Raw genomic sequence first — 57,671 nt, forward strand, 5'->3', positions numbered from 1 at the left:
GTGCAGGCGATGGGCATGCTGAAGCCCCTGCTGGAAAGCTGGAAGGAACAGCAGGACGAGGCGAACAAAGGACAGGTTCTTGCCGCCAACCGCGGCGGCGTCATCTCGGCCATCGCGCGTTGTCACCGGCTTGCCCTGCAAATGGCGATACTCGGCCTTGGCGCCTATCTGGTGGTTCGCAACGAGGCCTCGCCCGGCATCATGATCGCCGCCTCGATCCTGATGGGCCGCGCTTTGTCCCCGGTCGAGCAGGCGATCGGCACATGGAAGGCCACAGTCGGAGCGCGTGCCGCCTACCGGCGCCTCACCGCGGTCGCCGGACAGCATCCGGAGGCCACGCCGGCCCTGCCGCTGCCGCGGCCGAAAGGCAGGTTCGAGGCCGACAATCTCGTGCTTACCCGCCAGGGTGGCGAGCCCATCCTGAAAGGCATCAGCTTCCGGCTGAATGCGGGAGAGACCATGGCGCTGATCGGCCCGAGCGCGGCCGGCAAGACCAGCCTGGCGCGAATCCTGGGCGGGGCCTGGCGTCCGTCCGGAGGGCGTGCGCTGCTCGACGGCATGGACGTTGCCCAATGGGCTGCGGAAGACCGCGGCCATTATGTCGGTTACCTGCCGCAGGACATCGAGCTCTTCGCCGGCACCATCTCCGAAAACATCTGCCGCTTCGCCACCCTCAACCCGGCTGTCTTCAACAACGTGGTCAAGGCCGCGCAGCTGGCGGGCGTCCACGAACTGATCAAAGGGCTGCCGAAGGGCTACGCCACCGAGATCGGCGAGTCCGGCGCGGTGCTGTCGGGCGGGCAGCGCCAACGCATCGGGCTGGCGCGGGCACTCTACGGCGACCCGGCACTGCTGATCCTGGACGAGCCCAATTCCAATCTCGACCGCGAGGGTGAGGATGCGCTGATCGCCGCCCTCGGCGCGGTCAAGGCGGCGGGCACGACCGTTATCGTGATCGCGCACCGGTCGAACATCATTGAGAAGGTTGACAAGATATTGGTCCTCAACCGGGGCCAGCAGGACCTCTACGGTCCACGCGACTATGTCTTCGGCGAACTCGCCGCGCGCGTTCGCCAGGTGAGTCAGTTGCCAGCCATTGCGGCGAACCAACCTATAGCCGCCAACCAAACCATAACCGCGAACCAAGCCACAGCGGCGAACCAAACCGTAGCGGCGAACCAGGACAGCGCCCCTGCGCGGGCACGCCGGTACGCAGAACGAAAATTGCGGCCGAGCCTCAACCTTGTTCCGGCCCGACCGGATCCACCGCCAAAGCAAGGAAGTGGTCGAGGCGGTGAGGCAGGCGCGGCGCAACCCAGAATTAGAGAACAGATATGAACGTCGTGCCGTTACCCGTGCCGCCCCCCTCCCGGCTGGAACCGGTGCCACTGCGTCTCGCGGGCGTGACGTTCAGCGGGTTCGCGATCATGTTCCTGTTCTTCGGCGTGGCCGGGGGCTGGGCGGCGCTGGCGCCTCTGGACAGCGCCGCGGTGGCACCGGGTGTTATCAAGGTCGCCGGCGACCGCAAGCTCATCCAGCACCTCGAGGGTGGCATCATCGCGGAGCTGGACGCCGCCAACGGCGATATCGTCAAGGCGGGCAAGATCCTGATCCGGCTCGACGACACGCAGCCAAAGGCGCAGCTCGACCTGATCCAGAACCGGATAGCAACGCGTGAGGCGCTCGCCGCGCGTCTCAGGGCCGAGCGCGACGGCAAGGCCGAGATCGAGTTCGATCCGGCGCTGCTCGCAAACCCCGCCAGCGCAGCAAAGGACGCAGTGGCTGCACAGCGTGACGTGTTCGCGGCGAAGCACCACAACTTGATGGACGAGAGGGAGATCCTTAGCCAGCGCCGTCACCAAAGCGAGGACGAGATAGCGGGACTGCAGCAGCTTATCGTCACCGAGGACAAGCAGATCGAGGCGATCGAGGGTGAAACCAAGGACCTGGAGAGCCTGTTGGCGAAGGGGCTGACCACCCGCGAGCGAAACCTGTTGCTCAGGCGACAACAGCGGGAAATCGAGGGGGAGCGCGCCACCAACGTAGCGGCAATCGCCCGTGCCAGAAGCGCAATGGCCGAGATCGACATGCAAATCCTGAACCTCAACACAGTGCGGCTGAACGAGGCCGTCGAGGATTTGAGCAAGGTCGAGGCGGAGTTGTTCGACCTAAGACAGCAGGAGCGTTCCGCCAAGGACGTGCTTGCCCGTACCAATGTCGTTGCCCCGGTTGACGGCATCGTCATGGACCTGAAGGTCCATACGGCGGGCGGCGTCGTGAAACCGGGCGAGACCTTGATGACGGTCGTGCCGCTCGGACAACAACTCGTGGTCGAGGCCATGGTCAAGCCGGAGGACGTCGAGACCATCGCCCCTGGACAGCCTGCGCGCGTCAGCTTCCCCGCCTTCGCCCGCTACAACCTGCCGCCGCTCGACGGCGTCGTGGAAATCGTGTCGGCCGACCGCATGACGGAGGAGCGCAGCGGGGCGCCGTATTTCGCCGCGACAGTGCTGATCGACAAGAGCGAGCTCACCAAGCTGGAAGGCCGCAAGCTGCTGCCCGGCATGTCGAGCGAGACGATGATCCGCACAGGCGCACGCACGGTGCTTTCGTACTTGGCCGAGCCGATCACGCAGAACTTCCGCCGGGCAATGCGGGAAAAATAGCCGCAGAGCGTTTCATCGTTTCATAGACACGCTGACGCAACTCCGGGCGGAAAACCGGGCTACGCGACGCTCAGAAGCGCGCCGCAAGGGCAAGCACCCTGTGATCGGCTGCGGCCGGATCACCTGATGGCTTCGAGCTTGTCGATCGCGGCGGTGAAGCCGGCCAACGAGACCGGAATGGTCACCGGCTTGCGCGTCACCGATTCCATGCCGATGTTGAGATTGGTGCCCGCCTTCATCGCGGCGTCCATCGGGCGCGCGCCAACACATTGCGCCCTGGCCTGCACTGGCAAGAGCGGTTCATCGTCGCGGAAGCGGCGAACCGCCCTATCTTTTGCCCTGACGCAATCCCGGACGGAAAACCGTTTCGCACTTTTCCTGGAATTGCTCTAAACCGAGTTGGCGCGAGAGGCCCGGAGGATACCGACAATGACTGACGCGGACACGCAAGCGGCGCCGGCAATGGCCGACAATTCACTGCCGTTGTTCTATTCAAAGCCCGAGGCGCTCAACCCGATACGGCACGGCTCGCTTGGCCTGGCGGCGCGCGCCGACTTCTCCTTCGCCCGTTCCGCCCATGCGATTCCCGTGATGGCGTCGGAAATGCCGGCGGCGATGCGCTCCTATCCGATCGTCTTCATCGGCACGGCCAAGGCGCCGGTGATCATCACCGGTGTGAGGCAGGACGAGAACCTGTTCGTCGATGCCGACGGCCGCTGGAGCGAGCCGCACTACATTCCGGCCTATGTGCGGCGCTATCCCTTCATCCTCGCCGACGAGAGCAAGACGGCCGGCCGGCTGACACTTTGCATCGACCGCGCCAGCGAGCGCGTCGTCGACGAGTTGCTGGCGCCGTTTCGCGAGGATGGCGGCAAGATGGCGCGCTTCTTCAACGGCACCGAGCCGACCGAGGCGACCAGGCAGGCATTGGCCTTCTGCAACCAGTTCCAGACCGATTTCAACGCGACCCGGGCGATGATCGAAAAGATCGACGCGCACGGCCTGTTAGCGCCGCGCCAGAGCAAGGTGACGCTGGAGGGCGGCGAGGTGCTCAACCTCACCGATTTCCAGGTGGTCGACGAAGTCGTGTTCAACAAACTGAGCGACGAAGCCTTCCTCGACCTCAGGAAATCGGGCGCGCTGGGCATGCTCTATTGCCACCTCGCCTCGAGCAACAGCTGGGCCTCGCTGGTCTATCAGGCGTCGATACGCAAAGGCGCGCGCAAGTGAAATTTGGTCGCGCCTGGGCCAACAGTCCGCGACGGGGCGCGAAGGACACCAAATCACTCTGCTCCGGAGCGCCATTCCTCCTGGCGATGGCAAGCGTTGCCCGGCTCGTCGACGTTCTGTTACAAGGCAGGACAGTGTCGATGGAGCGGCAGTTTGGGCCGGCAAAGGAGTGGTCTTGCCCGGTGAGCCGGAAGTCCTGGACGACCGTTCGCCAGTCCGCCTGGTGGCAGCCATTCGCCAGTCGGTCGCCGATGGCATCGTCGTCGAGGGCGGCGATCTCGAACCAGCCGATCGAGACCTGCTGCTCAAGGAAGAACTCTCCCTGGGCAATGTCGTACCGGCGCGCCGCCGTGAGTTTCGCGCCGGGCGCATCTATGCCCGGCAGGCTCTGCAGAGCCTTGGCGCATCCAATAGCGTCATCGCGGTCGGGCACAATCGTGCGCCAGTCTGGCCGACAGGTATTGTCGGTTCCATCTCCCATACCCGAAGCCTGTGCGCTGTCGCCCTCGGATGGTCGGCCGACTTCCTGGGCATCGGCATCGACATCGAGGAGGATTCTCCGCTTCCATGCGACCTGGCAGAAATGGTGTCGCACGCCTCCGAACTGGAGCACCGGGAAGTGATCGAAAGCCGGCTGGGCTACGACCTGCCAAAGCTTCTGTTCGTGATCAAGGAAGCCTTTTACAAAATGTATTTCCCGTTCAACGGTCGCTTTCTGACGTTTCACGACGTTCGCGTCGAACTGGATGTGGAGAAACGCGCCGCCAAGGTGACGATCGCTCCATCGAGCCGCCTGGCGGCGGCCGACAATGGCTGTTTTGAAGGCCGCTTCGGCAACAGCGATGGTATCTTATTCTCAGTTTTCGACATCTCTGCGCATTGACAGCCCCGCTGCCCGCAAGCATTCAGTGAAGTCGGCATGGGCTTTATCACTGATCAGCGTCGATCCCGGGCGGGGATTTGATGGACACTATACGTGGCCAAGTGGATCGGCATGCCGGAGACAATTCGCACGCGGTGGCCGTTGAGGCCGCGGGGCGCCCGCCCCTCACCTATGAGGGGTTGGCGCGCCAGATCCGCCATGTCGGCGAAACGCTGGCGCTGGCGGGCGTCGGACCAAGCGATCGCGTCGCGCTTGTATTGCCGCAGGGAGCGGAGGCCGCGGTTGCGATCGTGGCGGTCGCAGCCAATGCGGCGTGCGCCCCCCTGAACCCGGCATTGCCTCTATATGAACTCGAACAACAGCTGACCGCACTGCGGGCCCAGATCCTGATCGTGCCGCATGGATGGGGTTCCCCGCTGCTCGCCTTGGCGACGTCGCTGAACATGCGCACGCTGCAACTGCTTCCGGAGCCCGGCTCGGCTGCGGGGTCCTTCTCGCTGACCGGTGCCGGGGGGCCGCGTCGCGATGACCGGCCTGTGGCAGCGGCGGACGACGTCGCGCTGCTGCTGTTCACGTCGGGCACGTCGGCACGGCCGAAGCTGGTGCCGCTGACGCAGCGAAACCTATGCGTTTCGGCGCGCAACATTTGCGCGGCGGTGGATCTTCGGCATACCGACCGATGCCTGGGCGTGATGCCCCTGTTCCATATCCATGGCGTCAGCTGCCTTTTGGCATCGCTGTCTTCCGGAGGCTCTTACATAGACATGGACGGCTTTTCCGCCGACCGCTTCTTCAACTGCCTGCGCGAGCTCAGGCCAAGCTGGTATTCGGCTTCGCCAGCCATCCATCGTACGGTCCTCGATCAAATCCATCTCTATCGCGAAGACCCGCGCCAGAGCGGGTTGCGGTTCATCCGTTCGGCTTCGGCGTCAATGCCGCCGCAGCTGATCACGGATACCGAAAACGCATTCGGCGCGCCGTTTGTCGAGGCCTACGGAATGACCGAGGCAGCGCCGCAAATCGCGAGCAATGGCCTTCCACCGTTCCAACGCAAGCCTGGCTCGGTGGGCAAGGCCGCGGGTCCCGAAATCGCCATCATGGATGAAACCGGGCGTCTACTGCCCGCCGGCGAAAATGGCGAGGTGGCCATTCGCGGCGCCAACATCATGCACGGCTATGACGACGATCCCGTCGCCAACCAGGCTGCCTTCATCGATGGCTGGCTGCGGACGGGCGATATGGGCCATCTCGACGCCGACGGCTATCTGTTCGTCACCGGCCGCCTCAAGGACATGATCAATCGCGGCGGCGAAAAGATCTCGCCGCGCCTGGTGGAGCAGGTTCTGCTCGACCATCCGGCAATTGAGCAGGCGGTTGTTTTCGGCGTTCCCCATCGGGTGCTCGGCGAAACTGTCGCCGCGGCGGTCGTGCTCAAGCCGGGGCACGAGCAACCGACTCAGCAGATGCGCAGCTTCGTGGCCGACCGGTTGGCGGGCTCGAAGGTGCCGCAGCGGATCGTTGTGGTGGATGAGCTCCCCGTCGATCCCAGCGGAAAGCTCAATCGAAAGCATCTGGCCCAGGCACTGAATCTGGATCTAAGGGAGACTCAACCCGATGCGTCGCGGACGGGCAGGGCGACCGTCCGGACCGCCAGCGAGCGCCGTGTCGCGGCGATCTTCGCCGAGGTGTTGGGGATCGAACCATCCGGCATCCACGACGACTTCTTCGACATGGGCGGTCATTCGCTGACCGCTATGCAGGTTCTCGCTCGATTGCGGGAGATATTCCGCGTCCAATTGCCGATCGATTGCATGTTCGAGCGCCCGACCATTGCGCGACTTGCGGAGCGCATCGGCGAGCAGATGGCCAACCTCGTCGCGGATGGCAGCGCACGGCTGGAGCTGGGATCGGGACCGGCCTCCGAACCGCCCGCGACGCGCATCCCCCGGCGCCAGGAAGGCACGGCGGCACCACTCTCATCGGTCCAGCAGCGCATTTATTTTCTCGACCGGATGGGCGCCGGCGGTGCCTACAACATGTCGGCCTCGCTGTGGCTGAAAGGCACAATCGACGAGCGCGCATTGGCGTTGGCCCTCGACGAGATTCGCAGGCGTCACGACATCTTGCGCACGACGTTTCACATGCGCGACGGCGGGCCTGTCCAGGAGGTCTCCGAATTTCAGGAAACCGGGCTCACAGCCATCGATCTCGCCGCGCATCCCGCAACCGCGCGCACCGCCGAGGCAATGCGCCTCGCCACCGAGGACGCAGCCGAACCGTTCGACCTGGCGCATGGCCCACTGTTTCGTGTCAGGCTGATCCGGCTGACATCCGACGAGCACATCCTGCTCCTGACAATGCACCATATCGTTTCCGACGGCTGGTCGATCGGCGTCCTCCATGCCGAGCTGAAGCAACTGTACGAAGCGTTCCATGCCAACAGGGCGTCGCCTCTCGCGGACCTGCCGCTTCAATACGGCGATTTCGCAGCCTGGCAGCAGCGCGGTATCGAGGTCGGGGAGCTCGAGCGCCAGACCGGCTACTGGATCCGCCGGCTCGAGGGGCTTCCAGCGGCCTTCACGCTTCCGGCGAACCGCCGCCGCCCGGCCATCCAATCCTATCGCGGCGGCACTGTTGAGGTTCTGATCGACCCTCAGACGACGGATCGATTGAAAGCGCTCAGTCGAAGCCGGGACATCACTTTGTTCATGACGCTTCTGGCAGCCTTCAAGACATTGCTCTTCCGCTACAACGGGCAAGAGGATTGCGTCGTCGGCGCGCCGATCGCAAACCGCCCGAGGAAGGAGCTGGAGCCGCTGATCGGGTTCTTCGCCAACACGCTGGTTCTGCGGACGCAGCTTGCTGGCGACCCGTCATTTCTGGACTTGCTCGGCCGCATCCGGTCGACGGCGCTGGACGCCTACGCGCACCAGGATGTTGCGCTCGAACGCATCGTGGAGCGGCTGAAGATCCAGCGCGATCCCGGCCGCACGCCACTGTTCCAGGTCATGTTCGCGTTTCAGAACGTTCCGGAGTTGCCCGGCACGGTCTCGCCCGCGTGGCCGGCAACCGACCACGTCGCGGGACCTTCCTTCGATCTCGCGCAGGGTCTCTCCGCCCGGCCGCTTCGCATCGACAACGCGGTAGCGAAGTTCGATCTCACTTTGTACCTGTCCGAAATCCCGGAAGGGATGCGCTCGACCTGGCAATTCAATGCCGATTTGTACGAGCCGGCCGCCATCGAACGGCTGGCACGGCACTTCCAGACTTTGCTCGAAGGTGTATCGAGCAATCCCGGGCAGAAGTTGTCGGAATTGCCACTGTTGTCCGAGGCCGAGCGTCGCCAGATCGAAATCGACTGGAACCGTACCGAAGCCGCAGACCTGCTGGGGCAAGACTACGTCCGGCTGTTCGAAGCGCAGGCCGAGCGGACCGCCGATGCCGCTGCCGTGCTTGGCCAGGACCGGCAGTTCACCTACCGCGAACTCAATGAGCGGGCCAACCGGTTCGCGCGATATTTCCGCAGGCGCGGCGTTGCCCGCGAGACATTGACAGCGATCTGTTTGCCGAGGTCGGCCGAGATGCTGGCGGTGCTGCTGGGCGTGTGGAAGGCCGGCGGTGCGTTTCTGCCTCTCGACCCCGAACATCCGTCCGAGCGCATTGCCTTCATGCTGCGTGATGCCGGTGCGAGCCTGCTCGTCACAGAGACATCGCTGCTGCCGAAATTCCCTTCCGCGCTCTGGTCGGCGGCGATCGACCGCGGCGGCCGCGACCGGACCATCTGCATCGACGCCAGTGAGGCCTCGATAGCGCAGGAGGACACTCGCAACATTGGCATCATCCGCGCGCCCGACGCGCTTGCCTACGTGATCTACACGTCGGGCTCCACGGGCACGCCCAAGGGGGCGATGATCACGCAGGCGAATGTCGGCCACTATGCGCAAGCGATGGCCCGCGCGCTCGATATCCGTGCGAGCGACATCTATCTGCACACCGCCTCGTTCGCTTTCTCCTCGTCGATACGGCAGTTCGTCGTTCCGCTTTCTTGCGGCGCAGCCGTGGCGGTTGCGTCAGCCGATGAACTCCGCGACCCACGCCTGCTGTTCGAGACGGTAAGTCGTCGGCGCGTATCGGTGCTGGACCTTGTTCCGTCCTTCTCGGCCGGCTGCCTGCACGCCCTTATGTCGCTCGATCAATCCGAGCGGGCAAGGCTGCTCGACAATCAGCTGCGGCTCATGCTGTCTGCCAGCGAGCCCTTGCCCGGCGTCTTGATCGAAAAATGGCGGCGCCTCTGCAAGCCCGCGACAAAATTCATCAACATGTTCGGCCAGACCGAGACGACAGGGATCGTGACGATCCATCCCGTTCCGGCCGAGGGCGACGCAGCGGCAGTCGTCGCGATCGGCCGGCCGATCGCCAATACGCAGGCCTATGTGCTGGACGCATCCCGCCGCCTGGTTCCGGTCGGCACTCGCGGCGAGTTGCACGTCGGCGGCGCCGGCATAGGAGCCGGCTACATCAATCATCCGGAGGAAACCGCGAAGGGCTTCGTCCCCAATCCGTTCAGCCCGAATGACGGCGGGCGGCTGCATCGAACCGGCGATCTGGCGCGATACCGACCTGACGGGACGATCGAAATTCTCGGCCGCGCCGACGAACAGGTCAAGATTCGCGGCTTCCGCATTGAGCCGGGTGAGATCGAGGCTGCGATCCACACCTACCACGAAGTGCGCGAGTGCGTCGTCGGCGTGGTGGAGGACGCTGGCGAAGACGATGATATCGGCGATCGCAAACGACTGGTGGCCTTCGTCGCTGTCGACGAAGCGCATGATGATGAAGCGCCCGCCCTTGCCAGGCGCCTGCGCGAATATCTGAAACAGCGGCTCCCGGAATACATGCTGCCGCAACGCATCGTCACGCTGCCGTACCTGCCCCGCTCGCCAAACGGCAAGATCGACCGGCTAGCGCTGCTCGCCAAGGAGCCGCGGACGCCGGCTCGGTCAAATGTCGTGACGCACCCATCGAGCCGGGTCGATCCGCGCGCGGCTGCGCCAACCGACGCCGAGACGATCCTGAGCGAGGTCTGGAAAAAGGTGTTGCGGCTCGATGAGGTTGGGCTCCACGACAACTTCTTCGACCTGGGCGGCAATTCCATCCTGAGCATCAGTGTTGTTGCCGAAGCCAGCAAGGCCGGTCTGCATGTCGATCTGCGTCAGCTCTATCAGCATCAGACGATCACCGATCTGGCTCGCGCGGTCGCACAGGCGCGGCATGATACCGGGCTCACCGTCGCGGCCGCACCGGCATCGAGCGGAAACGGCTCGAAAATCCTGGTGACGATCGAAAGCCTTCGCGCGTATGGCCGCCAAGCGCTGACACAGGCTGGACTGGGCTCCGAGGGCGCGGAAATCGTCACCGAAGTGCAGCTCGAGGCAAGCATGCGCGGCCAGCCGACGCACGACATGGTCAGCATTCCGCGCTATGCCGTGCGCATCGCAACGGGCAAGATTAACGCCCGTCCGCACATCCGGATCGAGCGCGAAACCGACACCTTCGCGCGGATCGATGGCGACAACGGTCCGGGCCAATGGGTCAGCTCGGTGGCAATGGACCTTGCCATACAAAAGGCAAGCAGTCACGGCGTCGGAATTGTCGGCGTGCGCCGCTCCAACCATTTTGGCGCCGCCGGTCACTATGTCTGGCAGGCTGCGAAGAATGGTCTCATCGGGCTCTGCACCACCAACGGACCGCTGATCCTGGCGCCGACGGGCGGCGTCACGCCGACATTCGGCAACAATCCGCTCGGCGTCGGCATTCCGGCAGGGCGGCATTTCCCTATCCTTCTCGATGTGGCCATGAGCGTTGCGCCTCGCGGCAAGATCGGCCTGTCGGTAGCGGAAGGCAGCCCGTTGCCGCCGGGCTGGATTCTTGACCGGTCGGGGCGTCCTTCGACCGACCTCGGCGATCTTGCCGCAGGGCTCGGCGTGCCGATCGGCGGACACAAGGGCTACGGCCTGGCCCTGGTGATGGAGGTGCTTGCCGGCGTGCTCAGCGGCGCGGGCTTTGGCAACGACCACCATCAGGACAGATTGCGCAACAGCGGCCAGGCGCCCGACTACGGCCATTTCTTCATGGCGCTCGATCCGCAGCAATTCACGCCGGCGACAGACTTCACCCAGCGCGTCGATCGCCTGATCGAGCAGACCAGGAACGGGGAACGCGCCGAAGGCGCCAGCGAGATCCTGATCCCCGGCGAAATGGAATTGCGCGCCCGCGAGGAGAGCCTGAGGGAAGGTGTGCGGTTGCGCTCCTCGACCTACAGGGCACTCCTCGACTATGGCCGCAAGGCAAAGCTCGAGGCCGAGTTGGACGTCGTAGTGGAAAACCAGCTTGCAGAGGGCCATGGCTGAGCACTCGCACGATCCCGCGCCTGATCTGAATGGTCGCCTGATGGCGTTCGATCGGGCCGAGCTGGAGCAGACCATCCCGGCGCGTTTCGACAGAGTGTGCCGCAGATATGCCACACAGGTGGCGATTGGCGGCGACCGGCAACAATGGACATACGCCGAGGTTGAACGGCGCACCAATCAGCTGGCCCGGGCAATCCTCGAGCGCACGCAGCCCGGACGCGGATGCGTCGCCTATCTTGTCGACCATTCGCCGGACATGGTGATCTGTGCGCTGGCCGTGCTCAAGGCGGCAAAGGCTTTTCTTTGTATCCATCCTGGAATGCCGCTTGCAGCCCAGCGCGATATCCTCAGCGATGCGGCGCCGGACCTGCTGCTCGCCGATGCGTCCCATGCGATAGCGGCGCGTGACCTCGTCGATGACCACAGGCGGGTTCTCCTGCTCGAGGACATCGACGCGCGCTACTCCGCGGATGCGCTGCATGTTCCGTTGGGCCCGGACGACCCGGCCGCAATCTTCTACACCTCGGGAAGCACCGGGCGGCCGAAGGGGGTCGTGAAAAGCCATCGTGCCGTGCTGCATCGGGCCTGGCTTTGTGCCGGATATGACGGGGTGACGTCGACAGACCGGCAGTCGCTTCTGACATATTGCAGTTTCGCCTCATCGGAGGCGGACGTCTTCGGCGCGCTTCTGAACGGGGCCACGCTGGAACTCTACGATACCGCTTCGCGTGGTCTCGGTGATCTCAAGGCGTGGATTGACGAGCGTCGCATCAGCCTGCTGCACCCGCCCGTCATGCTGTTTCGCAAGTATCTGTCGATGCTCGAGGGCTCGGGCCTGCATCCGTCGGTACGGCTTGTGGCGCTTGCGGGTCAAACGGTCATTGCCTCGGACGTCGAGCAATGGCGCCGTCACTTCGCGACGTCCTGCGCCTTGCGCCATCGCTTCTCATCCACCGAAGCTGGCCACATCGCCGTGGCATCGGTGGCTCCGGGCGAATTGCTTGCGCCAGGCACGGTACCCGCGCCGCGCCCTGTCGCCGACAAGTTCCTTCTGGTCGTCGATGAAAGTGGCCAGCCGGTCGAACAGGGAGGCGTGGGCGAGCTCGTCGTGCGCAGCGCTTACCTAGCAGACGGCTATTGGCGGCAGGCGTCGGAAACGGCGAAGCATTTCGGCACCGACCCCGATTTTCCCGACCAGCGTGTGTTTCACACCGGCGACATCGGGCGCCTGTCGAGCGACGACAGCCTTGAATTCCTCGGGCGGCGCGACGACCAGGTCAAGATCCGCGGGTATCGCGTCGAAACGCGAGAGATCGAGCAGGCTTTCACGACGCTTCCAACGGTGCATGAGGCCGCGGTCATCACCGAGCTTCGCCAGGATGCGCACGCCCTTGCTGCCTTCGTCGTGATGAAGCAGGGGGCACTGTTTCAGACCGACGCATTGAGGGCCGGCCTGGGGTCGATCCTGCCACCGTGGAAAATTCCAGGCCGAATCCGCGCGATCGAGTCGTTGCCTCTGACGCCGACCGGCAAGATAGACAAGCCGCTTCTCCAACAATATTTGCAGGCACGCGGTGGCCCCATCGAAACCAGTCAGGCCGCGCAACCGTCCGACGAGAAACTGGGCGGGCCAGCTGCTAAAATGATCAGGACATGGAAACGGCTTTTTGACCGGGGTCGTGTCCGTTGACATGGCGCGCGACGATCCAGGATCGGCTCGGAATCAAAGCTGAGCTTAGTGGCGTGATGAGCCCTTGTTGGCCGCACAGGCCGTGCGTTAAAAGCACGCAAGCATTCGATGTAACGCCACGCTTCAGAGATGGCGGAAAATCCATCGGTCCAGGGGTTTGCCGATGAACGCACCGAAAACCATCCGGCCTGGCTATTCCATGTCGAGCGACGGGCTCGCGCATGTGATTGCAGGCATCTTTGCTTCGGAACTGCAGATCCCGACTGCGGACATCGACGACAATTTCTTCGATCTCGGCGGCGATTCCCTGACCGCCGAAACACTCGTCCTTGCCGTGCAGAGCCGGTTCGGCATCAAGATCCAGACCTCGGTCCTGCTTGCGGCGCCGACGCCGCGTGAATTTGGCAGGCTGGTCGCGTCCATGATGCCAAACCACAGCGCACGGCAGCTCCTGGTGCCGGTATCCGGCAGTTCCGGCCATGAGCCGATCGCGATGATCCACGGCATTTCGGGATCGGCGCTGTTCGCCAACCGTTTCGGAAAGCGGCTCAAGGAGAAATACGCGGTAACAGCCGTGCGCGGCATGGGACTTGAGCCCGGCGAACAGCCGTATTCCAGCCTGGACGAGATAAGCGCCAGCTATTTTGAAGGCCTGACCTCGGTGGCGGGCCGACCCCCACACATCATCGGCGGTATCTGCCTTGGCGGCCTGCTGGCGATCGAGGTCGGGCGCCTCACCTATGAAGCGACCGGCGAGCGGCCGGCGCTGCTGCTCATCGATCCACCGCCGCTCGGCTCGGCCTGGCTGAAGCCGATAGAGGACGACCGCATGACCGCCGGCAGGCGACGCCAGATCACGCGCAAGGTCGTCTACTGGCGCCTGCTTCGCGACGGCCTGAATGCCGCCGGGCTGGGCCAAACGCGCATCGGACGACACACCCGGCGCAAAGCATTCAAGAGCGCCCTCATCCGCGCCGCTGCCGGATTCTCGCCCTCGTCTTACCCTTGCGATATTCTGGTTCTCGCCAGTTCGGAGTGGAGCTCCGCGACGGTGGAGCAATACAAGGGCTGGGCGTCTGAAAAGACCAGGATAAAGACCGTCGTGGTGCCGGGTACGCACGACAAGTTTCGCGAAGCCAACGTGGAAGCGATCGACGACGAGATCATCGCGTTCCTCGCTGCCAGAGATGTTTCGGTGGCGTGCGAACCCGCGTCGCCATAGCATCGCAATTCCGGACGGAGGCTACGGCGAAGTCGCCGAGCCTAACCGTTTCACGCTTTTTCGTGTTTGCCTCGTTCGCAAGTCTATTGGGCGACTTGGGACACGGCCGACATCAGCTCCTGCGGGCTTGGCGCTCCAAACATATATCGCCCGCCCTCAGGAACCTCCGTGAAGCTCCAGCGGACGATGCCCTGCCGGTCCAGGAGGAACTGACCGACCAGTTGTCCGTGCCCCGTCGCCATCATCTGCTCGTCGGCTTCGGTCAGTTCGTAAGGGTCCCTCTTTTCGAGGAATTCGCCGGCCGCAAAGGGGTCCATCGGACCGGGCAACTCGCCTGGTATGTCGACCCGCAAATCCTTTGCCGCTGCCATCGAGACCTTGTACGGCCAGTTCGTCTCATTCTGGGTGAATTCGAGATTGGGCAGCCCAAAAGCACGATGTGAAGCGCGTTCAGGGTCGGAGGCAGCAACTAGGTTCGGCATCGGGTGGTAGCGGAAATAGAGACGCGCCCGCTCGATCGGCGTGTTGACCACCGTCAGGCTCCCCACGCCCTTTTCGCGCAGCTCCGGATCAAGCCGCGCCTGGGCGGCGATATGGCGCCGGCAAAACGCGCAGTGCAGACCTCGAAACAGGCCGACCAGCACCGGTCTTTGTCCGCGAAAGTCGTCAAGCGCGATCTTGCCTTCCTGGGTGATGGCGTCGAGCACCACGTTCGGCGCACGGTCGCCCGGTTGAAGCGGTACCAAGTCACTGCGCGCGGACATTTCCAACCTCCCACCCCGGCTAGTCGAGAAAAGGCAGCACCACAAGCCCTTCCGGGTCGAGCCCGTGCTGGGCGCATATACCCTGCGCCAGGGAAAAGTAGCGTTCAGCCTCGGCCAGATTGTCGAGGTCGAGATTAAGCGTTGCGAGACCATCATAGCACGGAAACAGCAGTTGCGGTTCGCCCGTTTCGCGGGCAACGTCCAGTGCGTCGTGGAACAAGCCTACCGCCAATTCCGGACGGCCGTTGCACTGGTGGATCTGCCCAAGCACGATCAGCGGCACCGGCAGGTGCTCGCGCTGGTCGAGCGCCCGGTCGATCTCGATGGCCTTCTCGGCAGCAGGCACACCCTCCGTCGGACAGCGATCCGTGAAAGTACAGCAAGCGACCGCCAGATTGGCGAGGAGGCGCGCCTGGAAACCCAAATCACCAATATGGCGCGCCACTTCAAGACCGCGCCGACAGACCTCCATCGCCTTTGCCGGATCGATGGTCGTGTAAAGCACGCCGAGATTGGTGTAGCCGCGGCAAGCCGTGCCCAGGAGACCGGCGGCTTCGGCCAATTCAATGCTACGCTCAACCTGGCTAACGGCTTCGCGGTCTCGCCCGAGGCGAGCCAACGCGACAGCCTTGGTATTAAGTGCCTCGGCGGTCACAAGGGTGGCATCACGCCCCACCTCGGAGACGTGCTCCGTTGTCAGAGTGCCAACGCAATCCAGCGCCGCGTCTGCCCATTTTGCCGCCAGAGCGTGATCTCCGCTACGGAACGCCTGTCGGCCACGTTCTTGCCAGAGATGCGCCTGCTCGACCGGGGCATCCGCTCCATCGAGGAGCGCGGCCGCTTCAGCATAGTGGGATTCTGCGTTGTCCCGCTTGCCGACGTCCCAGAGCAGCCGACCGATCTTGCGCAAAACGCGCGCCGAAGCGACACAATCAGCCGACGCGCGATATGCCTGCAGCACCGTCTCGTAGTGCTGGTGCGCGATGTCGCGGCGGCCCAACGGGGCGCTCAAATCGGCGATGCGCTCTGCAATTGCCAGTTTGAGCGGTGTTTGCCCGTTCTCGCCCAACGCAGACAGTGCTCGCTCGTAGAAACGAAGGGCGTCGTCGTTGGCGTATATCATGCGAGCGCGATCGCCCGCCGCCTGCAGGTAAAGCGCGCCCCTCTCCCGCTCGGCGCTCAGTGCGAAATGATGACCAAGCATGGTCAAATCCTCGAGCCGTTCCGGCTTGTCGCCGCACAGTTGCTCCAAGGCAGCACCGACCCGCCCGTGGATGTCGGTCCGGCGTTGCAGGAGCAGGTTCTGGTAGATCACGTCCTGCAGTAATTTTTGCGTAAAGCGGTAGCTCTGCGACGAAACCGAGCCTGATCCGGCTACCTCCTCGATGATTTCCGCATCGCAAAGCAGCTCGCAGCCGGCCTCCAGGCGGCCGGGGTCGGCGGCCACGGCTTTCAGAAGTGTGGCATCGAAGCGCGGGCCGATCACCGCGGCTTCCTGGGCCAACCGGCGCACCTCCTGGGGCAGCCGATCGACGCGGGCAAGCAACATTGCCTGGATAGTAGCGGGAATGCCGGTTGCGACTTCGCCTGCCACAGTCCGCCATCGCTGGCCCTCGCGCACCAGTACACCGCGATCGATAAGGCCGCGAACGATCTCCTCCACAAAAAGCGGGTTGCCGCCCGCACGCTCGAGGATCTGGTCGAGAAGCCCTCCTGCCGAGCTTACCCAGCTCTCGCCGAAAAGCGCCACCAGCAATCTGCGTCCGTCATCACTGTTGAGCGGAGAAAGCCTGAGCGCTGTGTGACTGACCCGACTTGAGTCGAGCTGGTCGTTGTCCGGCGCCGGACGATGCGTGACCAGCAACATCAACCGCGTGCGCTCCAACCTGTCGATCACGAAACGCAGTGCCTCGAGCGACGCGGCATCAGCCCAGTGCAGGTCTTCGACGACAATCAACAGCGGCGACAACGCAAGCCGCCGTTCGATGATTGTGCGGACTGCGTAGAGAATTTGCCGGCGCAACTGCTCGGGCTCGACATGCTGCAGGGTGGCATCCGGGTCGCCGAGGCCAAGCACATGGTAGAGCAAAGGCATCAGCCGCTTAGCCTCCTCGCCCTGCAGGCCGAGATCGGCAAGCAAGCCTGCGAGCTTGCCCCGCATTTCGTCCCCATTGTCGTTTTGCATCATCCCGGCAGCGCTGCGCACCACTGCGCCCAGGGCGCCAAATGATTGCTCGCCCAGCGGTGAGCACGTGGCTTGCCGCACGGCGACGTTGCGAAAACGATCCTCGTCGCCAACGCGGGCGACGAACTCCTTCACCAGCCGCGATTTCCCGATACCGGCTTCTCCGACGAGGCGGACAAGTTGGGCCGAGCCGCCGCACGCCTGGTCAAGACTCGCCAGCATTCTATTGAGCTCGGCACCCCGACCTATGATCGGCGCGCTGAGGCCGAGCGCCTCGAGCCCACGCGCCGCACGCGGCGCCGCAAGCGGTGCATCCAGTCGATGGACGAGCACACTGCCAGCCTTGCCGCGAAGCACGACGTCTCCCAGCGACTCGTAAGAAAAGGCATGCCGGGTCAGCCTGTGAGTGAGCTCGCCGACCAGCACCTCACCCGGTGCGGCCAGCGATTGCAGCCGTTGCGCCGTATTCACTGTGTCGCCGGTCACCGAATAGGATTTGGCGGCGCCGATGCCCAATCCTCCAGTAACGACCGGACCCGTGTTTATGCCGATGTGGAGCAACAGAGGCGAGCCGGAGTGGGAGGTGCGTTCGCCAAGCCGCGCCGTCCGGGCGATCATGTCGAGAGCGGCGCGAAGCGCACGTTCCGGATCGTCCTCGTGCGCGACTGGCGCACCGAACAAGGCGAGCAGCGCATCGCCGATGAATTTGTCGACGAAACCACCAAAGTTTCGCACGGCCGCCGTCAATTCCTTGAACAGCTCGTTCTGCAGCGTCTGCATGACCTCGGGGTCGAGCTGCTCGCTGAGTGTCGTGAAGCCGCAAAGGTCGGCGAACAGGACCGTTACCGTCCGGCGATCGGCGTCAGAGACGGGATGCAGCCGTTCTTCGCTCTCGATGTTCGCAAGCGGCGACGGAGGTCGAGAAGGCGGCACAATGGTCCGGCTTGGTGTCGGAGCAGGCCGTTCGACGGCTTTTGCGGGCGCACCGACGCTTGCCCCACATTTCGGACAGAATTCGAAATCAGGTGCGCAGAGATAGCCGCAACTGGCGCATGGCACGGGCTGGCGCCTGCCACATTTCGGACAGAAAGCGAAACCGCCCTCAACCTCGAAACCGCAGCCTGAGCAGTCCATGGAGCAAGACCTCACTTGCGGCCGCGACGGCGCGATCTCGCAAAGCGCTTCACGGCCACGGTATTCACAAGCATGAACCGATAGCCGTCGACCAGCAAGCGGCAGCGCAAATGGGCATCGAGCGATCCGTGTGGGCGCGGTGGCGGAGTGCTGCGGATTCGGGGGGCTGCGTCGCCGTCGTTGCGAAAGTTGCCTCTTACTCTCCGTCTTTCCTGCTATCCTGGGGATGAGGAGACGGACCCATGAGCGAGAATCGTAAGCTAGCGGCAATCCTAGCTGCAGATGTGGTCGGATACAGCCGGCTCGCGAGCGCGGACGAAGATCTTACTTTGGCGAGATTGCGAACACTGCGCAGCGACCTGATCGATCCCACCATCGCAGTGCACAACGGGCGGGTGATCAAGCGCACCGGGGATGGGGCGCTGGTTGAGTTCCGCAGTGTGGTGGATGCCGTGCGCTGCGCCGTTGAGGTTCAAAACGGCATGGTTGAGCGTAATGCCGGCGTGCCGCAGGACCGCCGCATCGAGTTCAGAATCGGCATCCATCTGGGGGATGTGGTGGAAGAAAGTGACGGCGACCTGATGGGCGACGGCGTCAACATCGCCTCGCGTCTGGAGGGCGTCGCGTCGCCCGGCGCCATCTGCCTGTCCGAGGATGCCTATCGCCAGGTCAAGGCGAGGCTCGACCTCTCGGTCAGCGATCTCGGGAGCACGCAGCTCAAGAACATCGCCGAGCCAATCCGGGTCTATTCGCTGCAAGTCGGCAGCTCCGGGACCAAGGCGGCCGCGGCCTCGGAAACCGCGGCGAGCCGGCCGGCGACGGCAGCGCCGCCGAAGCTGTCGATCGCCGTCCTGCCGTTCGCCAACATGAGCGGTGACACCGAACAGGACTACTTCGCCGACGGCATATCTGAAGACATCATCACGGCGCTGTCCAAACTGTCGCAGCTCTTCGTCATCGCACGCAATTCCTCGTTCACCTTCAAGGGCCAGAACGTCCATGTGCAGGAGGTGGGCGCGAAGCTCGGTGTTCGGCATGTACTTGAGGGCAGCGTACGCAAGTCGGGGAACAGGGTGCGCATCACCGCGCAGCTCATCGATGCAACCACGGGCGGCCATCTTTGGGCGGAGCGGTTCGATCGCGACCTCACCGACATATTCGCCGTGCAGGACGACGTGACGCAGCAGATCGTCGGTGCGCTGGCGCTCAATCTGACTGAGGGTGACCGTCAGCGGCTGGCGCCCGAGCACTCGCGTAACACGGAGGCGTATGACTATTTACTGCGGGGCCGGGAGCTGTGGCACCGGCTGACGAAGGAGACGAACGTCGCGGCCCGCGACCTCTTGCAACGTGCCATCGAACTGGACCCGAAGTTTGCCTCTGCCCACGCTTTCCTCGCCCTCACGCACGGCGTCGATTACCTGAATAGGTGGAGTGCATCGCCGCCGGAATCGATGGCGCAAGCGGAAGAGGCCGCAACGCGAGCGGTAACGCTGGATGGCAGCGATCCCTGGGCGCACTGGGCGCTGGCTATAACCAAGCTATATACACGACGGCACGATGACGCCATCGACGAGGCCGAGCGCGCGATAGTCCTCAATCCGAACTTCGCCGAGGGGCACGTCATCCTCGGCGAGGCGCTGTACTATTCGGGCAGATCCGAGGAGGCCCTCGAGAGTTACGCCCGGGGAAAGATCTTGAATCCATACTTTCCGGATGTGCTTCTGCACTTCCAGGCTTTGGCCCAGTTTCAGCTAGGAAGGTACGAAGCGGCCGTTGACCTCTTGCTGCAACGGCTGGCTCGCAACACCGTCACCGACGTCTCGCGCGCGCTTCTAGCCGCCAGCTATGGCCATTTGGGCCGCTTCGCCGAGGCCCGCGCGGCATGGCAGGAGGTGCTTCGCGTCAACCCCGATTATTCGCTGGAATACCGTCGCAAAGTCATGCCCTACAAGAACCCTGCCGATTTCGAACTCATGGTCGAAGGGCTCCGCAAGGCTGGTGTCGTGCAATGACAGGTGAGTCAGGTCAGGCTTGTTTATGAGCGCAATGGCGAGGACCAGATGATCCTCACCAGAGCGGTGAAGAAATGCGCGAGCAGCCCCGGCGCATCGACCTCAGCTCTAAGCCGTCGGGCATGACCGCTTGCCATTCAAGCCTGTCATCAAGTCCTTTTTGCCTACCTCTAATTCGCTCCGATCTTGACAGAGCAAGTGCTGCCATCCGATGCCGTCATCCGTTTTGACATTCGCCGACCCCTGCCGAAGAAGACGAAAGCTCGATGATCCAGGACAATGCTACCGTAGGCGGTGTGGTACCGATGTTCGATGCCGAGCAAGCCAGGCGCGGGTAAGACGGCGTGGCACATAATCCCCTGGTTTCAATCGTAGTGCCTGCGCACAACGCGGAGGCGACGCTGGCGCGCGCGCTCGATTGCCTTCTCGATCAGGAAATAGCGGATTGGGAGGCGATCATCGTCGATGACGCTTCCACCGACAGCACCCCCGCGATCATCGCCGGTTATGAGCACGACGCCCGATTTCGCACGTTGAGGTCTTGCGCGCATAGCGCCGCGGCCGCGCGCAATAGCGGGATTGCGACAGCGCGCGGCCACTGGCTGATGTTTCTGGATGCGGACGATTGGGTGGATGCCAGCTTCCTTGCGAAAATGCTGGCCGCGCTGAAAACCGCTCCCGATGCAGTGGCCGCCTATTGCGGTTCCCGGCGTGTGATGCCCGATGGCGAACTCACCCCATCGAGCCTCTTGACTGAGGTTGCGATCCAGCCCTTCGAAACATTCGCCCGCCGGTGTGCCATCTGTACTCACGCGCTGCTGGTCGATCGGGAGACGATTGTCGAGTTGGGCGGTTTCGATGTGTCGCTGCGCACCTGCGAGGGCTGGGATCTGTGGCAATGCATCGCACGTCTGGGCAAAAATTGGGTGATGGTCGACGAGCCGCTCGCCTTCTATCGGACCAGCCCCAATGCACTCTCCCGCAATTCGACGCAGATGCTGGCAGATGCGGAAATCGTGATCGCCCGCGGCTTTTCTGCTGATCCCAGGGTCAAACACCCGGCATCGGCTCACGCCAACGGCGCGATCGAGGCGAACGGCGGCTCCGCTTCCGAAGCCCTTGCGTGGTTCGCCTTGTGGAACGCCGCGTCGGAATGCGGCAGCGGTGCGCGATCGATCGACCCGCAGTCGCTGCGCGCGCTCCCGGTAGCACGCAAGTGGGCGCGTGAGATCGCCAGGGTGGTCTTCGATGGCCTTATGGCAGGGAGCCTGTCGGTGCCAGCGCAATTGGCTGCCAGGTGGGACAGGTTCGGCGGCGCCATCACCGAGTTGATCATCGGACTCGGCAAAGTCTGGGACAGTTCCGTCGCGGCTCGCCGCGTCCAGTATCACCTTGAGCAGATGCTTCTCGAGGCAGACGATCTTGCCGCGCCGCGCAGTCTGGCGCGAACACTTGGACTTCGCGTCGACGCCCGAAATCCGACCTCGACCAAACTGCCAGAAGGAACCGATCAAATCTATGCCCATCTGATCATGGATGGCCAGATCGAGGCTGTCGTGCAGTTCGGCGCACTCGGGACAGTAACAACGGATCATTGGATCGAATTGATCCTGGATGTCGTGCCCCCTGAGCGGCTTTCAGACAGTGCCGAGGCATTGTTGTCCACAGCGGAACGCCGGTCCGATCCAGACAGCCACTTCGGCAAACTCGCGCGATTGGCCGCAGAGGCGCAGGAACTGGTACGGTCGAGCGCCGAGCCTGCGGAGCGTCTTGCAGCGCCACGCCGTAAACCGGCCGCGGACGGGCACGCCAATGATCGCACGTCGTTCTGGAATCGCCATTTCGCGACCGAGAACCACTGGAACTACGCCTCGCCCTATGAGCAGGAAAAATATCAGCGGCAGCTCGAAATTCTGCCTGCCGGTCCCATCGGACGGGCGCTCGAGCTGGCCTGCGCGGAGGGCCATTTCACGCGGCAGCTGGCGCCACGAGTGGGCCATCTGACCGCAACCGACATATCCGCCGTGGCCATCGGGCGGGCGGGCGCGCGATGCAGCGATCAGCCGAATGTTGAGTTCGGCGTACTGGATTTCGCTGCGGACACGCTGCCGGGTGGGATGGACCTGATCGTCTGTTCGGAAGTGCTCTACTACCTGGATGATCTCGCCGAGTTGCGGCGCGTCGCCAAGAAACTTGTTGAGGCGCTGGCGCCTGGAGGCAGTTTCATCAGCGCACACGCATTCGTGCTGCGTGACAATCTTGAAAGGACGGGTTTCGACTGGAACACGTTCGGTGCGCAAGCGATCTCTGAGACGCTGGCAGCGACCGAAGGCCTCGTCCTCGAGCAATCGATCCAGACCGAGCTCTATCGCATAGACCGCTTCCGCCGCCTGTCGCCAAGCGACGTGGCGACGGAACCGGTGATCGATCATGTTCCAATCCACGCGCCTATCGAAATCGGGGTCGCGCGAAAGATCGTCTGGGGCGGGGCGCGGGCCTTGCGCCGCGACGTCGCACGTAGCGAGCGGCGGCAGCGTATCCCTGTCCTCATGTATCACAGCGTCTCCGATGATGGTCCGGCCGCGCTCGCCCGCTTTCGGCTCACGCCCGCCGCATTCGCCAGCCAGATGACATGGCTGCGCGCCAATGGCTTTCACGCGATTAATTCAGAGCAGCTGGAAGGGTGCATCGCCAACCGTCAACCTTTCGTTGGCCGCCCGGTGCTCATCACCTTCGATGACGGCTTCCAGAACTTTGACGACCATGCCTGGCCGATCTTGCGCAAAAACGACCTGACCGCGGAAGTGTTCCTGGTGACGGACCTGATGGGTGAAAGTGCATGGTGGGACGCCGAAATCGGCCCGCCGACGCCGCTTATGGGCGCCGGGACGGTGCGACGCCTCGCCGGCGAAGGTGCGTTCTTCGGAAGCCATATGGCGACGCATCGCGCTATCGACGGCCTGTCGAGCTCTGACCTGGCTGCCGAGCTCCTGCGCTCTCGGATGTTCATCGAACGGTGGACCGGTCGGCCAACCACGGCATTCGCGGCACCCTTCTCCGTCACCGACCGGCGGCTTGGCCGGCTGGCCAAAGAGTGCGGCTATCGGATCGGCTTCGGCGGCAGACACGGGCCGGCGGGCCTCGATTGCGATCTCATCGACCTTCCGCGCATCGAGATTCGTGGGGATCGCTCGCTCGATGACTTTGTTGCCATTGTCGAGGCCGTGCTCAAATGAACGGTGAACTTCTCAGTGTCATTGTTCGCGGTCACAGCCGTCGCTTGCGGTTGCGCTCTAGAAGATCACCCCTGGATCAGCCCTGAAGCGATGCCCAGGTCGCCTTGATCTCTGCCCGGCCGATCTTGCGCCATCGGGCGTTTTCGCGAACCAGTTTCAGGTCTTCGGTCGTCTCCGCAAATGTCCGCAATCGGTATTGCCGGAGCAGGTCCGGGAAGAGCGCCCCTTCCGGCAGTCCGGCTAGCTGCTCGCGGACCGAGGTCTTTTCATCAATGACCCGCGCGCCCCAGGCATTTTCCCGTACCCGCAGTTCCGCAGCCAGATCGCGCTCTTCCGGCGCGTTTTCGTCTAGCGCAGCCAGCAGGACCGAATGGAAAAGCGCCACATAGCCGATCTGCCTCAGGCCACCCACGACCCGCACCCGCGGCAATATTGCAAGGACGAGGAACATCAGGAACAGGTTCGGCAGCAGCACGCCATCCAGCAGCGCCTGCTTGAGCTGCGGCCGCTCGAACGGGATGGAAAGACCATGCGGCCTGTCAGGCTCGATCAGGCGTCCGTTCTCGAGGACGAGCTTGCGCACGCGCTGCTCGCGGATGCCCCAGAAATAGTCCGTGGCATTGGGCAGGAACCTGCCGAATGGTCCCGATGCGGCCTCTTGCATGGCATGTTCGAGACGCTGGCGTCTTGCGGGCTCGATGAGCAGCCTGGAAAGAAGGCTGCCGTCATGTGCCAGATGCCGCGCCATGGCAGAAGCGGCGAGCCGATCATCGATGAAAACCGGCAGGGCCATGCCGAAACGATCCCAATCGGCGACCAGATCCTCGTTGAGGGCTGTCAGCGCATCGGCGGCGGTTCCAAACACTTTGTCCTGGCTGGCAAGTAGCGTACCCAGCCAGCGGCTGGCATCGGTTTCATCGCCCACCGCTTCGAGCGCGCGCTTGTTGATGGAAACAGGGCCCGCCGCGCAGACGCTTTTGCGGCACAGTTTGTGGCGCCCCATGCCAAACAGGTTGATCTTGTCGTCGCCGAGATCGAGCCATCCCGGCCCCTCCCGGCCAATTGTCTCCATGGTCATCGTCGATCCCATGAAGCCGAAGAAGGCCGACAGCCCGTTTTCGACCGCGCCGAGCCAGGCAAGCAGGAGGGCATCGAAGGTGATCCGATCCATCAGAAGCAGGCAGTGCAGGCCGGACTGGATCACCGGCCTGTGCTCGAACTCTTCGAGGGCCCTGCCGATCTCCTCGGGCTGCATGATCACACTGAGGCGCTGCTGCAGGACTTCGCGCAGGATCGAGCGGGCATCGATTGCCGGGCCCGATGCAGGCCTTGCCACCGGCCGCCACAGATGGCGGGCGTACTCGGAAACCGGTGCATTCCAGTTCTGCTCGATGTCACGCACGACTTCCGGGCAGAGCAGCGACAGCACAGCCAGAATTTCCGCCGGAGGCGCAGGGGTTGGGTCGAGGACGGTGGTCATTGGTCCCGTCTAGCCGCTTGCAGTGCAAACGCCAAGGGAGACAGCCAAGACCATACAGCGGATCTCAGAACCGCAGCCGGGCCATGCTCAGCAGGTCGTGGTACTGCCCGTCGGTAAAGCCGGCCTTCACATGCCGACCTTCGACCTCGAAGCCGTGGCTGGTGTAGAGACGGATGGCCGGTTCGTTGTCGGCATAGACCGTCAATTCGACCCGTTTCAGGGCCCGCCAGTTGTCGGCCACGTCAAGCAGCGCGCCAAGTATGGCAGAGCCGACGCCCTTGCCGACAAAGGCATCGTCGACGCCGATGTTGATCTCGCCGATGTGCGAACGGCGCGGCGAACCCTGCACCACCAAGCTGCCATGGCCGACGACCTTGTCGTCCAACTCCGCAACGATCCAGGTGGTTTCCTGAGCGGCCTTGGCGATGCGCCGCTCCACCTGCTCCACCCTCTCGAAGGGCATCCTGAACGTGCCCCAGCGGAAGCCAGGCATGTTGAAGATCGCGCAAAGCGCCTCGGCATCGCTTGGCCGGACGGGTCGGAGCCGCGGCTGGATTTTCTCGGAGGATGGCGAAGTCGTGCTGCTCATGGCGTTCCCGGCTAGAGCAATTCCAAGAAAAGTGTCAGCGGTTTTCCGCCCCGGAATTGCGTCAGAACAAAGAGATAGAGCAGTTCGCCGTTTTTTTGAAACGGTGAAATGCTCCAAGGCAATCGGCCCGGCACGATGCACCGGACATCATCTGAAAATCCAGCCGTCTGCGTAACCTATGATGCCGATTTCGAGCCAAAATACCGCGAGGCGGCGTAGAGTTTGAAGACGCCACTGATGCCGATCCAGCCGAAAAGGGCGAGCCAGCACAATGTCCCGGTCGCCGTCCAGTCGATCCGGTGCACCGCAACGTCGGTGATGGCGAGGCCAAGGATGGAAAGCAGGCCAACGAGAAACTGCGCCAAGCCGAGCACCAGCAGTTCCTCGCGCGGCGCGTTTCTGCAGACGAGATATGTGCCGCCCGCGCCGGCGAGGAAGATGGCGCTGTAGACCTGAGCATGGAAGGCATCGACCGGCCATGGCCAGATGCCGCTGAATGTCAGGGGAAACAGCAACAGGCCGAGGCCATAGAGCCCAAGGATCGCCGATTCCACCGGCATGTAGCCGCGCCATGCGGGGTTCAAGGTCACGCCTTTTGCAGCAGGACGGGCCCTGGCTCGCCACAGGAACAGCCCTGATACCGCGACCGAGGCAAGATAGACCAGAAACCAGAGCCAGGGCGCTTTGCGCTCGAAGTTGAAATAGCCGAGATTGATGAACGAAGCCGCCGACACGATGACGGTGAAGATGAAGGCCATGACGAGGACGAGCCTGCCGGGCGACCAGCGATTCCAGAAGAGCAGCGCCGCCATCACGACCATTTCGGCGGTGTAGAAGCCGCCGAGGAAGCGGGCATTGAACGGCGTGACGGCCCAGGGCCAGCGCGGCTTGACCAGCGCAGGCGCGAAAAACAGGCAGGCGCCGACGATGAGGACGATGATGACCGCCACGGAGAAAAGGCGCAGGGCCGCGGGAAATGGCGGGTTGTTGGATGTCGGCATGGGAGAGCCCCGAAGATGAATGCCCATGGACCATCATAGTGCGGCATGCGGCCGGTGAAAATCTGCCGAATGGAATTGGACAGTCGCCAGGCTTGTCTATTCGAATGGCCGTACGGTACGTTTCGACGTAAAATGGAGCACTCGGACCAAAGAGCGGTCCGGTCAACACGCCTCGGGGCGCATTTTCCGGAGCCTGCACGATGAACGAAGCTCAGGACCTGTTCTCGCTTCTGCGGCAATCGACCGATATCGATCCACTGGCAATCGACGCGATCAAGCGAAACATCGCGGAGGGCGAGGACCGCGACCTTTGCCGCATCAATGCGCCAGCCTTCGCCAGCAAGCATGGCCTCGACGAGGAGCGAGCCATCAGCGCCTTTCTCCATGCGGCGCGGGTGGGCATCTTCGATATTTCCTGGAATGTTCTGTGCCCCGGCTGCGGCGGCGTGCTCGACACCAACGCCACGCTGAAAACCCTGCAGAAGGACGAATACACCTGCGCACTGTGCTCGCAGGGCTATTCGCCGACCCTCGACGAGATGGTCGAGGTGACATTCACCGTCAGTCCCCGCATACGCAGGATTGCCGCCCACAATCCACACGACCTGCCGATGGTGGAATATTTCCGCCAAATCTACTGGGCGTCCGGCGTCGATGTACCGGATGAGGATTTCGCGAAAAAGCTGGAAGCGTTCTCGCTGGAGGATATTGAGCTTGCGCCCGGTGAAAAGGCGGTTCTGCCCATACAGCTTCCGTCCGAATTCATCATCGTCTTCGAGCCGGTCACCCATTCAGCGCAGTTCATCGACGTGAAGGGCGAACCAACAAAGGAGCGCCGAAGCCTCTCTTTGGTCTTCGACCGCGACCATGTCCAGAACCAGACGCTGCAGATGCAGCCCGGCCCGTTGCGCATTTCGCTGGAAAACAGGACCGACACCCGTGTGCTGCCAACGGTCTTCATCGCCGGCGAGGCATTGCATGATTTCCTGGGCAAACGCCGGCCGTTCCTTACCGCCAAGCGCCTGCTCACCAACCAGACGTTCCGCGATCTCTATCGCACCGATACACTGGACATCGACCAGCGCCTGAAGATCACCAGCCTGACCTTCCTGTTCACCGACCTGCGCGGATCGACCGCGCTTTACGAGCGGGTGGGCGACCTTGCGGCCTTCGATCTCGTGCGCGCACACTTCCAGGTTCTGCACGAGATCGTCGCGGCCGAAGCCGGCGCGGTGGTGAAGACGATCGGTGACGCGGTGATGGCGACCTTCGCGACGCCTGATCGTGCGATTGCCGCGGCCCTCAGGATGCGCGATGCCATGCGTGCGCTCAACGACGCGAGCGGGCGCGAGGATCTGCTGCTCAAGATCGGCGTGCATGCCGGCCCCTGCATCGCCGTGACTTTGAACGAGCGACAGGACTATTTCGGCCAGACGGTCAACATCGCTTCGCGGGTCCAGAACCTTGCCAACGCACAGGCGATCTTCGCCACTCGCGCGGTGGTCGACGACAATCTCACCGCCGATCTGTTGCACAGGAACGCACTGACGCCCGTGCCACACGAGGTCTCGCTGCGCGGCATTGAGCGAGAGATAGCAGTCTATACGATCCCCTGAAGACTTTGGTCGTCCCGGCCCTCACACGCGCCTGCAGATAAAATAACGATCGGCGGGCACCGAAGGCGGCGGCGCGAGGCGCTGCAACTGCGGGTGGTCGAGCGGCGTGCCGCTGACCGCGATGCCGCCGACGCGAAGCAGGCGCGCGATCAGATCGGGAAGCCAGGTGGCGGTCACTGCATCGCGATCTTCATAGCCGGTGCCGATGTCGGCATGAACAAGAGCGGCGTCGATGCCGATGAACCTGCTCGCCGTCTCGCGTATTTCGCCGAGCACGAGGTTTTCAGCTTCGGGAATTGAGCTGGCGTGCGCTGCCAGTGCGCGGTCGAACGCCACGATCCGGCGTCCGGGCAGGCGCTCGCGCAGATGGTGGAACGTCCGACCATTGCCGAGGCCGAGCTCGATCACAGGGCCCTCGATGTTCGCCACCTCCGCGCAGACCTGGTCGAGAATGTCGCGCTGCGCGGTCAGCCTGCGGATGAAACTCTCGAGGCGACTCATATGCGTCTTTGTGTCCTGAACCAGCTCAAGAGATCGGCAATTGCCCGCGACCAGCACGGTTCGCGGGTGAAACCCGAGGGCGACGTGCTAAGCCCCGATCGAGCCTCGCCGCATATAGAGGCGAACGATGAACACCGCAATAACCGAACAGGCAGCCAACAAGGATCCTACCGGGTGGAGCCGGCGGCCCGGCGCGGTGGAATAGCGATGTCACTTGTAGGGGTCTGCAGCGTCCCGCAAACCGTCTCCAAGGAAGTTGAACGCCAGGATGACGAGAATGACGGGGAGCATCGGCAAAAGCAGCCATGGATAGAACGCGATCACGCTGACGCTGCGCGCCTCGGTTAGCAGGATGCCCCAGCTGGTTATCGGCGCCCTCAGGCCGAGCCCGAGAAAGCTCAGCGCCGTCTCGCCCAGGATCATACCGGGTATGGAGATCGTCGCCGTCGCGATCAGATGCGACATGAAGCCGGGAATGAGGTGCCGCCGGATAATGCGGCTGCTTGAGGCGCCCATCAATTGCGCGGCCAGAACATAGTCCTCCTCGCGCAAGGCCAGAAGCTTTGAGCGCACGGCCCGCGCCAGTCCGGTCCAGTCGAGCAGCCCGAGGATGACTGTGATGCCGAAATAGATCAGGATCGGACTCCAGGTTATCGGCATGATCGCCGCCAGAGCCAGCCATAGCGGAATGCTGGGGATCGATTGCAGAACTTCGATTATCCGTTGAACGATGAGGTCGAAGATGCCGCCGTGATAGCCGGCCAGTCCTCCGATGACGATGCCGAGCAGGAAGCTGAAACTGATGCCGACGAGGCCAATCGTCATTGAAATGCGTGCGCCATAGATGATGCGCGAGAACACATCGCGCCCCAGCCTGTCAGTGCCGGCCAGAAAGAGCTGGCCGTTTTCGGCAGGGCAGACAAAATGCCTGTCACCTTCGATCAGGCCCCAGAACCGGTAACTGTCACCCTTGCAGAAGAAGCGGATCCGCTGAACATCATCGTGGTTCTCGACGTAGTTGCGCTTGAGCGTGTCCATATCCAGCTTCATCTGGCGGCCATAGACGAACGGCCCGACGAACTGGCCGTTGTGGAACAGGTGCACCCGCTGCGGCGGCGAATAGATGTAGTCCATGTTGCGCGTGTGCAGATTGTATGGCGCCAGGAACTCGCAGATCAGGATCCCGAAATAGAGCACCGCCAGGAATATGCCGGATACAAGGGCAAGCCGGTGCCGTCGGAATTTCCACCACATCAGCCGCAACTGCGACGCCTGAAAGACCTTCGACTGCTCCGGCGTCATCGCCTCGACCGACTGCAGGTCAAAGGGCGCGATGGAAACGTAGTGTTGCAGTGGGGCGCCCGGAGCGGGCAGCGGCGTTTGCGTGTTCATTTGGTGCTGCCGCCCTGCAAACGAATTCGTGGATCAAGCAGCGCCAGCGCCAAGTCGGAAATCAGGACGCCGATGACCGTGAGGAAGGCGAGGAACATCAGGAACGACCCTGCCAGATACATGTCCTGGCTTTGCAGCGCCTTGATCAGCATCGGCCCGGTCGTTTCCAAAGACAGCACGATCGCAGTGATTTCGGCGCCGGAGATGATGGCCGGCAGGATAGAGCCGATGTCTGAAATGAAGAAATTGAGCGCCATGCGCAGCGGATATTTGACCAGCGCCTTGAAGGGATGAAGGCCTTTGGCGCGCGCGGTCACGACATATTGCTTGTGAAGCTCATCGAGCAGGTTGGCGCGCAGCCGCCGGATCATGCTTGCCGTGCCCCCGGTGCCGATGATCAAGACCGGGATCCAGAGATGGGCGAGGATCGACTTCGCCTTGGCCCAACTCATCGGCTCGCTGAGATATTGCTGGTCCATGAGATGGCCGATGGACGTGCCGAACCAGATGTTGGCGAAATACATCAGGATCAGCGCCAGCATGAAATTAGGAATGGCAAGGCCGAGAAGGCCGAAGAAAGTCAGGCCGTAGTCGCCCCAGCTGTATTGATGCGTGGCGGAGTACATGCCGATCGGAAAGGCGATGAGCCAGGTGAAGATGATCGTGACGAAGGAAACCAGCACGGTCAGCCACATTCGGTCCCCGACGACGTCGCGAACCGGCAGCTCATATTCGAAGGAATAGCCGAAATCGCCGTGCAGCATCCCGCCGACCCAGTAGAAGTAGCGAATGACCGGCGGCTTGTCGAAACCATAGTCCTTCCGCATCATCTGGATGCGATCGGAATCCACCGCTTCGCCCTGAGCCCGAAGCTCGGCGACATAGCTGTCGAAATAGTCGCCGGGGGGAAGTTCGATGATCGTGAACACCAGCGCCGATATGATCAGCAGCGTTGGAACCATCACGGCGATGCGCCAGACAATATATCGAAGCACGCTCAGGACTCTCCAAGCCAGAATGTATCCGGCATGTAGACACCGAAGTAGGAGGTCGGGTCGTAGCCGTAGAGTGCCTTGTCAGGCAGATTGCGCAGCCGCGAGGACGCCAGAATTGGCTGATGCGTTCCGTTCACCGTGCCGATCGAAAACACCTGATCGGTGTAGATCGACAGCATTGAATTCCAGATTTCGGCGCGCTCCGAGGCTTCGGTCGATGCGTTCCAGCGCTTGAGCAAAGCCATCAACTCGACCACAGGCGGAAGATCGGGCGCCTCACCGAGCGTGCCATGAGACAAGTAGTGAGCACCCCAGAGCGGCCATTGCAGCTGGTCGTCGATGGTGGGGGCCAGCTGGTACGGGTTCATGTCGGGGGTCGGCACGCCATTGTCGATGCCCGACCATATCGACATCATGATCTGGCCGCCAAGCGCGCGGCTGCGGAAGATGTCGCGCTGCGAAGTCCGGATGAACAAGGCGATGCCGATCTGGCGCCAGTGATCGGTAATGAGTTCGAGCGCGTCGGTTTCCAGCGTGCTTTCGCCGGCCGTTTCCACCAGGATCTGCGCCGGGCGTCCATCGGGAAGTATGCGCAGGCCGTCATCGTCACGCGCCTGGAGCCCGGCCTCGTCGAGCAGGGCATTGGCCTGGTCGGGATCATGGGCGACCCAGGCTTTCGCGAATTCCGGACGGTAGAGCGGGCTCTCCGGAAGGACCGTATCGGCACTTTCCTGCGCCAATCCGTAGAACACGGCCATATTGATCTCGCGCCTGTCGACCGCGAGCGAAAGCGCGCGGCGCACGCGCACGTCACGAAGAAGGCCACGCCACACCTGGTCGGCACAATTCAGGTTGGGCAGCAGCGCCAGCCGCGAACCCTGTGTGCGTTTCCAGAGATGCATCTTCACCGGGTAACGCTTCTCCGCGTCCTTCAGGAACGCGTAATCGCCGAAGTCAATTCCCATGCATTGCAGGTCGCTCTCGCCCGCACCGGTCTTGGCGGAAATGATCGCCGACGAGCTGACATTCATGACAATCCGGTCAATATAGGGCAGCTGCCGGCCATTCTCGTCTATTCGATGAAAGAACGGGTTCCGCTCGAAGACGAACTGCTCAGCCGGCGGCTTGGTCCGGTTCCGCCAGGGATCGAGCGTCGGCAATTCCGGGTTCTCCGGGCGATACTGCCGCGACATGCGTATGTGCAGGAGCGTCCATTTCTGGGCCCGATTCTCCTTCATTAGGCCGGCGAGCCGGAATGGATCCTGGTATTTCTTGTGGAACTGCTTGAGATAGGTGGCCGGCAGAACGAGCGAAAGCGGTGAAGCAGCGGCGAGCTTGGGCAGGAAGTCGGGATTGGGGGCATCCCAACTATAGCGGACCGTCAACGGATCGACGATCTCGAAGCGTGGCGGCTTGCCGTCTGCCAGCAGGGCCGGCGCGAGCCCGCCTTGCGAAAGCTCATCGTTCAGCCAGACATCTTCCCAGCAATAACGAAAATCCTCCGGCGTCAGCAGGCTACCGTCAGACCATTTATGTCCTTCCCGTATCTTGAAAGTGAAGACGCGATCATCCGCTACATCAAAACTTTCGAGAATATCGGCTTGCAGGTTAAGCCGTTCGTCATAGCCGACCAGACGCGCGTACCCGTAGATCGTCATCATCCGGATATCTTTCTGGCTGCCGATGATCGTGCGCAGCGTGCCGCCATACTGGCCGGGCTGCCGGCCCATCGCCGCGAGATTCAACGCGCGCGGGCGCTTGGGCAGGCGTTCGGCGAGTGCCGGCAGCGCCCTGGCCTTCAGCTGCGGCTCAAGAAATTCCGGCTCCAGATCGCCGGCGCGCAATGTGCCCGGCAGAAATGCCGAAGCCATGAGTCCAAGGACGGTGCGCCGGCGGATCAATGGCGTAGCTCGCTGACATCGGCCGAACGTCGGGCCAGCACGAGGTGGCCGCCGCCAAGATCAAGCGGCGACAGCATATCCTCGTCGCCCTCGTCGCGGAATTGCGGTCCCCATGCGCTGGTGTCGGAAGCGCCGCTGAGCTTCAGCGTGTTGAAATCCATCGGCCTGTCGAGATCGGGAAAAGGTACTGCGGCGACCAGTGAGCGCGTGTAGGGGTGGATCGGTTTTCGAAGCAGAATTTCGCGCGGCGCAAGCTCGACAATACGCCCGCCGCACATCACCGCGATGCGGTCCGCCATGTAGTCCACCACCGCCAGGTTGTGGGAAATGAACAGGTAGGTGAGGCCCAGTTCCTTCTGCAGGTCCTTCAGAAGGTTCAGGATCTGCGCCTGGACAGAGACATCGAGCGCCGAAACCGGCTCGTCGCAGATCAGGAGTTCAGGCCCCAGCGCCAACGCGCGCGCGATGCCGATACGCTGACGCTGCCCGCCGGAGAAACTGTGCGGATAACGCTTGATGAAGCGCGGATCGAGCCCGATTGCCTGCATCAGGCTCTTGACCGTGGCGAGCCGGGACGCGGCATTGCCACGTTGATGGATTTCCAGCGGCTCGCTCAAGATGTTCTCCACCGTCATGCGAGGTGAAAGCGACGAAACCGGATCCTGGAAGACCATCTGGATTTTGGCGCGCAGCAGGCGCAGGGCGTCTCCCTCGCCTTGCAAGACGTCGATCGGTCCCTCGCGGCCATTGAAGATCACAGAGCCGCCGCTAGGGGTGACGGCCCGCATCAGGATCTTGCTGACAGTGGTTTTGCCGGAGCCGCTTTCGCCGACCAGACCCAGGCACTCACCCCGCCTGATATCGAAGCTCACGCCGTCCACGGCGCGAATAGAGGCTTGATGCCCCCCGCCGAACCATCCGGATTTGCGGATGGTGAAGGTCTTTGTCAGATCCCTGACCGACAGCAGGATGTCGTCCGGCCCCTTCGATGCCGGCGCCGTCTGCTTGCCGAGCAGGTTCCCGACATTCACCGGCACGTCGCGGAGAGCCTTTAGCCTTTCGCCCGGCTTCAGGTCGAAATGCGGAACGGCTGCCATCAGGCCCTTCAGGTAAGGGTGACCTGGTCGGCGGAATATCGCCTCGACAGGTCCCGCTTCCATGATCTCGCCATGGTACATGACCACCACCTCGTCGGCGACATTGGCGACCACGCCGAGGTCGTGCGTGATCAGCAGCATCGCCATGTTCAGCTTGGTCTGAAGCTCGCGCAGCAATTGCAGGATTTGCGCCTGGATGGTGACGTCCAACGCCGTCGTCGGCTCGTCGGCGATCAGCAGGGCGGGCCGGCAGACAAGCGCCATGGCGATCATGGCGCGCTGACGCAATCCTCCCGAAAGTTCAAACGGATACATGTCGTAGGCGCGCTTGGGATTGGGAAAGCCGACAAGGCTGAGCATTTCCTCGGTCCGCGCCTTGCGCTCCGCCCGAGCCATGGGCGTATGAATCTGCAGGGATTCGCTAACCTGGTTGCCGATCGTGTGCAGCGGCGACAGCGATGTCATCGGCTCCTGAAAGATCTTGCCGATGCGGCTGCCTCTCACCGCCCGAATTTCAGGTCCATCGCGCGACATCTGCAGGATATCCTGCGTCGTGCCGGGCTTTTCAGGATCGGAAAACAGGATACGGCCGCGAACATGGGCTGTGTTCGGCAAAATGCCCATTACTGCCTGGCTGAGAACCGATTTTCCGGACCCCGACTCGCCCACAAGCGCGGTGACCTTGCCGGGCAGGACGCGAAGATTTGCGCGCCTGACGGCATGCAACGGCCCCCCGATAATGGCAAAAGAGATGCCAACATCCTCGATCCGCAGCAGATCAACGTCCGAATTCATTCTCAAACCAGCCCCACTCTGGCAACTCCCAGAAAGCGAGACTAGCGCATTGCCAGCCTAGAGCAACTTGGATTCGAAGCGGTCGCCAGGAACCGGCGACCGGACTGCTAAAGGCGTTCGGATCAGACCGTGGCGCTTACTGGAGCTTCCTCGGGTCGCCCGCCTGCAGCCGGGCGGCATCGCGGTGCAGCAGCATGACCTGCTCGGCCTCCGACTTTCGATCGTGAATCGTCTCCATCGCACCGTCTTCATCGAGTGCGAGCGCACCCGACAGATCGGGTGAAAGCACCGTCAGCTTCTGCTTGATGCCTGTCAGCTCCTCATGGCCCAGCGTCAGCCAGCTGTTTGCGCCGCAATAGCCGGCGAAGTCTTTGCTGGCGAGAACGCTGTGCGGATATTTTTTGGTCAGGGTCTGGAGGCGGGAGACTTCGTTTACAGCCGAGCCGAAGACCGAGAATGTGAGCCGGTCGGTAAGCCCGACATTGCCGAACATCACATTGCCGACGTGCAGGCCGATGCCAAATTTAATGTCGGACAAGCCCTGCTGCTTTCTGCGCAGATTGAGATCCTCGACGCGCGCGGTAGCCTGGTGCGCTGCCGCAAGAGCAGCCTGGCAGGCGATCTCGGACTGCGAGCGGTGCCTTTCGCAAGGGTAGACAGCAATGAAGCCGTCCCCAATAAAACTCATGATCTGCCCGCCTTTGCGATTGAAAGGTGCGGCAACCGCGTCGAAAAACTGGTTCAGCGTATCGATATAGATTTCGCGGCCCGAGCTTGCGGCAAGCCTTGTCGACCCGCGCATATCGCCCATGACCAATGCGGCCCGGATTGTGTCGCCCTCGCCACGCCTGATCTGACCGTCAAGCACGCGCCTGCCGGCGTCGCCACCGAGATAAGTGGTCATCATGTTGTCAGCGAGCTTGGTAAGCACCGCCATCTTGGTCGCGATCGCGAGATGGCTCTGGATGCGAAGCAGCGCTGAAATCATGCTGTCGCTGAAGCCTGCAGCGCTGTCGGTGGACCACGACCCGATCATGCCCTGACTTGTGTCGTCGCTGAAAGGATGGACGAAAGCCATGTAATCGGTGACGCCCATAGGCACGAGTTCACCAAAAATCGGAAACTCTGGCGGCAATGACGGGTCGATCCGGCGTCGCAGATGGTCGAGCTTGTTGCTGAGCAGATGGTAGTACGGGCTGGTCAGGAATCTGTCGGACGGCTCGCCGGGCTCAACGCGGAAGCCTTCCACCTCCATGCCCTGGCCGCGAATCCAGGTGAAGCCAAGCGCATCATAAAGCGGATGCAGCATCGAAAAGCTCAAATGCACCCGCTTCAGCGGCACGCCGGCAGCTGCCAGCCGTTCGCAAAAGCCTTTTACCAATGTTTCCAGGTCGCTGCCCGCCAGCGCCGATTGGTTCAGCCAATCGGCAACCTTATCCATGAGAATGGTGGAAATTTCTGCCTGCGCTGTGCTCATGCTATCTCGCAACCCGTCGAAGACGGAGCCCTTGTCGTTTGATCCGCCATAACACAGTCCGCCAACGACCCAAAGATAAGCCCCCGAAGTCAACGAGACCGGCTTCGGCGGCAAAGCGGCGAAGAATTTCCCTGATGACTGTCCTTGCGGCAAAGGAGCAGGCGTAACTGCATCTATGTTCCGAGGCGTTATGTGGCGAGGCTTCCTGCGGAGTGCAACCACGATCCTGACATCGGGTAGAAAATTCGCTGGCTCGGACGCCGTCAGGCCTTCAACCATAGCCGAGGCATGTTGCGCAGGATCGATTTCCGCAACCCCGTCATCAAATCGGCGCCTTCGCCTTCAGGGTTGCGGCAGCCATCGCATAGCCGCCGGCCGCGCCATCGATGAAATGAACGTGATCGCGCTGCAGCGGTGAGGCGACGAGGCATGTCATCAAGGCCGATTTCTGGCGGTGCAGGCCATAGTTGCAGATGCCCGCCGCTTCCGCCTGCTTCAGCCGGTTCTCGATCCGTTGCAACACATCCGCGTCAACGTCGATGGTCATCTTCAAGCCGTCGTCGAACTTGCGGAAATCCGAATTGCTGGCCACGTCGCGTTTGTAGATCTTCGGATCGAAACTGCCGATCGTCCAGCCAAATCGATCGGTGACAGCCGTGAGCGTCATCAGGAATATTACCCACAGCTTCACCTGCCACCGCCGTCCTGGCGGCGCCGTGGCTCGCGCCTCGACATCGAGGCCGGCTGGCAGCAAACTGTAGTCCGGCCCGTTCACCGGCACCGGGTGGCCATCGCGTTCCTGCCTGCCGGCAAGGGCGATGATGTCGGACGCCAGGAACTGAAAACCGCGCAAATCGCGCGACGCCCCTGGTATGGCTATGATCGAGACGATTTCGCCATGCCGGGCTTCGATCGGGTTCCAGCGGCAGGAGAGGCCGGTCAGATCCGGCCGCGCGCCGGCCGGCGCAGGATCGATACGGTAGCGCCCCGCTTTCATCTCGGCTTCCGCCCAACTGCCGCCACCGCCGGCGAACATGGCATAGAAGACCGCTTCGGAGGCCTGGAACCTCGCCACGCGAACGTCGAGGCCTTGCGCTCTTATATCCTTTATCGGCACGATTGCGGCACGCAAGGTCAGGTCCAGCTCGTCCGCCACCCATCTCTGGACAGCCGCCAGCGCGTTTCGGGTAATCTCCAGCGCCGAGCCGGGAAACGCCACGAGCGCGCCGTCGCCGCCGAAGACAAAGGGAAGATCTTGCCGACCCAGCGCGTTGAGCAGCGCCGAAATGACGCTGGCGCCGGCCATATTGACGGTTTTATAGCGCCCAGCCTCGATCGCTTTGGTCGAGCCGACGATGTCGGCCGTGGCCAGCGCCCAGCCATCGGGGAGAGGCCGATAGTTGTCGATATCGGCAACGCTTTCGAACTTTGCGAATACCGGCAAAGAAGCGACAAACGGGTCGGACGCGGCGGCTGTTTCCATGAGCATGAGATAGCACATTCCACTGCTTGAAGGTGAAGTCGATCGTGCTTCGAAATTGACTTGCGCTGGCTTTGCGATGATAGGCTCCGAAAATGCGAATTGCCTTCTACGCGCCGCTGAAGTCACCCAATCATCCCGTTGCCTCCGGCGACCGCCAGATGGCACGGGCGCTGGTCAAGGCGCTGGAGCGTGCAGGGCATAGCGTCGAACTTGCATCCGAATTGCGCTTCTATCTACGCGAACCGGAGTCGAAAAGTTTCGATGCGCTCAAGATCGAGGCCCGAGAGGAAGCGGCCCGTCTGACAAGGCTTTGGGATCGTGACGGCAAGCCCGATCTCTGGTTCTCCTATCATCCCTATTACAAAGCGCCCGACCTGATCGGGCCAGAGCTGGCGTCGGCCTTTGCTGTCCCCTATGTGACGGCGGAAGCCTCCTATTCGGGGCGGCGCAACGCCGGTTTGTGGGCCGATGCGCAGATGTTGGTGGTGCGAGCCGTCGAACAGGCGGCGCTGAACATCTGCTTCACGCAAAGGGATCGTCAGGGACTGGCAGATGCGATACCCGACGCCGCTCTCGGCATGCTCTCGCCCTTCATCGACACATCGGCATTCCAGGAAACGCCGGCACGGGGCTGTCCGACGCGCCTCGTTACCGTCGCGATGATGCGCCCGGGCGACAAAGTCGAAAGCTATCGCATGCTGGCGCAAGCGCTCTGTTCGATCGGCCACCTGCCCTGGACCATGTCGGTCGTCGGGGACGGACCTGCCCGTGAAGAGGTCAAAGCGCTATTCGCCGGCTTGCCCGCCGACCGTATCGAATGGCTTGGCGCGATTGAGCCAGCCGCCGTGCCGGATGTCCTCAACGGTGGAGGAATCTACGTCTGGCCGGGTTTCGGCGAGGCCTATGGCATTGCCTATCTTGAAGCACAGGCCGCCGGCCTTCCGGTGGTGGCCCAGGACATCGCCGGCGTGCCGGAGGTCGTGCGGGATGGCCAGACGGGGTTTCTCACCCCGCCTGGCGATGTGGCGGCATTCGCTTCTGCCATTGAAAGGCTTCTGGCCCGTAACGGCGAAAGAACCATCATGGCCGCGGAAGCCAGGCGTTTCATCCTCGAAGAACGTTCCCTCGGTGCCGCGGCGGCGCGTCTGGCCGAACTTCTAGCGAAGATCCCGGTCTCATGACATCCGATCGAACCTGGCAACCCTTGGTGGAAGAATTGGCGTGCCGGCAGCGGGCGGGCCGTAAGGCAGAGTTCTGGCTGCGCGACGATGACGCCGTGGATCCGACGCCTGCGCTTGATCGACTACTCCACCTTGCCGGTGAATTCGCGGTTCCGGTCACTCTGGCCGTGATTCCGGCCCTGACTGACGAGAAGCTTGTCGCCCGGCTTGACGAGGCGCCGCATGCCACGGTCGCCATCCATGGCTGGGCGCACCGAAATCATGCGCCCGAGGGCCAGAAAAAGCAGGAGCTCGGCCCGCATCGGCCACGCGAGGCGGTGCTCGATGATCTGGCTCGCGGGCTGTCGCACATAACCGGCCTGCACGGCGCACGTGCCGTTCCGATGCTGGTGCCACCCTGGAACAGGATCGACGCCGGCTTGGTATCCGACCTTGGATCGATAGGATTTGCGGCATTGTCGGTTTATGGGCCGCCGAAGCCGGCTTCGCTGGCGGTCATCAACAGCAATGTCGACATCATGGATTGGCATGGCACGCGCGGCTGCCGCGATCATGGCCTGTTGGTTCAGGCTATCATCGCGCAATTGCAGCATGCATTCGACGACGGCCAACCGGTCGGCCTGCTCACCCACCATCTCGTCCATGATGAATCGGCCTGGCTTTTCCTCGAACGGCTGTTCACAGTCACCGCACAGTCTGAAGCCTGCGTATGGCTTCCGATCAGGACATTGATCGGGCGCAGCGCCGCTGGAGCAATACCAAGAAGCACGTAGCGCTTCGCTAGGGAATTGCAGAAGATAGCTCAGCGCTTTTTGTGCGATTTGACCGGGAATTTGAGCGTCTGGCCGTCCCGCGCGGCAAAAGCGCCGGCGAACCTGTCTTTGGCCAGTTTCTCCATCTCGTCCAGTTGCTCGTCGGTGCGCGACGGATCGTGGTGAAACAGGGCAAGCCCCCGCGCGCCGGCGGCCTCACAGAGCTTGACGCCCTGTTGCCATGTAGAGTGCCCGTTGCCGCGGTAACGCTCCATTTCCTCCTCAGTGTAGGTGCAATCGTAAATGACGAGGTCGGCATCTTCGATCAGGCCAAGCACCGCCGGATCGAGTTTGCCCGGCTCGTGCTCGGTGTCGGTGATCACCGCCACGACGCGGCCGCCCCATTCGACCCGGTAGCCTACGCAGCCGCCCGGATGGGTGAGACTGCCGGTTCGGACCACCACCCCTTCGCGCGGTCGAAGCACGTCTCCGGATACGAAATCGCGGTAGTCGAGGCCTGCCTTGCAGACATCCAGTCTCACCGGAAACCAAGGCGGCCGCATGAACTCATCGACCATCTGCCGGGTCGTCATGCGTCCAGCAAGATGCCCGGACCAAAGCCTAACTTTGACGCTCCGGTCAAAGATCGGCTTAAAAGCCGGCAGCCCGATGATGTGATCGTAATGGCAATGGGTGAAAAACAGGTCGAAATCGGTCACGCCCGACGCCCGAAGCGCCCAGCCGGCAGGCCTCAGACCAGAGCCCGCGTCGAACAGAAGCGTATCCTTACCGCATCGCATCTCAATGCAGTTTGTGTTGCCGCCATAGCGAGAGAATTCTGGCCCCGATACCGAAATGCTGCCGCGCACGCCCCAAAACCTGACCAGGAAACCGTCGTCGTCCATGCAAGCCCTTCGTACTCCCCCTCGCCTATCGTAGCCAAACAACTGCTGCTAGGCGAGACAGGTTTTCCTCCTGGTGACCCTGTCCGTGAGAGGCCAGTGCCATCACGACGGCAAGGATCGAGCACGTCATTCGTTATTTGGCGCTTCGTGCGTCGATCAGATCCGCGGTCGTATGGCTCAGGCGATCGGCAAGAACCCGCACCATCTCGATGGTCATTTCCGGGAACTCCTTCATAAGCCTCAGGAAATGATCCTTGCGAATTCTCAAGGCTTCCACCGGACTTGCGGCTCTGACGGTGGCCGTGCGGGAGCTGTTGCACAATATGGCGATCTCGCCAACAATCGAATTTGGCACCAGTTCGGCAACCTTTATCGGTCCGCTGTCGGAATCGACCAGGATATCCGCCCTGCCTGAAAGGATGACATAGGCGGCGTCTCCCTCGTCGCCCTGCCGGAAAAGGATCTGGCCGGCGCTGTAGCTCACGCGATCGGATGTGAAAGCAAGCAGCTTGAGCTTTGTCGGCTCTATGCCAGAGAATAAGGGAACGCGTTGCAGCATTCCAACCTCATCCTTGAGCAGCATTGTCGCGAACCTTCCCAAAAATTCACGTCTGCGAGATTAGACCAACCGACACCCGGATGGAATCAATCCTTTTCCGGATGGCGAGACGAACCACGCCAAGGTGGCGAGCCCGATCAGCTGGAAACCTGAACCCCTTGACCTTGCCACAAGTTCCCACCGGCAAAATGATCCCATCTGATAGTCCGTTGCTCTATGACAGCAGTTCCTTAAAGATACCGTTCCCTGCCAAAAGTGTCTCGTGTGTTCCGTCTTCCACCAATTGGCCAGAGTCGAAGACGACAACGCGATCGAACATCGTCGCCATTGCCGGATTCGTCACGACCCACACAATTGCCGGCGAATGGCCGTCGCGCCTGGCTTCCTCGAGCACGTTTTGCATCACCTTATCCTGCATGCGCTGGTCGAGCGCCGAAAGCGGCCGGTTGAGAATGAGAAAATCGGGACGCTTGAGCAAGGCCCGGGCAACATCGAGCCTCTGTCGCTGTCCACCGGTCAGCCGCCTGCCGCCGGAGCCGACGTTGAAGTCCAGGCCGACATCCAGGACTTCGGTATAAAGCCCCAGTTCGTCAAGAATGTCATAGACGATGGAGCGTATGCGGTCTGGCGCGTCGGGATGGTTGTTGCCCACGCGCCCGAACAGGACATTGTCCATCACGGTAGCCGCGGCAATGTATTTGGCAGGATCATACCGCTCGACCGCATTTTGCAGCTCGGGCGGCAGGTTTTCATAGAACCCGTTGCGAGCAGCGACGATCTTGCTCATCAACTCGTCGCTCAGCAGGCCGAAGCGGTGCCGGGGCTCGATATAGGCAAAGCTCAAGGTGACGATCATGGCGCGGTCGTTCTCTGAAACCGCCTCGTAGGGACGGTTCTTGAGCCGTTGCAGCAAGGTTTCGTAGGCGGGTATCTCCTCGGCGCTCATGAAGGCGAGCTGCTGGAAGAACTGATGATCGGGCGGCAGGTCGGCAAACAGCTCGATCGCCTGGTCGGCGATCTCCATGCCCATTTCGTAGAGCGTGCGGTCGAGGCCGGCTTGCCTCAGCACAGAAGCAAAATAGGGATTGGCGGCCAGAGCCCTGTCGGCCAGTTCGGGGCCGGCGGCAGCGCCGAAGAGCAGGTTTTGGCCGATCGTTGCTTCCTTGTTGTAGGCACCCGGTTCGAAAGGAACCACCAGTCCGCTCAGCCCTTCGTGTTCCAGTCGCGCTTGCAGAGCCGCACGCAGTTCGACGATCCGCCTGGCAAGCTCCGTGTGACGCGTCAGGTCGGCCGAAGAGCGCAAGCCAAGATCCAGAATGTCGCGCGACAGAACAACCGCGTCGAGTACCCGGCGCACGGCTTCGAAGAGGTCGTGCGGGCCGGTAGCGCCGGCGGAAGCATAGTCGATCCAGTCGCTGTGGATATCAAGATCCGGATTGCCCGACCGGCGCGCCTCGTGGACGTTCCAGCGACGCTGGTCTGCCGCGGCACCGTCATAAGTTACCGATGTCAGCGGCGCATGCTTCAACCCGTAGAGCAGGTTATCGCGGAGGCTTGCCTGGAACAGGAAAACATCCGACGAGGCATAGGACATGCGCCGGCCGGTCACCGCTTCGGGGAGTTCAAGCAGGTCGTGGGCGCCCGAAGCGACCCTTCCGCCTTTCGGCCGGTTCAGGCGCGCGAAGGCTTCTGCAAGCGCCTCCGCTCCACCTGTTGCGGTACTGACCAGCGCCACCGCCTCACCCGGCTTGACCTGGAGGGAGATTCGGTCGAGCAGCAATGCACCGCCATCGTCTGCTACGGACAGACCGATCGCCGACAGCGGGGCGGTCATCGGACCGGGATCGTCGATCGTCAATGCCCCGATACTCGGCGCAATGACACCGTCGACGGTGAACTGTTCAACGACCTGCTGATATTTGACCTGGACATCCTGCCGCGCCTGATCCCAGTCGATCAGCTCCTTCATCGGTCCGGGCAGGTCCTTGTAGGCGCCGATCACGGCCACGAGCTGGCCGACGTCCAGCCGTCCCTCGATGACCAGATACCCGCCGATCATGTAGAACAGGAAGGGTGTCAGCTGCGCGAGAAAATTGTTGAGGAACTTTACCATGAATTTCCATTGGTAAAGGTCGAAGCGGATCTTGAAGATGAGCCCGAGCCGGGCAGCTATGTCGGCGCGCTCGTAGTTTGACGTATCGTGGACGTGAACCGCGCCGATGCCGTCGACGATTTCGCCAACCCGGCCCGAAAGCGCACGCGCCGTCAGCTGCCGTTCGCGACCGAGCACGATCAGCCGCCGCCGCATTCGCGGGATGAGCACGATCTGGATCACCACGATCACGACCGCTATCATTCCGAGCCAGAAATTCTGGACCATGATGAACAGCATGGCCGTCAGCGCCTGGCCGCCGAGCAGCACCGGCTGCAGGAAGGCATCGCCGATGAAGCCGCCCAGCGGCTCCACCTCGTCCTTCACCATGGTCGCCACTTCAGCGGATTTCACCCGCTTGAAGTAAAACGGCGGAAACCGCAGCACTCGATCGACCAGATCGAAGCGGATACGCCGCAGCATGCGTTCACCGAGGCGGCCCTTGTAGGTGTTGATGTAGAGTTTGAACAAGCCGTTGACGACGACCAGCAACAGGAACACGATGCTGAGGGCAAGCAGCGTTGCCGTGCGGTCGAGCTGAAAACCGGAGAAGAACTGGACCTCGCCAATGAATGGCAGATCATAGTGCAGTCTCAAGAAGGGCTGGGTGGCGCCCGGTTGCTCGAAGCCTTTGCCTTGGATCGGGCCGTTGACGATCAGCTTCGGCAGGTCGAAGGACATGAAATACGGGATCATCGAAAGCAAGACGATCGCCAATATCCAGATCTGCTGCTTCCTGGTGTGCTTCCAGATATAGCGGGCTAGGCTGGGTTCCATATGCGACTGTGGGTCCTTCAGCTGGAAGGATGCAGGATACAAAAGCACCTGCCGGCGAAGGGCGTATCGGCAAGGTCATCGTCGCCATCGACAAGCTCGAAGCCGCAGCGCACGCAGGACGTCTTCGGTCCGGACAGACGCAACCGGCTCTCTCCGGGCAATGGCGAAGCAGCTAACAGCATAATCACGTCCGCGGATCAAACAGCCTTGCAGGGGGCAAGATTGCGTTGTGTCGCCCGAAATCCCACCATACAAGACGACTATGATGGATGTTACGCAACCACGCAATGCCGGCTTGGCCGGGCACGAGCAGGCCCTGGACCTCACGCGGGGAATTGCTGCCTATGTCGACCATCCTCTCGTGGCCGGGCTGGCGCGCGTCATCGCCAAGCATCCGCAGGCCGATATCGCCAGCGCCTTTAACCACAAGCAGGTCGCCTGCAAGATGTGGGCGCTCGACAGGCTGTTCGAAAGCTGCGGCGGCCGGTTCGGGCGCATATGGGTTGTGGGTGGATGGTACGGCGTATTGCCGGCAATGCTTTTCAACGACGCCCGTTTCGACATAGCGGCGGTCGACAGCATCGACATCGATCCCGAAGTCGGCGCGGTCGCCCTGACCCTCAACCGGGAAGCCGGCGAGCGGTTCCGGGCGCTGACGGACGATATGTACGCACTCGACTATGCGGCCGGGCAACCCGACCTGGTGGTCAATACGAGTTGCGAACACATCGCCGATCTCGGCGCCTGGCTTGCCCTGCTTCCACGGGGCACGACCGTGCTGCTGCAATCCAACGACTATTTCAGCGAGCCGACGCACATCAGCTGCGTGGCTTCACTGGCGGCCTTCGAAGCCCTGGCGGGGCTGCGGGAGATCAGGTTCTCCGGCGAACTGCCGACAAAGAATTATACGCGCTTCATGCTGATTGGAACTGTCTAGTCTAGGATCCATCGCCTGTTTGATCGTGAGCTTTTCCGAAACCTGGCTCCAATTTTTGGGACCATGTCCGATACCGCTCGCGCAGGATCTGCGCCGAGTGATGCGCGCCTTCCAGATCGAGACGATGCGCGGATGGCATCGGTGCCACAAGCGCCCGTTCGATCGCTTGCGCCAAACCTTCAGGCGTCAAGTCCTTTTCCATCAGCACCGTTGCAAGACCGAGTTCTTCGAGCATCAGGGCGCGAACCGTTTGTTCGGTTTCCCCACCGGCTGCAAATGGAACGAGCAGGGAGCGGCAGCCCGCTCGCAGGACATCGCAGACCGTGTTGTAACCCGCCTGCGAGACTGACAGGCGGGCGCCGGTCAGCAGGCTGGCGAAATCCTCGCGGAACCGGAAGATGGACAGGCCCGGCGTGGCATCGCGTGCGATCGCGTCAAGTTCGTCTTTCGGCAGATTTGGGCCGGTGATCAAACACCATTTCCAACCGTTGTTGGCATTCCTTGCGGCGGCGATGGCGGAGCTGACAAGGTACTTTCCGGCAGCCCCGCCGCCAACCGACACCAGAACGTCGAAGCGCTCGGAGGCCGCGGGCGGTGGCGGCGCGGCAACGAGCCCTGTGTAGGTGACCTCTGCCCTGATCGCCCCAGCCAGCGGAAATGTCTTGTCGATGGTTGCGAAAGCCGGATCGCCGTGGATCATGACAAGGTCGAAATGCCTGTTGATGAGATCGACCGTTTCCTCGTTTCGGCCCGGCTTGACGCGCTCCTGAAGGATATCACGCACGGACGTCGCCACCAGCGGTCTGGGCGATGTCGCATCGATGGCCTCGATCAGCGGCAAGAGTTCGAAACGCATCTGCCGGCGTCCAAATGGAAACGCCTCGATAATGACGATATCAGGCCTGCAATCCCGAAATGCCTGCAGAAGCATCTCTGAGCGCCGCTTCTTGAAATCATCGTCGATGGGCTTGCCTTGCAGGTCGACAAGTCCGGAAAAGCCCTCATCACCGGAATTGACAGGTGGCAGGGTTACGGATTTTACCCCCGGTCCCGGAAACCCCGCGACCGGCGCTCCGCCGGTCACGATGGTTACATCAAACCCGTCATCGACCAGAGCCGCCGCAATGCGGCTGGCGCGCGCGAGATGGCCGATGCCGAGCAAGTGCTGGACATAGAAGAATGCGCGCAGCCGCTTCATTCGGCAGCCTGCCACTCCTGTTGGAACAGTTGCTTGAGCTGTCCAATGCTTGCCATATGATCGAAATTGCTTCGGACGCGCCGCTCAGCGGCGTCGCCGAGGCGAGCACGCAACACGGGATCACGGATCAGGCGCTCCAGCGCCTGTGCCAAGGCAATAGGATTCTCCGTCGGAACCAGCAGACCGGTTTCATCCGGCGACAAAAGCTCCGGCACGCCGGAAATATCGGTCGACACGCAGGCAAGCCGCTGGCTGGCCGCCTCCACCAGAACATTCGGCAGACCGTCACGGTCACCATTTGCAGTGATCCTGCAGGCCAGGGCGAAAATGTCGGCGCTTCGGTAGTGCTCAAGCACCTCTCTCTGCGCAAGCGCACCTTTCCAGGAGACGCGACCATCCAGGCCGAGCTTTCGCGCCAGCGCCTTGAGCCGTTCCAGTTCCTCGCCGCCGCCGATATGCTCGAAACGCCATGCCAAATCGCCTGGCAGGAGGGCAAGGGCCTCCAGCAAGGTATCGTAACCCTTCTTTGCGACGGCGCGCCCGACACTCAGAATGACAACCGGTTCGCCCGGCGCTGAGCCGTCATGCTGTTTTCGCGCCTCGCCGAAACTGCCGAAGCGATCAAGGTCGAGCCCATGATAGCTCAGATGCACGGACGAGTTGCCGTTGGCGAGTCCTTTCAGACGATCGAAGCCGGTTTTCGTGCAGGTGACCGTCCAGCGCGCCGAGGAAAGCTTGCCGGCCAGATCCCAGTCCGCAGAAGTCCAGATGTCCTTGGCATGGGCCGAGCAACTCCAGGGCAGGCCCCGGAGCAGGCTGGCATAGCGCGTCACCGACGCCGGCGTGTGCACGAAATGTGCATGCAACCATCCCGCGTCTTGCGGCCATTCGGCCGCCAGCACGAGTGCCTGCCCGAAGCGGCGCACGCGATTGCGCGTAAAGTCGCGGGGGATATCGCTGGCCAGCGATCGGAGCGCGCGCCAGAAGCCCGGCCGCGGCAGGCACGCAAACAGCGAGCGAACCACGCGCAGCGGCTCTTTGTGCAGATATTCCGGTAAATAATGGACGGGCGCTTTGATCTCGTCATGCACGGGGTGGCGTTTTGCGTCGGTCGGCCGCCTGAGCGCGACGATTACCAGGTCGAACCCCGCACGCTCCAGACCGAGCAGTTCCTGCGCGATGAAGGTTTCCGACAACCGCGGATAGCCCTTCAGAACCACGACGATCTTGCGATTTTGCAAGTCAGTTGGTTCCTTCAATGACCGATAGGTGATGGCCGGCCCGCCGGTCGAGCAGTTCCGCGACGATTTCGGAAATATGAGGCAGCCCTTCCAGCGTCAGATGCGGATTGCTTTGCGATGGGCGGGGCCGCTCCGGCAGCGCCACCAGGGCATCGGCAAACCGCTGGGAATCCTTGGCCTCTTCCGGCAAAAGCATCTCGATGAGGCCGAGTTCGGCTGCGCGTCGGGCGCGGATCAGTTGTTCCTCGCGGGGTTCGATGCGCGGCACGATCAGCGCCGGCTTGTCGAAAGACAATATCTCGCAATAGGTGTTGTAGCCGCCCATCGCCACGACCGCCTTGGCGCCGGCAATCAGGTCTTCCATGCGGTTGTCGAACTCGATGATCTTGATGTAGGGGATCTTGGACCCCTTCCTGAGCAGCTTGTTGCGCTTGCGCGCCGGCATGTAGGGCCCAAGCACGATCAGCGCCCTATGCTGCAATTGCGGATCCTGCTGATAGGCATCGATGACGTCGTGGATCAGTTCGGCGCCGTCACCCCCGCCACCGGTGGTAACGAGGATGTAGTCGCCCTCGGGCCGGTGGCCGGGCAACTCGTTTCGCGGCAGGCTCCGCTGCAGGAAACCGACGAAGGTCATCTTTGCCCTGACGGCCGGCGGCACGTCCAAGCCGGTCAACGGATCGTAGAAATCCGGTGGACCATAGGCCCAGACCTTGTCGTAGAACAAGCCTATCTTGCGCATCACATCCCTGCGTGCCCACTCTGCTTCGAGCAGATGCGGCGCATCCATGACCTCGCGAAGGCCAAGCACGAGCGTGGTGCCGCGCGTCTTGAGGTAGGACAGCGTGTCCTCGATCTCACCGCGCAGGCCGAGCGGTTCCTTGTCGACGATGAAGATATCCGGCCGGAAGCTCTCGGCCGTGTGGCGGATGATCGACTGGCGCATCCTTAGCGTCTCGTGCAGATCGATATCCTTTTCCAGCGAGGTGTATTCGCCGTTGCGCAACTTGATGACGCTGGGGATCTTCACGAAGTCGACACGGGCGCGGTAATCAAAGGCGCCAGCGATGGTCGCACCCGAAATGATAAGCACCTGAAGTCCGCGGAAATCCTCGACCAGCGAATGCGCTATCGTCCGGCAGCGCTGCAGGTGGCCGAGCCCGAACGTGTCGTGGCTGTACATGAGAATTCGAGCGTTTTCGGCGTGCTGGGTCATTGTTGAACGTCTTTTCGAATTCTCGCCTTGAGGGCCGTCAGCGACCGGCAGGCTTCGAAACCATCCTGGTCTAGCGACCAGTTTTGAAACATGAAGGCGCAATTTTCAATTCGTATTACCCAAGAAGCCGCAGATCGCCAAGCAGTCCGCGAAGCCATCGACTTCAATGCACAGTGCGCCGACCGGCGCGCCGCGAACGGCCAGAAGGCGCTCTTCACTCAAGACTCACACTTCGTGGTTGTGCGCGGACGCCAAGAATCCGAAGCCCTCCATGGAGCTACATTCGCGCGAAGCGCTCGCGCTTTTACACGGGAATCCCGCCTGGTCGATTGCGATCCGCTAAAATTTTTGAGGCTAGGCATCCAATCGGCACGGCTGCGCGCAAATGCTGCGCACCGGGCCTTTGGCCCGGAAAACGGCGCGGCGCCTGGAGTGGGACGACCTAGATTGAACTGTTCGATGGCTCGCTGGAACACCGCCAGGCACCCAGCGTAACGGTCCAGCTCGGAACGATGACGTCTTGCACCACATCATGGGCTTCTTCAAGGTAGGAGCAACGACGGGCATGGATGTCTTTGCTTGCCGATTTCACCGGAAGGTTGCAGCACGATGCCACTCATGATTCGACGATCCGGACTCAGGAACCTGGCCGGCCCGGCACGACGTCTCGGAGATCTGACAGCGATGTTTGTCCTGATTGCCAGGCTGCTCGTCTTGGGAATCGCTCTCTTGCCGGCTGGTCCGGCACAGGCGCAGGCGCAGGCGAGCGTCCCGCCTGAAAGGGTCAAACAGCTATTCGAGCTTCTCGACGATCCGTCAGTGAGGGCCTGGGTGGCCGAACAGCGAAATCAGGGCGCCGGGTCAACGGCAGCGCCTGCCGCGGCAGGCGATTCGCCGGCCGACGCGTCGTCCGACGCCGTGGCCGCGCCGGGCCAGATGAATACGATGGCATCCTCGACGCTCGATCGGATCAAGCACCATATCGAACGGATCGTACGAACTTTGCCCTCGCTGCCCGGCCAGTTCGCGCGCGTTCGGGAAGCGACCATGGAAGATATGTCCAGCAGGGGGCCAGCCGGCGTACTTTTGCTGATTGCGATGTTCATTGCCGCCGGCCTGGCGCTGACCTGGGCGACGTACAAATTGACCCGTCCATTTCGTCTTTGGATCATCGCGCAACCGAAGGATACGCCCATCGGGCGGGCCAAGAAGATTGGGGGGCGCCTGCTTTATTCCAGCCTGCTGATCGTCTCGTTCGCGGTGGGCAGCGCCGGCGCGTTCATGCTGTTCGACTGGCCAATGCTCATCCGCGAGATTGTGCTGACATTCCTAATGGCTGCAGTCGTCACATGGGGTGTGCGCACGTACGTCATCGCCCTGCTCGTCCCTTCCTTCATGCAGGTCGAGAATGCTGTCGAGGTTCGTGCCTTGCCGGTCACCAACGAGACGGCCGACCATTGGTCCTATTGGCTATCGCGGGTCGTCGGCGTGTTCGCCTTCTTCGCCGCTGCTTTTGTCCTCCTGCCCGGTCTCGGCATCGACCGCGACGGGATGATGGTGCTGTCGGTGGGCGCCGATTTCGTGTTGCTGCTGCTCTTGCTGGTTGCCGTCTGGCGCCGGCCAAGAACACGGCGGGACGAAGGGCACGGCCACACGGCAGCGACATGGTTGTTGACTGCCTATTTCGTCGCTCTGTTCCTGGAGCGCATCGCTGGCCTGTACACATGGTTCTGGTTTACCTTGGCCGCATTCGTCCTGCCTTTTGCAATCGTGCTGACGCAGCGCGGGGTCAATTTCGTCCTGCGGCCGGGTTCGGACGATGCCGGCCGGCCTACGATACCGGCGGTGACGATCGCTGTCATCGATCGCGGCATCCGGATGATCTTGATTCTGGCGGCGGCTTACCTTCTTGCACGTGTCTGGGGTCTGGACATGCAGTCCATGCAAGGCAGCGATACGACGACCACGCTGATATTGCGCGGCTTGATCAATGTCATCGTCATTGCGCTTGCCGCCGATTTCGGCTGGTCGATCATCAAAGCCTTGATCGAACGAAAGTTGGGCATCGAAACGCCGCATGCGGTGATCGGCGAGGAGGACGTCCCTACCCTCGATCCGCAGCAGGCGCGGCTGCGCACGCTCTTGCCGATCATCCAGAACATTCTGCTCGCAGTGATCGTCGTGATGGCGGCGCTGATGATGCTCGCCTCAATTGGTATCCAGATCGGCCCGCTGATCGCCGGCGCCGGCGTCGTCGGCGTCGCCGTGGGTTTTGGCGCACAAACCATCGTCAAGGACGTGATCTCAGGCGTGTTTTATCTGCTCGACGATGCGTTTCGTGTCGGCGAATACATTTCATCGGGCAGCTACAGGGGTACGGTGGAGAGCTTTTCGCTGCGCTCGGTGAAGCTGCGCCACCATCGTGGCCCGCTGTTCACAATACCTTTCGGTGAACTCGGAGCCGTCCAGAACCAGAGCCGTGACTGGGTTACCGACAAATTCAACATCACGGTCGGCTATGACACCGACATCGACTTCGCTCGTAAGCTGATCAAGCGGATCGGCCTCGAACTGGCGGAAGATCCCGAATTCAAACATTGGGTGATCGAACCGATCAAGATGCAGGGCGTACAGGAGTTCGGTGAGTACGGCATCGTATTGAGGGTCAAGGTCACAACCAGACCGGGAGGTGCCTTCGCAATGAAAGGCAGATTCTTCCTACGCCTCCGCCAGGCCTTCAAGGAGCAAGGTATCGAACTCCCATTCCCGACCGTCCACGTCGAGGGGCTGCAGAACCCACATGGGGCAGAAAATGCGCCTGTGGAGATCACACCCGCGTTAAAGACGGCCGTCGCGCAGTCGCACACCAATCGGCGCAGAAAAAAAGCCAGCACAGCGGAGTAGGAAAGTTGTGACACCCGCCGGTCGCAGCGGAATGTTGATTTGCGTCAACGAGGCTGCGACCCCTGGTGACCCTTGCTCATTTCCAATGGCAATACGGCATCCCTGCTCAGTCAGTTGCGTGTGGTGTTCCTCACATCGGAAGCTCGGGGCTATTTTCTGCAAAGTATTCATGACTATCGGCATTTTCTGTGGCTTGCGGTGGGTTTTCAACCGCGAGTAGCTTGGCGGTATTTTGACCACCAGAGGAATAGTCGGCTGTGAAGGCGACGACTTCAAAGTGACTAATTTCGTGTACAATCGTTCCAGATCTTGAATCCGTTCCTTTCAGAGCGGCTGACCAGAACTTTTGACAAACAAAGATATTATAAGGTTGATCACGGAACATATACGCATAGACTCCTGGCCCGCAGCGGTTGCCGTGGCATCCAAACGATATTGCTTTGTTTGCAAGAGCATCCGCAATCTTCGAGAAATTTCCAGTGGCCTTTGCGTACAGTCCTACGGTATGCGCCCCAAACCATGTCCGATATCTTTGGGAATTCGGTTGCTGGGCAGAGGGCGTGCCCTGCAAAACCTGCAGGGCAGCCGAAGCTATGTTGTTTGCTTCCGCCAGCGCAGCGCCAATATCATCCTGTTGAGAGCCGTCACACTGGTCGAATGTGGGTGCCGAGAGCGGTATCCGTTCCGGAGGAATTCGACCGGATAGAAGCCTGAACGTGGCGGCGTTGCTCAGAACCTGGGCGCGTCTCAGGGCACCTGGAGGGCCAACCAGCAGACCCACTCGCTCTGTATCATAGGTAACCGCATAGTTCCCTGCTTCATAGATGGCGTAGTACAATGACAGATCGACGGGCACCGAAATCGATTGTCCGGGTTCGATATTGATAAAGTCAGCCTCGGTGGGTTCTGCTCGCTTCACCAAAGGGCCAATATACTGAATTGGCTGCGACCCTCTCGTCACTGAAAAAATTTCGCCCGAGACGCCGTCGATCGGCAAGGTCCACTTGAGCAGCCTGATCGGGCTGCGTGACCGGTTCGTGAGAGTAAAGTCAATAATTAGGGGAGTATCGTTTCCAAAAGAAGTCAGGCGCGATTGCAGAACTATCTCAACTTCCTGATTCTGCTGCGCAAACGCCAAGGGCACAACGCTAAAAAAGCACGCAAGTATCAATACAATATTTCTGACGATACTCGGCATTTTATGCTCCTATATAACCACGATTAGACATTATTGCCGTCTACGTGAGTTTTTAGTTTACGATAACATACCAGAAGCGCGCACGGCCTACGTTGCAAGTTAGGAATGAAATTGGTGCGGGCCAGGCATTGCAACTTACCCCAAAATCAAAAAAACAGGAACGCGAAATCACGTCCGTGGCCTTGCATGCCATCGATTTCGGCTGACACCTTTTTAGGGGAGGTATAAGATGAAGGGGTACTTTCCCATCAAGCTCCACAAGAGGGGGCCATCATGAGCGAGCGTTGGAAAGGCATAATCACTAACTGCGCGATTTTGAAGTATTTTTCCCTGATTTGTGGGTTCTGTTTAGCTTTCGGCGGCACTGCTTTAGCTGATTCATGCGGAACAGATGCTACTTATGGCTGGAATATCAAGAATCCACCGGCCGAAGATCGCCAAGCAATTCTAGATCTTTTGTCCCGCTACGCCTGGACGATCGACGAAAGAAACGCAGCCGCGTTCGCTGGCCTCTTTGCGAAACCGAAATCGTCTTACTACGAGATTTGCAGTACAGACGCCAGTATCCTCAGGTTGACGTTCGGCCTTGGCCCCGAGTCTGCGACCGATCTCCTCGGCCAGATGACAATAATACTTGATAAACTTAAAAACGATAACCTTCAGACCCGGCATATCGTGACCAACACCTTGTTCAACGTTGACGACACGGGCAAGACGGTGAACACCAAATCGATAGTCCTGGTCACTCTACAGGGCTCCCACTTTCCAGCACCGATACTTGACTATTCGGCGGATGCCCGGGCGACTTTTGTAAAGGGCGACGACGACACGTGGCGATTTCAATCGCTTACAATCCACGCCGACTATGCTGCTGGCTCTGTCGAAGCGAAGAAGCGATGACGCTCAGAGATCGGCCATGGGTTCACTGGCACGCTCCAGTGGGCTGAAATGCGTGCCGTTGCGCTGATCGCTGCGGTCCTCGGCATTGTGTTTCTCCTGTTGTCCGGGACGATCGGGCTTCGACATTTAGCTTTCGTATCGACGCCGCAAGCCGGTGAGCGGCACGGCTCCGATCAGGACGACATGGATTCGAAGTCGTTCGCCGACGCCGTTGCGAGATGGAACCCCGACATCTTTTGGGCGCCAGCCTCAAAGAGCCCCGACGTCATAACCAGGTCTGGCGATGAAGCGCGGGCGGTGTTCGGTCCTATTCCCGACGGCGATTGCGACAGCCCACAAATGAAGGTCATCCCGCTGGAAGTTGACGGCAATGTCGTCGACCTCAAGCCCAATCCGACAAAACCGGGCTCTCCGCTGGAGTTCGAGCACAGGAACGAGAACGGAGAGGTGGTTAAATGGACGGCGACATTGCCGAAATGCGACAAGCCTTCGCTAACCGGCAGCTCGACCTACTGTGGGCTGAACTCGCGTGTCGTAAGGGTCATGCGCGGCAATGTGGAATGGCTGTTCCTGTGCCGAAAATCCAATATCAGCCAGGAGGTCAGCACGGATCCTTACTGGACGCGTTCGGATCCGAGGTTTTCCGTCTTCGGCACCATCGGATTCAATCGGAAATCCGGAGAAATCATCTTCTTCGACGGCCGCAAGGACCGGAGCGAGTTCGATTGGTCAAAGCCCTTCGTTCCGCCGGGCGGGCGCAACTATTCCGATGAAGTTGGAAGGGCTGCGGCGGAGAAAGTCTATGATCCGACGTTCCAGATCTCGTGCCATGCATGCCATGACAACAAAAGCCCCTATGTGATCGATCCGCACATCGAGCAGAGCAGGGTCGGTTTCCGTTCAGTCGGCGATTCCAGATCGACCGCCTTCAGCCTGGGCGATTTTCTACCGTATCGAACGCGATTGCCGGGCGCGCCGTTTCGCGTGGTCGGTTCCGGCTACACGGGCACCTACCGCAATGAACTCAGCCAAGCCAGGACGGTCGAAGATCCGACCGGCAACTGCACAAGCTGCCACACGCTCACCACACAAGTCACGGGCCGCCGTTTTGCCGCGGACGCGGCGGGGCATGAGCCGACGGTCACGTTGCCGACCTGGGTCCAATTGCTCGAACTGCACGAGGAACAGATCGTCTACGCCGATATAGCCGCACACCGGACGGACTGGGCGGCCGGCAGCGGCGGCATCCATCCCTGGATGTTGCCGGGTTCCGGCAATGACCTGTCCTCCGGCACGCCGCGACTGAGCTCGGAAGACTGGCGGAAGCTGAGCGACTGTTTATGGGGAGCGGGCGGCTCCGAGTGCGGCTACCGCCCGCTCTACACCGGCTGCCCGGCGCCAGAGGCGGAGGATGAAGGCTCTTCGCTCGCCGATGCCAAGATTCAGGTTTTGCCTGCGCCGCCCGGAGAGGCGGCGAAGACGCGTGTCCTTCGCGCAAGCTGGACCTTTCGCAACAGCTACGGTGGTGTTCCGGAGCGCGACGATGTCAGGATCAATGTGGCAGTCAGCGCCGGCGCGATCCCAGCAAACGGGGATCCGCCGCAAAGCGGCGAATATCCAAGCATCGAGCAGGCAGAGGGCAGCGTCGAGGCCATCTCAGGTCCCGTCAGTTCAGCCGGCTCCAGCTTGCTGATCCAGAACGTTTCGTTTGCCGGTCACACGAAATGGAGCGATCCGACGCCGTCGATGTCGCCGCGCATTTTCCAGATTGATCTGCCGGGCGAATGCAACCGACGCACCTTGATCCGCCTGGTGCCCAAACGGTTCTGCTTCGACCAGAGCCAGGCGGCATTCAGCGAGGCAGACCATCTGATCTATGCCGATGTTCGGTGTGACGCGCGTCGATGATCCACCTGACGCGATCGAAAGCGGCTGGTGAGCGCCGGGATTTGCGATAACATGACCGGGTGCTACATGGTCGCCGCACCAAGGAGGGTCCCGGAGCGTGACCACGCCGGTTCCATTGGCTAGCCCGATTTTGCCCAGCAGCAGTCCGGCGAAGTCTGTTGCGGAGCGGCGTTATCTCACCATCCTGTTTTGCGACATGGTGGGATCAACCGAATATGCCGACCGCCTGGATCCCGAGGATTTCCAACGCCTGATCGAGAGCTTTCTGCAGACCTGCAGCAGCGTCGTGCGGCGCCACAAGGGTGTGACGGCCAGCTACATCGGCGACGCCATCCAGGCCTATTTCGGCTATCCAATAGCTGGCGAGGACGACAGCGAGTTCGCGGTGCTGGCGGCGCTCGAGATCGTCGATGCGGTGGCCACCATCTCGGCAAACCAGGGATACCCGTTGCAAGTGAGGGTGGGTATCGCGAGCGGCCAGGTCGTGGTGGGGGAGTTCGTCGGCGCGCCGAGCGGCGTGTCCACCGTCGCCTTCGGCCACGTCGCGCATCTAGCGGCACGGCTGCAGGCACTGGCCAAGCCGAATACGGTGCTTGTCGACGCGGCAACCTTCGAGGCGGCGAGCGGCGCGATTGATTTCACCAAGTTCGGCAAGCATGAGCTGAAGGGATTCGCCGAACCAGTCGAGGTTTGGCAGGTGCAGCGGCAGCGGATGGTGCCGACCCGCTTTGCAAAGCGTGCGCATATGACCAGGCTGTGCGGCCGCAATGCCGAATTGCGACTGCTGATGGAGCGCTGGGAGACCGTCGTGCGCGACAGGCGCGGCAATGCGGTGTGGGTCTCGGGAGAGTCGGGAATCGGCAAATCCCGGTTGCTCAACGAGATCCAGCAGCGCCTGCGCAGCTTTCCGCAGCTGACCATGCAATGTTCTCCGACCTTTGAGAACAGCACCCTCTATCCAATCCTCGCAGAATTGCAGAGGATCGCAACGATCGAGGACGATGACTCGACGGAAGAAAAGCTGCGAAAGCTGAGCAACGCATTGTCGATAGGCTCGGTGTCCAGCGACGTCGCGCTGGCGATCTTCTCGAGCCTGCTCGGCATACCAACGACCGCGCCGGACAGGCTCGAGGGGATAAGCGCCGAACGGCAGCGCAACATCGCCGAGCAAGCGTTGATGGATCTGGTCGGCTATCTGGCGCGCACTACCCCGATCCTGATCTTGTTCGAAGATGAACAATGGGCCGACGCCACCTCACGCGAGCTTCTCGACAAAATCGTCGCCAACCTGGCCGCGACTCCCGCGCTGCTACTTGTATCGAGCCGGAACACCGCAAGCGTTCCATGGTTCAACAGGCCGGATGTGCATCACATCAGGCTTGAAGCGCTCGGTAGCGAGGATGCCGAAGCGATTGTCCATGACATCAGTCCGAATGCGCTCGCCGCTGATGTTTCAGTGGTGATCGATCGGAGTGAAGGCGTCCCGCTCTATATCGAAGAGCTTACTCGGAGCGTGGTCGAAACAGGGTTGCGGCTGGACGCATCGCAGCCTAAGCGCCTGTCACTCACGAACAACATTCCAAACTCCCTGCAGTTCTCGCTGCTTGCCCGCCTCGACAGGCTGGGGCCAGCCAAGGAAGTTGCGCAGATCGCAGCGGCGATCGGCCGCAAATTCGAATTCGACATACTGCGCGAGATTTGCGATTGGCCCGAAGCTGAGCTGCGCAGCGCCGTTGGCGACCTGATGCGCACGGGGCTGATCGCAGCCGAGCGAGGGACGGCCGGCGCGGGCTTTTCGTTCACCCACGTACTCCTGCAACAGGCCGCCAGGGGCACGATGCTGCACGAACGTGCGCAGCAGGTGCATCGATTGATTGCCGAATGTATCGAACTGCGCGACCACAACGCGGCTTTTGCCTGGCCCGAAGTGCTCGCTGAGCATTTTGCCGACGCAGGTCAGTTCGATCGCGCCGCTGACTACTGGCTGCTGGCAGGGGTCAAGGCGGCCAAGACCTGGGCAAAAGCTGACGCAGTGCGTACCTTCAGGAAGGGGCTTGAAGCCGCGAAACTCCTGCCCGAAT

The 57,671-nt window shown here is 61.8% G+C and carries 37 protein-coding genes (2 of these 37 cut by a window edge); 17 read left to right on the forward strand and 20 right to left on the reverse strand.

Annotated features, from left to right (window positions below):
- Positions 1-1,338: the 3' portion of a type I secretion system permease/ATPase gene (locus tag JG743_RS26730; RefSeq protein WP_244672916.1), read on the forward strand. 615 nt of this gene lie to the left of the window's left edge; the window shows 1,338 of its 1,953 coding nt (coding positions 616-1,953); the start codon falls outside the window, past its left edge; the stop codon is at positions 1,336-1,338.
- Positions 1,335-2,666, forward strand: a complete 1,332-nt coding sequence (locus JG743_RS26735) for an HlyD family type I secretion periplasmic adaptor subunit (protein WP_202294438.1) — start codon at positions 1,335-1,337, stop codon at positions 2,664-2,666. Before JG743_RS26730 ends, JG743_RS26735 begins: the two co-directional genes overlap by 4 nt.
- Positions 2,667-2,785: 119 nt before the next feature.
- Here JG743_RS26735 and JG743_RS26740 read toward each other — a convergent pair whose 3' ends face one another.
- Complete coding sequence (locus tag JG743_RS26740; RefSeq protein ID WP_274608548.1) at positions 2,786-2,953, reverse strand: invasion associated locus B family protein; 168 nt, start codon at positions 2,951-2,953, stop codon at positions 2,786-2,788.
- Positions 2,954-3,095: 142 nt separating this feature from the next.
- Here JG743_RS26740 and JG743_RS26745 point away from each other — a divergent pair, with 142 nt between their 5' ends.
- From JG743_RS26745 to JG743_RS26765, 5 genes are all read left to right on the forward strand, one after another.
- Complete coding sequence (locus tag JG743_RS26745) at positions 3,096-3,896, forward strand: SapC family protein (RefSeq protein WP_202294440.1); 801 nt, start codon at positions 3,096-3,098, stop codon at positions 3,894-3,896.
- Between the two features lie 175 nt (positions 3,897-4,071).
- Positions 4,072-4,779, forward strand: coding sequence for a 4'-phosphopantetheinyl transferase family protein (locus JG743_RS26750; protein WP_202294442.1), 708 nt, complete (start codon positions 4,072-4,074; stop codon positions 4,777-4,779).
- An 80-nt stretch (positions 4,780-4,859) separates the two neighbouring features.
- Complete coding sequence (locus JG743_RS26755) at positions 4,860-11,189, forward strand: non-ribosomal peptide synthetase (RefSeq protein ID WP_202294444.1); 6,330 nt, start codon at positions 4,860-4,862, stop codon at positions 11,187-11,189.
- Positions 11,182-12,879 carry an AMP-binding protein gene (locus tag JG743_RS26760; RefSeq protein ID WP_202294446.1) on the forward strand — a complete coding sequence of 566 codons (1,698 nt, stop codon included), beginning with the start codon at positions 11,182-11,184 and terminating at the stop codon, positions 12,877-12,879. The genes JG743_RS26755 and JG743_RS26760 overlap by 8 nt, the downstream gene beginning before the upstream one ends.
- A gap of 163 nt (positions 12,880-13,042) precedes the next feature.
- Positions 13,043-14,101, forward strand: coding sequence for a thioesterase domain-containing protein (locus JG743_RS26765; RefSeq protein WP_202294449.1), 1,059 nt, complete (start codon positions 13,043-13,045; stop codon positions 14,099-14,101).
- A gap of 83 nt (positions 14,102-14,184) precedes the next feature.
- Here the strand turns inward: JG743_RS26765 and JG743_RS26770 are convergent, their stop codons facing one another.
- Together JG743_RS26770 and JG743_RS26775 are read right to left on the reverse strand one after the other, a co-directional pair.
- Entirely contained in the window at positions 14,185-14,865 is a 681-nt protein-coding gene (locus tag JG743_RS26770; protein ID WP_202294452.1) for a redoxin domain-containing protein, read from the reverse strand.
- Positions 14,866-14,884: 19 nt separating this feature from the next.
- Positions 14,885-18,184, reverse strand: a complete 3,300-nt coding sequence (locus JG743_RS26775) for an adenylate/guanylate cyclase domain-containing protein (RefSeq protein WP_202294454.1) — start codon at positions 18,182-18,184, stop codon at positions 14,885-14,887.
- Positions 18,185-18,426: 242 nt separating this feature from the next.
- Between JG743_RS26775 and JG743_RS26780 the strand changes: the two genes are divergently transcribed.
- Both JG743_RS26780 and JG743_RS26785 read left to right on the forward strand, forming a co-directional pair.
- Positions 18,427-20,199, forward strand: coding sequence for an adenylate/guanylate cyclase domain-containing protein (locus JG743_RS26780; protein ID WP_202294457.1), 1,773 nt, complete (start codon positions 18,427-18,429; stop codon positions 20,197-20,199).
- A gap of 344 nt (positions 20,200-20,543) precedes the next feature.
- Entirely contained in the window at positions 20,544-23,435 is a 2,892-nt protein-coding gene (locus JG743_RS26785) for a trifunctional glycosyltransferase/class I SAM-dependent methyltransferase/polysaccharide deacetylase (protein ID WP_202294461.1), read from the forward strand.
- Between the two features lie 76 nt (positions 23,436-23,511).
- On the opposite strand, the gene JG743_RS26790 is transcribed toward JG743_RS26785, so the two are convergent.
- The 3 genes from JG743_RS26790 to JG743_RS26800 all read right to left on the reverse strand — a co-directional run bounded on the left by JG743_RS26790 (position 23,512) and on the right by JG743_RS26800 (position 26,505).
- Positions 23,512-24,915, reverse strand: coding sequence for a hypothetical protein (locus JG743_RS26790; RefSeq protein WP_202294465.1), 1,404 nt, complete (start codon positions 24,913-24,915; stop codon positions 23,512-23,514).
- 64 nt (positions 24,916-24,979) lie between these two features.
- A complete protein-coding gene (locus JG743_RS26795) occupies positions 24,980-25,621 on the reverse strand; it encodes a GNAT family N-acetyltransferase (protein WP_244672918.1) in 642 nt (213 codons plus the stop codon).
- A gap of 59 nt (positions 25,622-25,680) precedes the next feature.
- Positions 25,681-26,505, reverse strand: a complete 825-nt coding sequence (locus tag JG743_RS26800) for a hypothetical protein (RefSeq protein WP_202294468.1) — start codon at positions 26,503-26,505, stop codon at positions 25,681-25,683.
- 200 nt (positions 26,506-26,705) lie between these two features.
- Here JG743_RS26800 and JG743_RS26805 point away from each other — a divergent pair, with 200 nt between their 5' ends.
- Positions 26,706-28,121: an adenylate/guanylate cyclase domain-containing protein gene (locus JG743_RS26805; protein WP_202294471.1), complete on the forward strand. Its 1,416-nt coding sequence runs from the start codon at positions 26,706-26,708 to the stop codon at positions 28,119-28,121.
- Between the two features lie 21 nt (positions 28,122-28,142).
- Here JG743_RS26805 and JG743_RS26810 read toward each other — a convergent pair whose 3' ends face one another.
- The 7 genes from JG743_RS26810 to JG743_RS26840 form a co-directional block, all read right to left on the reverse strand.
- On the reverse strand, positions 28,143-28,622 hold the full coding sequence (locus JG743_RS26810) for a class I SAM-dependent methyltransferase (RefSeq protein WP_202302992.1): 480 nt from the start codon (positions 28,620-28,622) through the stop codon (positions 28,143-28,145).
- Between the two features lie 210 nt (positions 28,623-28,832).
- On the reverse strand, positions 28,833-30,014 hold the full coding sequence (locus JG743_RS26815) for an ABC transporter permease (protein WP_202294474.1): 1,182 nt from the start codon (positions 30,012-30,014) through the stop codon (positions 28,833-28,835).
- The gene (locus JG743_RS26820; RefSeq protein ID WP_202294477.1) at positions 30,011-31,009 is read right to left on the reverse strand and encodes an ABC transporter permease; all 999 of its coding nucleotides are present in this window, start codon (positions 31,007-31,009) and stop codon (positions 30,011-30,013) included. The genes JG743_RS26815 and JG743_RS26820 overlap by 4 nt, the downstream gene beginning before the upstream one ends.
- A gap of 2 nt (positions 31,010-31,011) precedes the next feature.
- Positions 31,012-32,910 carry an ABC transporter substrate-binding protein gene (locus JG743_RS26825; protein ID WP_202294480.1) on the reverse strand — a complete coding sequence of 633 codons (1,899 nt, stop codon included), beginning with the start codon at positions 32,908-32,910 and terminating at the stop codon, positions 31,012-31,014.
- A complete protein-coding gene (locus JG743_RS26830; protein ID WP_202294484.1) occupies positions 32,907-34,802 on the reverse strand; it encodes an ABC transporter ATP-binding protein in 1,896 nt (631 codons plus the stop codon). Before JG743_RS26830 ends, JG743_RS26825 begins: the two co-directional genes overlap by 4 nt.
- A 136-nt stretch (positions 34,803-34,938) precedes the next feature.
- Positions 34,939-36,279, reverse strand: coding sequence for an adenylate/guanylate cyclase domain-containing protein (locus tag JG743_RS26835; RefSeq protein ID WP_202294487.1), 1,341 nt, complete (start codon positions 36,277-36,279; stop codon positions 34,939-34,941).
- A gap of 322 nt (positions 36,280-36,601) precedes the next feature.
- Complete coding sequence (locus JG743_RS26840; RefSeq protein WP_202294490.1) at positions 36,602-37,780, reverse strand: DUF3095 domain-containing protein; 1,179 nt, start codon at positions 37,778-37,780, stop codon at positions 36,602-36,604.
- 74 nt (positions 37,781-37,854) lie between these two features.
- On the opposite strand from JG743_RS26840, the gene JG743_RS26845 reads away from it, so the two are divergent.
- Together JG743_RS26845 and JG743_RS34245 are read left to right on the forward strand one after the other, a co-directional pair.
- Positions 37,855-38,943 (forward strand): glycosyltransferase family 4 protein, encoded by a 1,089-nt coding sequence (locus JG743_RS26845; protein WP_202294493.1) that lies wholly within the window; start codon positions 37,855-37,857, stop codon positions 38,941-38,943.
- A complete protein-coding gene (locus JG743_RS34245; RefSeq protein ID WP_244672919.1) occupies positions 38,940-39,716 on the forward strand; it encodes a polysaccharide deacetylase family protein in 777 nt (258 codons plus the stop codon). Before JG743_RS26845 ends, JG743_RS34245 begins: the two co-directional genes overlap by 4 nt.
- Before the next feature lie 29 nt (positions 39,717-39,745).
- Here JG743_RS34245 and JG743_RS26855 read toward each other — a convergent pair whose 3' ends face one another.
- The 3 genes from JG743_RS26855 to JG743_RS26865 form a co-directional block, all read right to left on the reverse strand.
- Positions 39,746-40,600: an MBL fold metallo-hydrolase gene (locus JG743_RS26855; RefSeq protein ID WP_202294499.1), complete on the reverse strand. Its 855-nt coding sequence runs from the start codon at positions 40,598-40,600 to the stop codon at positions 39,746-39,748.
- A 133-nt stretch (positions 40,601-40,733) separates the two neighbouring features.
- Complete coding sequence (locus tag JG743_RS26860) at positions 40,734-41,183, reverse strand: cyclic nucleotide-binding domain-containing protein (protein ID WP_202294502.1); 450 nt, start codon at positions 41,181-41,183, stop codon at positions 40,734-40,736.
- Between the two features lie 190 nt (positions 41,184-41,373).
- On the reverse strand, positions 41,374-44,088 hold the full coding sequence (locus JG743_RS26865; protein ID WP_202294505.1) for an ABC transporter ATP-binding protein: 2,715 nt from the start codon (positions 44,086-44,088) through the stop codon (positions 41,374-41,376).
- A gap of 265 nt (positions 44,089-44,353) precedes the next feature.
- On the opposite strand from JG743_RS26865, the gene JG743_RS26870 reads away from it, so the two are divergent.
- A complete protein-coding gene (locus tag JG743_RS26870; RefSeq protein ID WP_202302995.1) occupies positions 44,354-45,025 on the forward strand; it encodes a class I SAM-dependent methyltransferase in 672 nt (223 codons plus the stop codon).
- A 1-nt stretch (position 45,026) separates the two neighbouring features.
- Here the strand turns inward: JG743_RS26870 and JG743_RS26875 are convergent, their stop codons facing one another.
- Genes JG743_RS26875 through JG743_RS26885 form a run of 3 tightly spaced genes read right to left on the reverse strand, consistent with a single transcriptional unit; the run spans position 45,027 to position 48,680 of the window.
- Positions 45,027-46,223, reverse strand: a complete 1,197-nt coding sequence (locus JG743_RS26875) for a glycosyltransferase family protein (RefSeq protein ID WP_202294508.1) — start codon at positions 46,221-46,223, stop codon at positions 45,027-45,029.
- Positions 46,220-47,464, reverse strand: a complete 1,245-nt coding sequence (locus tag JG743_RS26880; protein WP_202294511.1) for a glycosyltransferase family 4 protein — start codon at positions 47,462-47,464, stop codon at positions 46,220-46,222. The genes JG743_RS26875 and JG743_RS26880 overlap by 4 nt, the downstream gene beginning before the upstream one ends.
- A 1-nt stretch (position 47,465) precedes the next feature.
- Positions 47,466-48,680, reverse strand: a complete 1,215-nt coding sequence (locus JG743_RS26885) for a glycosyltransferase family protein (RefSeq protein WP_202294514.1) — start codon at positions 48,678-48,680, stop codon at positions 47,466-47,468.
- A 684-nt stretch (positions 48,681-49,364) separates the two neighbouring features.
- On the opposite strand from JG743_RS26885, the gene JG743_RS26890 reads away from it, so the two are divergent.
- A complete protein-coding gene (locus JG743_RS26890; RefSeq protein WP_202294517.1) occupies positions 49,365-51,584 on the forward strand; it encodes a mechanosensitive ion channel family protein in 2,220 nt (739 codons plus the stop codon).
- A 130-nt stretch (positions 51,585-51,714) separates the two neighbouring features.
- On the opposite strand, the gene JG743_RS26895 is transcribed toward JG743_RS26890, so the two are convergent.
- Positions 51,715-52,782 (reverse strand): M35 family metallo-endopeptidase, encoded by a 1,068-nt coding sequence (locus JG743_RS26895; RefSeq protein ID WP_202294520.1) that lies wholly within the window; start codon positions 52,780-52,782, stop codon positions 51,715-51,717.
- A 273-nt stretch (positions 52,783-53,055) separates the two neighbouring features.
- On the opposite strand from JG743_RS26895, the gene JG743_RS26900 reads away from it, so the two are divergent.
- The 3 genes from JG743_RS26900 to JG743_RS26910 form a co-directional block, all read left to right on the forward strand.
- A complete protein-coding gene (locus tag JG743_RS26900) occupies positions 53,056-53,682 on the forward strand; it encodes a nuclear transport factor 2 family protein (protein WP_202294523.1) in 627 nt (208 codons plus the stop codon).
- A 48-nt stretch (positions 53,683-53,730) separates the two neighbouring features.
- A complete protein-coding gene (locus JG743_RS26905; RefSeq protein ID WP_202294526.1) occupies positions 53,731-55,590 on the forward strand; it encodes a hypothetical protein in 1,860 nt (619 codons plus the stop codon).
- Positions 55,591-55,687: 97 nt separating this feature from the next.
- Positions 55,688-57,671, forward strand: partial view of an ATP-binding protein gene (locus tag JG743_RS26910; RefSeq protein ID WP_202294529.1) — the 5' portion only. It continues 1,103 nt past the right edge of the window; the window shows 1,984 of its 3,087 coding nt (coding positions 1-1,984); it begins with the start codon at positions 55,688-55,690; the stop codon falls past the right edge of the window.

Origin of the sequence: Mesorhizobium sp. 131-2-1 (genome assembly GCF_016756535.1) — a bacterium.
Taxonomy (GTDB): Bacteria; Pseudomonadota; Alphaproteobacteria; order Rhizobiales; family Rhizobiaceae; genus Mesorhizobium.

What these genes read in the sequence shown, in the direction of transcription:
- JG743_RS26735 (WP_202294438.1), top strand. Translation starts at nt 1,335, where the DNA reads ATGAACGTCGTGCCGTTACCCGTGCCGCCCCCCTCCCGGCTGGAACCG.
- JG743_RS26745 (WP_202294440.1), top strand. Translation starts at nt 3,096, where the DNA reads ATGACTGACGCGGACACGCAAGCGGCGCCGGCAATGGCCGACAATTCA.
- JG743_RS26755 (WP_202294444.1), top strand. Translation starts at nt 4,860, where the DNA reads ATGGACACTATACGTGGCCAAGTGGATCGGCATGCCGGAGACAATTCG.
- JG743_RS26760 (WP_202294446.1), top strand. Translation starts at nt 11,182, where the DNA reads ATGGCTGAGCACTCGCACGATCCCGCGCCTGATCTGAATGGTCGCCTG.
- JG743_RS26765 (WP_202294449.1), top strand. Translation starts at nt 13,043, where the DNA reads ATGAACGCACCGAAAACCATCCGGCCTGGCTATTCCATGTCGAGCGAC.
- JG743_RS26770 (WP_202294452.1), bottom strand. Translation starts at nt 14,865, where the DNA reads ATGTCCGCGCGCAGTGACTTGGTACCGCTTCAACCGGGCGACCGTGCG.
- JG743_RS26775 (WP_202294454.1), bottom strand. Translation starts at nt 18,184, where the DNA reads ATGGACTGCTCAGGCTGCGGTTTCGAGGTTGAGGGCGGTTTCGCTTTC.
- JG743_RS26780 (WP_202294457.1), top strand. Translation starts at nt 18,427, where the DNA reads ATGAGCGAGAATCGTAAGCTAGCGGCAATCCTAGCTGCAGATGTGGTC.
- JG743_RS26790 (WP_202294465.1), bottom strand. Translation starts at nt 24,915, where the DNA reads ATGACCACCGTCCTCGACCCAACCCCTGCGCCTCCGGCGGAAATTCTG.
- JG743_RS26800 (WP_202294468.1), bottom strand. Translation starts at nt 26,505, where the DNA reads ATGCCGACATCCAACAACCCGCCATTTCCCGCGGCCCTGCGCCTTTTC.
- JG743_RS26805 (WP_202294471.1), top strand. Translation starts at nt 26,706, where the DNA reads ATGAACGAAGCTCAGGACCTGTTCTCGCTTCTGCGGCAATCGACCGAT.
- JG743_RS26810 (WP_202302992.1), bottom strand. Translation starts at nt 28,622, where the DNA reads ATGAGTCGCCTCGAGAGTTTCATCCGCAGGCTGACCGCGCAGCGCGAC.
- JG743_RS26815 (WP_202294474.1), bottom strand. Translation starts at nt 30,014, where the DNA reads ATGAACACGCAAACGCCGCTGCCCGCTCCGGGCGCCCCACTGCAACAC.
- JG743_RS26830 (WP_202294484.1), bottom strand. Translation starts at nt 34,802, where the DNA reads ATGAATTCGGACGTTGATCTGCTGCGGATCGAGGATGTTGGCATCTCT.
- JG743_RS26835 (WP_202294487.1), bottom strand. Translation starts at nt 36,279, where the DNA reads ATGAGCACAGCGCAGGCAGAAATTTCCACCATTCTCATGGATAAGGTT.
- JG743_RS26840 (WP_202294490.1), bottom strand. Translation starts at nt 37,780, where the DNA reads ATGTGCTATCTCATGCTCATGGAAACAGCCGCCGCGTCCGACCCGTTT.
- JG743_RS26845 (WP_202294493.1), top strand. Translation starts at nt 37,855, where the DNA reads ATGCGAATTGCCTTCTACGCGCCGCTGAAGTCACCCAATCATCCCGTT.
- JG743_RS34245 (WP_244672919.1), top strand. Translation starts at nt 38,940, where the DNA reads ATGACATCCGATCGAACCTGGCAACCCTTGGTGGAAGAATTGGCGTGC.
- JG743_RS26855 (WP_202294499.1), bottom strand. Translation starts at nt 40,600, where the DNA reads ATGGACGACGACGGTTTCCTGGTCAGGTTTTGGGGCGTGCGCGGCAGC.
- JG743_RS26860 (WP_202294502.1), bottom strand. Translation starts at nt 41,183, where the DNA reads ATGCTGCTCAAGGATGAGGTTGGAATGCTGCAACGCGTTCCCTTATTC.
- JG743_RS26865 (WP_202294505.1), bottom strand. Translation starts at nt 44,088, where the DNA reads ATGGAACCCAGCCTAGCCCGCTATATCTGGAAGCACACCAGGAAGCAG.
- JG743_RS26870 (WP_202302995.1), top strand. Translation starts at nt 44,354, where the DNA reads ATGGATGTTACGCAACCACGCAATGCCGGCTTGGCCGGGCACGAGCAG.
- JG743_RS26875 (WP_202294508.1), bottom strand. Translation starts at nt 46,223, where the DNA reads ATGAAGCGGCTGCGCGCATTCTTCTATGTCCAGCACTTGCTCGGCATC.
- JG743_RS26885 (WP_202294514.1), bottom strand. Translation starts at nt 48,680, where the DNA reads ATGACCCAGCACGCCGAAAACGCTCGAATTCTCATGTACAGCCACGAC.
- JG743_RS26890 (WP_202294517.1), top strand. Translation starts at nt 49,365, where the DNA reads ATGTTTGTCCTGATTGCCAGGCTGCTCGTCTTGGGAATCGCTCTCTTG.
- JG743_RS26895 (WP_202294520.1), bottom strand. Translation starts at nt 52,782, where the DNA reads ATGCCGAGTATCGTCAGAAATATTGTATTGATACTTGCGTGCTTTTTT.
- JG743_RS26900 (WP_202294523.1), top strand. Translation starts at nt 53,056, where the DNA reads ATGAGCGAGCGTTGGAAAGGCATAATCACTAACTGCGCGATTTTGAAG.
- JG743_RS26905 (WP_202294526.1), top strand. Translation starts at nt 53,731, where the DNA reads ATGCGTGCCGTTGCGCTGATCGCTGCGGTCCTCGGCATTGTGTTTCTC.